Here is a 57,671-nt window from a genome sequence, read left to right as displayed (position 1 = left end):
ACAAAGGTATAATGAATGTGAAATAAGGAACTTACTATGTACGTGGCAAGCCATTTGATTTTCAATATAAGGAGAGATTGATCATGAACGTGACCCTTAGCAATGAAACAACGCAGGCTGCAGGTTTCCATATCCCATTTGTCCGTGAGATGGCTGAGATTACACAACATATGTGGAAAAATGGCTGGGATGAGCGTAATGGCGGTAATGTCAGCTATCTGCTGGAGGAAGAGGAAGTTGCCCAATATATCGATATCCATCATGTGATTCGCAAGATCAAACCGGCATTTTCGGTGCAGGAGCTGGCAGGCAAGTATTTTATCGTGACCGCATCGGGCAAATATTTCAAAAATGTACTCGCTGATCCGGAGAGCAATCTAGGGGTGCTGCGTGTATCGCAGGATGGACAGGAGCTGGAAGTACTCTGGGGATTGAAGTCCGGGGCGAATCCAACAAGTGAGTTGCCTACACATTTCATGAGCCATATCGAACGTTTGAAATTGGACCCGAACCACCGGGTTGTCATGCACAACCATGCCACTCATGTATTGGCTATGACGTTTATCCACGAATTGGATGAAGCAAAATTCACGAAGACGCTGTGGCAGATGTGCACGGAGTGTGTAGTTGTATTCCCGGATGGGATTGGCATTATTCCATGGATGATTCCTGGATCAAACGAGATTGGCCGCGAAACGGCTGAGAAAATGAAAGAATATCACGCGGTCATCTGGCCGCAACATGGCATCTTTGGAACAGGTACAACGATTGATGAAGCTTTTGGTCTGATTGAGACCATCGAGAAGGCAGCCCAGGTGTATATGCTGGTTGCTGGTCACGAGATCCGGCAGAGAATTACGGATGAGCAGCTGACCACACTGGCACAAGCGTTTGGTGTTACTCCTCGTCCCGGAATTCTGGGCAGTTAAGGAAAGCTGTATTGTTTTATAGTCAACGCATAGATCAAGGAAGTGGTCTTGGGTTCATTGAACCAAAGGCCATTTCCTTTTTTTTGACGAACAATCGTCATTTTGGTTCAAAAAAGTTCAAATTGCTGAACAAGAATGGCTTTGTTATCGATTATTGAATCGTAGAATGCATTATCACGCGCTGGCGAAATTCGGGTGAAATGACGTATTGTCAACGGCTCTGCGATTTTGCATAATAACAATGCTTCACAGATGAGAGACGGAAGGAAGTTATGATCATGCTTGGCAAAATGAAGAGAATCTTAATAGGCAAGCCCATGAAATCGGCTGAACTGGATGGAGAAAAATTGGGGAAATGGAAGGCACTCGCCATCCTGTCCTCGGATGCCCTATCGTCCGTTGCCTACGGTACGGAACAGATTTTGCTGGTGCTCGTTGCGGCCGGATTCGCCGCCCTGTGGTACTCTGTTCCGATTTCCATCGCCGTGCTGGGATTACTCGTCATTTTAATTTTTTCCTATCGCCAGACGATATTTGCTTATCCAACAGGGGGCGGCGCTTATATCGTAGCCAAGGATAACCTGGGTACAACATCCAGTCTGATTGCCGGAGGATCTCTGCTGGTCGATTATATTCTGACCGTTGCGGTAAGTTCGTCGGCAGGGACGGATGCGATTACGTCGGCTTTTCCTATGCTGCATGACTACAGTGTTGTGATTGCTCTGATTATGATTGTTTTTCTAACCATTATGAATTTGCGGGGAGTGACGGAGTCAGCGTCTGTGCTGGCGATCCCCATTTATCTGTTTATCTTTTCGATTGCGGTTCTGATTATCTCGGGTGGAATCAAATTTCTTGCCGGGGGGATGGAAGCAGCTGCACCAGAATTCGGAACTAGTCTATCCCATGTGAGTATGTTTCTGTTATTAAAAGCATTTAGCTCCGGTTGTTCGGCCTTGACTGGCGTGGAAGCGGTAAGTAACGCAATCCCGAACTTCAAGCAGCCTGCCGAGAAAAATGCCGCGGGTACATTACTGCTCATGGGTTGTATATTGGGAGCCATGTTCATCGGCATCACCTTACTGGCTTATGGGTACGGAGTGAAGCCTGATCCCAAAGCAACGGTCATTTCCCAGATTGCTGAAGCGACGTTTGGCAGGGGCACGATGTATTTTATCATCCAGGGTGTAACGGCACTGATCCTGTTCCTTGCAGCCAACACAGCGTATTCGGCTTTTCCGCTGTTATCCTTCATGATGGCGAAGGATAAATACATGCCGCATGCATTTATGGTCAGAGGAGACCGCCTTGGTTTCTCAAACGGGATCATTTTTCTCAGTGTGATGTCTGCGCTGCTGGTGGTAGGGTTCAAAGGAAATACGGAAAGCCTGATTCCGCTCTATGCGGTAGGGGTGTTCATTCCATTTACCCTGTCACAGCTTGGTATGATGATTCGCTGGATCAAAGTTAAGCCGTCTGGCTGGCAGATGAAGTTGCTGGTCAATACCGTCGGAATGCTGACTACACTATCGATTACCCTGATTTTTATTTTCACCAAGTTCACGCAGACATGGGTCATCTTTATCTTTTTGCCGTTCGTTGTGTATGTGTTCATGCGTATTCACCGTCACTATTGCAACATTGCTGATGAGCTTCGGATTGATATTCGGGTTGATAAGCCAGCCAAAAAAGGTAATACCATTGTCATTCCTGTTGCAGGCATTACCCGGGTCGTCATGAATACGATCAGTTACGCCCAGACGATGTCGGATCACGTGGTCGCACTTTACATTGGCTTCGATGATGAGGCGATACGCAAGATGGAGCAGAAGTGGGAGGAGTGGAATCCAGGTGTTCGTCTGGTCGTGATCAAATCGAGATACCGTAGCATTATGGGGCCGCTCAAGAAATTCATTGATACAGTAGAGTGGAAAACGGCTGAGACCGATCACATCACTATATTGATTCCGCAATTCATCACCAAGCACTGGTGGCAAAATGTACTGCACAACCAGACCAGCTTCATGATCCGAGCCTATCTGATCAATTACAAAGACGTGATTGTCACCACGGTGCCATATCATCTTAATCGTTAACTCGAACGGTTAATCGCTTTACCTCGTTTGGAAGATTTACAGATTATTGTAAAATGAGTCGCTTTTATTAATAAGCAAACGTTCATATTCCATTTACACATCAAACCGCAGGGACATCTCCAAACAGGGGAGTTCTTGCGGTTTTTTGTCATGAAATCCGGTTTGGATACCGCTTTCGAATGGATGCACATTTCCGTAAAGTCCCTTGTCCATGATTAACGTTACGTTGATTCAGAATGAATTTTGCTGTGACATTCGACTCTTACACTAGATAACGTGGTGCTGAAGTTGATCTAACATTTCACACACACTGAATGCGTGAAACAAGGGGGAAGAAAATCCGATGAGTGAGCTTGATAACCGGATCAGCTTGCCCGCCGCCAAACGGCGCGTATCCGGTACGAGTGAGCGCCGGACAGCCTCGCTGCGTGTGCAGCGAATGCGGGAGAATCTGCTGGCCTATGGTTTCCTGGCACCATCGCTGCTTTTGTTTGCAGTGTTTCTGTTTTACCCGATGTTTAAGTCCGTGTACCTGAGTCTGCATTCCACAGATCCGACGGGGCAGATTGCGGCTTATGTAGGACTGGATAACTTCAAGGCCGTGTTCCAATCAGGACTGTTTATGCAAGGGATGAAAGTGACATTACTATTTGTACTGTTTACAGTGCCTACGGGCATGCTGGCTGCTCTGATTCTGGCTGCACTGACCCACAACCGGTTCAAGGGAATGCGTGTGTTCCAATTTGTATTCTCTCTGCCCGTGGTGTTATCCGTCGGTTCGTCAGCGGTGATCTGGAAGTTTCTATTCCACCCGACCCTGGGCATGCTGAATTATCTGCTTGGCAAAGTAGGTATCGATTCAATTCCCTGGCTTACCAGCCCGGATTGGGCATTGATTTCGATCTCCATCATGACGATCTGGATGAACCTTGGATTCAACTACATTATTCTATCCAGTGGTTTGGCGGGCATCCCGGATGAGATCTACGAGAGCGCCAAGATTGACGGTGCAGGACCATTGCTGACGTTTCGCAAAATTTCGATGCCGCTACTGTCACCAACGTTGTTCTTTGTCACGGTTGTATCAATCATTGGTGCTTTTCAATCGTTCGGTCAGATCAACATTCTAACCCGGGGTGGTCCGATGGACAGTACAAATGTTTTTGTATATTCCATCTATCAGGAAGCTTTCGTTAATTTCCGCTTTGGTACAGGTAGTGCACAGGCACTGATCCTGTTCGTGGTGATTATGCTACTGACCCTGATCCAGTTCAAATGGGTAGAAAGGAAAGTGCATTACCAATGAGTGCGACATGGACCAAAACGCTGTTGTATGTATTACTGACGATCTGTGCAGCGCTTGTGCTGTATCCGGTGATGTACACCTTTTTCATGGCCGTGATGACGCCGGAAGATGCGAGTGCTTATCCGCCGCATATCATTCCAAATTCAATCGATCTGTCCAACTTTAGCGAAGTATTCGATATTGTTCCGATCGGTCGATTTATCGGCAATACCTTTCTTGTCGCAGGACTGACAACGCTTGGTCAATTGATTACAGCGAGTATGGCAGCCTATGCTTTTGCAAAAATGCAGTTCAAAGGCAAAAACGTCATCTTCAGCATGTTTGTCGCAACGATGATGATTCCATGGGAAGTGACGATGATCCCCAACTACCTGACGGTTCGCAGTTGGGGCTGGCTAGATAGTTACCAGGGGCTTACCGTGCCGTTTCTGGCAACGGCGTTTGGTACATTCCTGCTAAGACAGTTCTTCATACAGCTACCCAAGGAATTGTTCGAGGCGGCGAGGATCGACGGTTGTGGTCATATTCGCTATTTCATATCGCATGTCTTGCCATTGTCCCGTCCGGCACTTGGAACACTGGCAATCTATTCATTCTTAAGCATGTACAATTCGTATCTCTGGCCGCTGCTGGTGACAAACACACCGGAAATGAGAACCGCACAGATCGGAATCTCGATGCTGGAGTTCCAGGAATCCACAGCGTGGAATCTTGTATTTGCCGGAACAGCCATGGTCATTCTACCATCCTTACTGCTATTGATTTTCGGGTTGAAACAGCTTGTCCGCGGAATGGCCGCAGGCGCGCTGAAGGGGTAGGGAGAGAAAGTTTTACAACTATTTAGTTGAATTGAAGTGGAAACTCTGAAGGTTTTGATCTAAAGATTTTAATTTAGAGGTTTTGAATTAAACCATGTATCAGGTCTTAAGTTTTGGATACCAGGAGCGAATAAAATGAGGCTCGTGCTTCAAATAAAATGTTGAAATGAACGACGGTAGTAGTGGAGGGGACGAAATCGATTCTGAAGAAGCAAAGCGTTCGCCTTTATCCCCGGATTTTCCCCTTTGAGAGGGGGAATGAGAAAAATCCGGGGATAACAGCGATCAAAAGAACGATTCGTAACCGTAACGGCCACACCGCGTCATCCCCAAGATTTTATTGTACGCGAGCCATATAAAAGGAGAGCGATTTCGTTTGAAAAAAAGAGGAACATTCGCATTAATGCTGGCTGCACTCATGTTGGTCATTTCCGCTTGCGGAACAAAAGCTGAAACAAGCAGCCCGGCAAGTGGAGCACAAGCAGAAGCGGCCGCAGCTGAAACAACACAATTGACGTGGTGGCATTCCATGTCTGGCGCTGGGGAGAAAGCCATTAACCAACTCGCTTCCGATTTTAACGCTAGTCATCCCGACATTCAGGTGAAGCCCATCTATCAAGGGAAGTACGATGAAAGTCTGAACAAACTCAAAGCATCCATGGGCTCAGACAGCGGTCCAGACATTATCCAAGTCTATGAGATTGGTAGCAAGTTCATGATCGATTCGGGCATGATTACGCCAGTACAACAGTTCATCGACAAGGATCAGTTCGACCTGTCCCAACTGGAGCCAAACATCATCCGATACTACACCATCGATGGCAAATTGAACGCCATGCCGTTTAACACATCCAACCCGATCCTGTATTACAACAAGGATATGTTCAAAGCAGCAGGTCTGGACCCGGAGAACCCGCCGAAGACGTATGAAGAGTTTGAGCAAGCAGCAAAAGCACTGGCGAAAGACGGTAAGCCAGGTGCATCCATGGCGATCTACGGCTGGTTCATGGAACAGTTCTTTGCAAACCAGAATGCAGATTATGTAAACAATGGAAACGGAAGAAATGAAGCAGCTACAGAGTCTCTGCTGAACTCCGAAGCTGGAGTGAAGACTTTAACGTGGTGGAAAAAGATGATTGATGAGAAGACCCTCTCCAATCTGGGACGTAGCACAGACGATACAACAGCAGCATTTACCGCTCAGCAAATCGGTATGACTCTTGATTCCACAGCTGGCCTGCGTAAAATCGTAGAAGGTTCAGGTGGCAAGTTTGAACTGGGAACAGGCTTCCTGCCTCGTCCAGCGGATGCCAAAGAAGGCGGCGTTGTAGTGGGTGGAGCGAGCTTGTACATCATGAATAACAAATCGGAAGCGCAACAGCAAGCGGCGTGGGAATTCATCAAGTACTTGGCTACACCAGAGGTACAAGCGAACTGGAGTGTTGCGACAGGATACTTCCCTATTACGACAGCAGCCTACAATGAGCAAGTATTAAAGGATAATATGGCGAAGTACCCGCAATTCCAGACAGCAGTCGATCAATTGCACGCTTCCGCCGATTCGACAGCAACATTAGGGGCATTAATGGGTGTATTCCCGGAAGCCAGACAACTTGTCGAAGGAGCGATTGAAACGGTCCTGAATGGACAAGGTACACCACAGGAAGCACTGGATGCAGCAGCTAAACAAATTACAGACAAGATTGCGCAATATAACAGCACGGTGAAGAAATAATTAAATTCATATCAGTGTTGAATGCAGTGATTAAGCTGCATTCAATTTTTTTGTTTTACTAAAAAGAAAGACTAACATTTTTTGTTAATGATTCCGAAAATAGAATAGGAAGCTGAAAGGGGTATCCCAATACATGGATTCATGAAAAGTAATGGACAATATTAAAAATAAGAAGGAGTACAAGTGAATGAAAAGAGTAACGGTTCTAATGATGGCATTTATGTTGTTGTTTGTTTCAAGTGTTTATGCGGAGGAACTTAAAGTTAAAGATATTGAACTCATCCCTAATACTTCAGTTTCGGTCGGTGGTAAGATTAATCTTAATATAGTTGTTGTGTATGATGACGAAAATTCAATACATAGCGATAACGATCCATACTACAGAAGAAATACAGGTCTTACAAAAACAGATTATACGATAAGTGAACCTCATATACTTCAAGTGCTGAGCACTGGGATGGTAAAGGTAATAGGTGTAGGTTCTTCAACAATTACTGTTAAAGTCGAAAATGTTGAAAGATCAGTTACTATTTCAGGTAGTTTGGATGAAGCAATTGATGGAGGATACATAAAAAATGGTGTGACTCTTGTTCCGATGAAAGAGGTATTTAAGGCACTGGGAGGGAGTGTTAGTTACATTGCTCAACAGGACGCCTTCGAGATTAAAGTTGGTTCTACCAAACTAACTCTCCCGAAAACGGGAACAAAAGCAACGTTAAATGGAGAGCCATTAACTCTCAAGTCCCCGTTGCTTGTTCAAAATGGCGTAACTTTGTTTCCTGCTTCTGTTCTCTCAGATGCTCTGGATGGAACTGTGACTTATAACTCTAAAGCTAAGCAGATGCAAGTATCCATTGGTAAAGGTAAAATGACTATTAATATTGAACAACCTCAAAAACAAAACAGTGTAACAGGAACAACTCCAACAAAAGGGAAACTTTATGCTGTGCCAGCTACTGGAGATATGAAAGGGTGGAGCATTCTCAAGGGTCATCCTTACGAAAAAAGCATCCGTGTGTACTTCAAAATCAATGGGTCAAATGTACAAATATATACTAAGGATATAAGGAAGGTAGATCTGAATAAAAAAGTAACATGGACCGATTTAGAGGGGAAAAAACACACAAATACGGTAAAACAGTTATATACTGTTTTTGGGGAATTAAGTAATGAATATACTAGTGACATACTATATAAAATGTTTGGAAAAACATATTCAGACTGGATCGGGTCAACTTCACTGAATGCAGATCGATACGTTGACCAATACTTGGAGCAACAAGGATTAATTGAACCCTATGGAAGTAATATTACTTTGACACCAGACACAGAAGTGTATTGAAAACCGTCTGTAACATTTCGAAAAAGTGAAATTAGTATCATTTTTCATATTTTATATTATCCCACAAGAAAGTCTCTGAGAGTAATTGGAGATGTTCTTGTGGTTTTTTTTTAACATTCTATTAACTCATACTGATTTTGCGCTTAATAGTTCTCTTTTATACTCAGTTAATGTGGTGATCTAAAGTGATCCGTACATATCGTTTTATCATGTGAAAATGCATGTCTCAAGACTCAGGTTTTAGTGGGTTTAAAGAAATGAGTACTGTCACTAAATGTCGAATTCGTATATATATTCAGTATAAATGTCAATTTAATTGACGTTAAGTAACCGTATATCTAACATTTATATAACTTTAATAGGCTTAATAACGTGTTTTTAGTTAAAATTTAGTACTATTTATTCATTATTATAGAGATTAGTTTAGAAAATGTGATATAAGTGTTCTATTTTCTTTCATAACGAAGAAATATTGTTTACACAAGTCTGTTATTCAGTTATCTTATATTTGAACTAATGTACAAGCTGGCTGAACAAATGATTGCCAAGTTGAAAACATGGGGGTAGGACGAATGAACAACAAGCAACTGAAACGTTGGGCACAAGGGTTTCTGGTTTTCGTTCTTGTCGTTACAGGTGCGGCACCAATAGGTGGATTAAGTAGCACCGCATATGCTGATGAGGAAAGTGTAGTAACGGAAGAGCCGCACACAAGTGATCAGGAGACTTCCATACCGAATACTGTCCCAACTGAAGAATCGTCAGACCTGGAGGGGACAGAGTCACCAACTAACGAAGATGGTGATTTTGATGGAACTGAAAGTGAAGAACCAGACGGGACTGGAATCATATCCATTGCTGATGCGAGAGTCCTTGCACCAAATACAAATGTAGCCGTTTCAGGTGTCGTAACGTACAGTGAACTCTCCGGAGAATTCACGAATTATTATATTCAAGACGAAGAAGCTGGCATTGTAGTCCGAGCGAAAAATCAAGTTGACGTGGGGGATCGCATTGAAGTGTATGGTCCAATTACCCACTACAGCGGACTCGTCCAGATCGAGAAGGATAAGTCAGGTTTTTCCGAAGGATACATGAAGGTCACTGAGCAAAATATAACACTCCCCGAACCCAAAAATATGGTGTCTACAGACTTTGTCAGACCAGCAGACCAAAGTAATAAAGGTCCGGGAGAAAAGTATGAGGGAATGTTTGTCGAAGTAAGAGATATTCAGGTAACAAGGGGCAGTAGTTCGACGTTTTACGCTACGGATAGTCATGGTGCTGAGATGACGATTTATGCCAAAAACTCTCCTACCGCGCTAACTGTTGGCAAAACCTACGAATATGTGCAGGGTGTTCTGACCTTCAACAGTAATTACGGATTAGAGCTTTTGCCTAGAACAGCCGCAGATGTTGTAGAAAACAGCCTGTCTGTGATGACAAGTGTTCCATCTGGAGGGATTCCCCGAAACAATGAAGTCACATTAACCTCTCCAACCAAGGATGCAATTGTACATTACACAACGGATAATAGAGAGCCTACTTCTTCTTCCACCGTGTATAGTAGTCCAATAGTGATTGATCAAGACACTGTAATTAAGGCTGTTGCCATTCTTAATGGACAATCCAGTGCAGTGTACACCTTTACGTATCAAGTACTTCCTGATAAAGAAAACGTACGTATCCATGATATTCAGGGCGCAGGACATACCTCTGTTTTTAACGGATACGATGTTAAGGATATCGAAGGTGTTGTTACCTCTGTCAGTACAAGCAGTTTTTACATGCAAGAGCTTCGGGATGAGATGGACGATGATAACCGGACATCCGAAGCCATTCAGGTTTATAAACCGAGTCATGGAGTTATCGTTGGCAACCAGGTGAAGGTATCCGGCAAAGTTACGGAATATGGGGCGGTTAACGAATTAACCACCACGCAAATTACGGCGAATACCATTGTCAAAGTGTTAGAAAAAGTTGATCTACCGGTACCTGTGAAGTTGGGTGTCAATGGACGTGTCATTCCAACTGTCATTGACTCAGACTCTTTTGCAGAATTTAATCCCGAGACGGATGCTATAGACTTTTTTGAAAGTTTGGAAGGCATGCGTGTTGAACTGGAAAAGCCTGAAATTATAGGTCCTTATTCCAGTCAACCGGGTCTGGCCGTTGTTGTGGATAATGGTGAGAATAATCCACTTCGCACACCAAACGGTGGTGTCATTCTGACCGATAACAAGAAAGATATGAATGAGAGTGATCTCAATCCGCAGCGTCTATTTATCGGCAAGAAACCTTCCAAAGCAGTAAAAACAGGCGATAAGTTGGATGGGAATGTAATCGGAGTAATGACATACTCTAGCGGCAATTTCAAGGTGAGTCCTGAAGGGAATTTACCAGCAGTTATCCCGGGAGAAACGAAACAAGCGACTACTTCCATTGAACAAGCGGCAGATAAACTGACCATTGCTACGTTTAATGTGGAGAACTTCAGCAAAAAAGATTCAACACGAGCCAATAAAATCGGTAAAATCATCGTGGATAATCTGAACACGCCAGATATCATTGGCATCATGGAAGTTCAGGATAACGATGGCGATGCCGACACGGGCACAACAGCGTCCAATGAGAGTTTTCAGACGCTAATTGATGCAATCAAAACGAACAACGGACCAACATATCGATATAGTGAGATTTCTCCGGAAAATAACAAGGATGGCGGGGCACCTGGTGCCAATATTCGTGTAGGGTTTCTTTATCAGCCGAACCGTGTATCGTTGGCTAATGGTATCGGAAAAGGAAATGCTACGACAGCGATCACAGTCAAAGCTGACGGCAGTCTCTCCAATAATCCAGGTCGTATTGCACCAGGGGACGATGCGTTCGCCAGCTCTCGCAAACCGCTCGCTGCTGAATTCGAATTCAATGGTGAACGTGTAGTGGTGATTGCCAATCACTTCAATTCGAAAGGTGGAGACCTTAAGCCTTTTGGAAGCATACAGCCTGCAACTCGAAGCAGTGAAGTTCAACGTGCGAAGCAAGCTGCGTTGGTGAATGGGTTTGTGAAAGAGTTACTGAACAAAGACCCTGAGGTGAATGTCGCCGTTCTCGGTGATTTTAATGACTTCCAATTCTCGAATACCTTGAACATTGTTGAAGGTAATGAACTGGACAATCTGGTAAACGAACTACCAGAGAATCAGCGTTACTCCTACATCTATGACGGAAACTCTCAGACACTGGATCACATTCTGGTGAGTAAAAACCTGACTGAGACAGCAGCCATCGAAGTGGTACATGTGAATGCCGATTTTGAGACAGCAGATGGACGAGTGAGTGACCATGATCCACTGCTTGCACAATTGAGTATTGGAGATCCAGTGGAAGAAGGGGACTTCAACCTGCGCGTACTGCACACGAATGATACGCATGCGCATCTGGATAACATCCCGCGCCGAGTAACGGCAATTAAGGAATCACGTAATGATAGTACCCTGGTGCTGGATGCAGGGGATGTATTCTCTGGTACATTGTACTTCAATCTGTTTAATGGTCTGGCTGATCTGGAGTTCATGAACATGATCGGATATGATGCGATGACCTTTGGTAATCATGAGTTTGATAAAGGTCCAAGCGTACTGAAAGCATTTATTGAAAAAGCAGAGTTCCCGTTTGTGAGTGCTAATATTGATTATTCAAAGGATGCGAGTTTGAGCGGTTTGTACAACAATAGCATCGGTGATCCGGGTGAGAAAGCTGAAATCTATCCGGCGATTATTACGGAAGTGAATGGTGAGCGAGTCGGTATTTTCGGATTAACGACACCGGACACGGTATCTCTTTCTTCACCAGGAGATGACTTGAAGTTTGCGGATTACAAGGCAAGTGCACAAGCAACTGTACGAATGCTGCAAAATGAAGGTATTAATAAAATCATTGCTTTGACTCACCTTGGCTACTCAGAGGATCTCAAATTGGCTGAAGCCGTAGATGGGATCGATATTGTGGTAGGTGGTCATTCACACACCATTCTGAACGCACCAGTTTTGGTGGATACCCATGCGGACCCAACTTTGGTTGTGCAGACTGGGGAATATGACGTTTCTCTTGGTCAATTGGATGTTACGTTTGATGAAGCAGGCGTATTGAAGAAGTGGAACGGCAAATTATTGAGTCTGGATGCCAAAGATGCTAACGGCCAATTCGTCTATGCTGATGATGTGGAAGCCGCAAACAAGCTGAAAGAATATGCGCCTCAGCTGGAACAATTCAAGAAAACGGTTATCGGTAAAACAAATGTCTTTCTGGATGGAGAACGGGGCACTGTGCGGAAACAGGAAACCAATCTAGGAAATCTGATGACAGATGGCATGCTGGAGAAAGTGAAATCCATTGTGCAGGAGAATGATGTCAAAGGATACGTCGCGATCCAGAACGGTGGTGGCATTCGAGCTTCATTCCAGACAGGTGATATTACGCTGGGTAATCTCCTGACTGTGATGCCATTCGGTAATAATCTGTCTGCTTTGAAAATGACAGGTAAAGAAATCACAGCCGCGCTGGAAAATGGCGTTAGTGGTGTGGAAACGGGAGAAGGGCGCTTCCCGCAAGTGGCAGGCATGCGGTTCTACTACGATTCCACGAAACCAGGCGAGAAAATTGATGCAACAACCAACACCGTAACCCAAGTTGGTCAACGTGTGGTCAAAGTTCAGATTAAGAATGCAGATGGTGCGTACTCGGATATTGATCCGAACGGGTATTATATCGTTGCTACCAATTCATTCATGGCTAACGGTGGAGACTTCTATCGTGCTATGAGATCGGCGAAAGATGATAATCGATTCTACGAATTGAATCTGGTCGATTATGAAATCTTCCATGAACATTTGGACCGTGTAGGCGCAGTCGATCAAAAGACGGAAGGACGTAGTACGAATCTGAAGGGAGCACCACTTCCTGGGGACGGAAATGGAAGTAACCCTGGTAATGGTGGCGGCAATAATGGAAGTAATCCGGGCAGTGGTAACAGTGGTGGAGGTTCTACAACACATACTACACCTGTAACTCCAACCACACCGACTACACCAACCAATCCCACAAAACCAATTACGCCAACCGTTCCTGGTAATGGAGGTACTAATCCAACCACACCGGTTGTAGACCTGAAGGACATCGGAAATCACTGGGCAGCTGCTGCCATTGAGCAGGCCATTTCCCGGGGAATTGTGAACGGATATCAGGATGGTAATTTCCGTCCGAATGCACCAGCGACACGCGCCGAATTCATTGTGATGTTTGGAAGAGCATTTGAACTTCCAGCCAGCAACAAGGCATTGACGTTTAAGGATGCTGCCGGGATACCTGCATGGGCACAATCCTTTATTGCTCAGGCAGTGGATCAAGGCATCATTAGTGGGTATACGGATGATACGTTCCGTTCATCGGGTAAAGTATCACGGGTAGAGATGACGGTTATGCTCGTCAGAGCACTCGGTCTTCCGGTACAATCCAATCCGGCATTGAGTTTCGCGGATGCAGATAAAGTACCGGCGTGGGCTGTTCCATATATCGCTGCTGCACATGAGGCAGGACTGGTGAAGGGAACAGGCAAAAATATGTTTAACCCCCTCGCTGAAGCAACACGTGCTGAAGTGGTAACCTTGTTATTGGCGGCAAACGAGTTGAAAAAGTAATAAAACGCATGATATAGACGGTTTAGAACAGCTTGCAGACTCCCATCTGCAAGCTGTTTTTTCTAATTAATGCCTGTTAATTTTCACCAAGTGAAGGTATAGTAGACAGGATTATATTGAAGGAGTGTTGACGAAATGCAAGATCAACCCGTTTTAATCGCACTATTTGCCATAGCGGCAGGAATTTTTAGTTTGCTCGGTGGTATCAATAATTGGGATTGGTTTATGAAGAGTTTTAGAGCAGGGATTTTTGTGAAGACCATTGGACGTCAGGGTGCAAGAGTGGTATATGGTATTCTCGGTGTTGTCATGATTGTCATTGGTGTACTATTGTTGCTGATCGGATAGATATCGGGAATAAGCGAACTCACCAAGTATCATCTACATACGATGTTCATGAGCGAAGGCAAAGAAAGAGGATATGTGAGAAAAGTCAAATGGAAAAAGCGTTTGAATGCTTAAAGTAGCAGTATGCAGTAACACCAGGATACAATATCAAATCAAATAGCATGCCTGAAAAAAACATAGCCATAACAAAAAGACCACCGAAAAATTTCGGTGGTCTTTTACCAAATTCAGGTTTATCCATCTCAATCTGGTTTAATTATCTTTTAAGTCTTCAACAGAGTTGATATCCATGTAAGTCGGAACAACCAGACCTTGTTTAACTCCTGTCATGCTGACAGCGATATCTTCAATCTTGTCTCCATATGTCTTCCAGTAGTCCCCATGTGTAAGCGGGAGCCAAACGGCTGGAGAAGCATCGATATCACCTGCTGCCAAGCCTGCCCACATGGGACCAGCTTCGACTTGCAGTGCTTTGACTGTGTAACCCAGATCCTTCTCAAGCACATACTTCATCAGGTTGGTACTCGCAATTTCAGAGTCCCATGCAACATAACCGAGACGTAAATTGTCACCTTTAACCGGGGTTAACCCCTTGGTCCATTCTTCAATTTGGTCCGGATGTTTTTCCGCATAAGTCTTGGCAGCTTCTTCAGGCGAAACGCCCTTTTGAATGTCTACCATGATTTCACTCATTTGATCTGCAGTCCAATTAAAACGAGAGAAGAACTCATAGGCAACGGGATGATCTTCCTTGATTCCCTTACGTCCAACCGTGTGAACTTCCTCTGCATCGCCGAAAATTAAGTCGGGATCATCCAAATACTTCAGATCATACTGATTGAACATCCAGTGTGGAGTCCAACCCGTAACGATGATGGGTTCTTCATTTTTATAAGCTTTGTCCAACGATGCAGTCATTGCTGCTCCGGAGCCTTCAATCAGATTCCAGTTAGACAATTCATAATGTTTAATGGCGTTTGCTGTGGCCTTCATCAGACCTGCACCCGGGTCAATACCAACAATCTGGTGATTAACCTCTTCGCCCACATTAGCACTTGCCGATGGAGTGGAAGAAGCGGCACCGGTCTCCAGATCTGCAATCGAGTTTACTTCAGTCATGTACTTAGGAACCACGAGGCCTGTACGTACACCTGTCATATTAGCCCCCAGATCGTCCACCTGGTCTTTGTAACGTTCCCAGTAGTCTGCGTGTGTCAATGGCAGCCAAGCTGCTGGAGAGGCATCTACGTCGCCTGAGGCAACACCCGTCCACATTGGTCCGGCTTCGACTTGCAGAGCGTTAACTTTATAACCCAATTCGTTTTCCATCACATATTTCAGCAAGTTTGTACTTGCGATTTCGGAATCCCAAGCCACATAGCTGAGTTTGAATGCATCACCGTTCACTGGAGTCAGACCTTTGGTCCACTCAGCAATCTGATCGGCATGTTTCTCAGCATAAGCTTTAGCTGCTTCTTCTGCGGATGTGCCATCCTGGATAGCAGTCATCATTTCACCCATATCATCCGATGTCCATTGGAAACGGGACAGGAATTCAAACGCAACAGGGTGATCTTTTTTCAGACCTTTACGGGCGATGGTATGAATTTCTTCAGCATCACCGAAAGATTTTTCTGGATCTTCCAGATATTTCAGATCATATTTGTTGAACATCCAGTGCGGAGTCCAACCTGTAATAATGATTGGATCTTCATTTTTGATCGCTTTGTCCAGCGTGGCCGTCATGGCTGCACCAGAGCCTTCAATCAGAGTCCAGTCAGTTAATTTATAGTCTTCGATCGCTTTTGCAGCAGACTTCATGATACCAGCCCCTGGATCGATACCAATAATCTGATAGTTCACTTCTTGACCTACAGCATTGGCTGCTGAATTGTTGCCACCAGCCGAAGTTGTGCCACCAACGAAGTATTGTGAGAAACCAGCTACAAGCACAAGGAATGTTGCCGCAGCAGTGATCCATGCTTTTTGCTTGGCTGTAATGCGTGAGGTCTTTTTGCGACCTGGCATAAATACATTTTGTGTAAAACGGTCCAGTACAATCGCGAGTACAACAACGGCCAGACCGGCTTCGAAACCTTTACCGATTTGAAGCTGTGTTACAGCACGATAGACTTCCGCACCAATACCTTGTGCACCAATCATGGATGCAATAACAACCATGGACAGTGATAGCATGATGGTCTGGTTAATACCGGACATCACGGTAGGCAAAGCGAGTGGAAGCTGTACTTTGAACAACTTTTGCATGGAAGTTGAGCCGAATGCATCAGCTGCTTCAACCAATTCACTAGATACCTGTCTGATTCCCAGGTGAGTCAGACGAATCGTTGGCGGGATCGCAAATATAACGGACGCGATAACACCTGGAACGACACCTAGACTAAAGAATGTAACTGCAGGCAGCAAGTAGACAAATGCAGGCATCGTCTGCATGAAGTCAAGCAGCGGTGTAATGATACGCGCCGCAGTTTTACTGTATGCGAGCCAGATTCCGACAGGTACACCAAGCAGGATCGAAACCAATCCTGAAGTGATAACCAGGCCGAGTGTATCCATCGATTGGGACCAGTATCCCAAGTTATCTACGAGCAAGAACCCGATAACCGTAAATAGTGTCAGTGGGAGTCGTCCTACGAGGAACGCAAGAACACCCAATATGGCAATGAACAGGAGTGGATGGGGCAGCATGAACAGCCCGGAGAAGAATCCAACTACTGCCTGAATAACAATAGAGATTACATTAAACAATCCGGAGAGCGAGGAGCTCATCCAGTCAACGATGGATTCAATCCACGATGCTAGTGGTATTTTGGGAATCATTCTCAAGTTCCTCCTTTACTGCAACTTCACCGCTAAGTGCACCCAGCAGGGCACCGCGGACGATAACACCTTGCAGACGGCCATTCTCACCAACAACAGCGAGCGGCACATGGGCAGAACTTACAATCTCAAACAATTCATGAATCAGGGTCTCAGGCGACACTGTCGGCCCGTCCGTGATCAGAATGTCATTTAATACTTTATTTTCGCGCATTGCACGGGTTGCATCTTCTGCAGTAATGACACCAAGTAGCTTCTTCGAACGGTCAATGACAAACAGATTAGAGACACCATTTTCGCGCATGAGTTCGAGGGCTACCCGAGGACCTCGGTCAAGTGTGATTGTCTCAGGGCGACGCATGACGTGAGCGGCAGTGAGGACCTTGGACAGATCCACGTCTTCGACGAAGCGGGCCACATATGAGTTGGCCGGTTGAATCATGATTTCTTCCGGTGTACCGATCTGCACAACTGCGCCGTCTTTCATGAGGGCAATACGATCGCCGATGCGCAGCGCTTCGTCCAAGTCATGGGTAATGAAAATAATGGTCTTTTTCATTTTATCCTGAAGCTCGATCAACTCATCTTGCATATCACGGCGAATCAATGGATCAAGTGCACTGAAGGCTTCATCCATCAGTAGTACTTCCGGGTCATTGGCAAGTGCACGCGCCAAGCCGACACGTTGCTGCATCCCGCCACTAAGTTCATCTGGCATTTTGTCTTCCCAGCCTTTAAGGCCAACCAGCTCAAGTGAGGTTTTTGCCTTCTCCCGGCGTACTTCCTTATCTACTTTTTGTATTTCCAATCCATACTCCACATTATCAAGAACGGTACGGTGCGGGAACAACGCAAACTTTTGGAAGACCATGCTAATTGTTTTCCGGCGCACTTCGCGCAATTGTTCTTTGTTCATCTTGCGTAGATCCTTACCATGGACCAGAATTTCTCCGGATGTTGGTTCAATCAGACGATTGAACATCCGAACCAGTGTGGATTTACCACTCCCGGACAGTCCCATAATAACGAAAATCTCGCCTTCCTTAATGTCCATGTTGACCCGGTTGACACCAACCGTTATCTGTTTTTCTTTGGCCAACTTTTCTTTACCCCAACCTTGCTCCAGTAATTGCAGACCTTGCTCGGTTTGGGGTCCAAACAATTTACTTACGTTTTTCACTTCAAGTATGGTCATGTTTTCACCCCTTCTGATGTGTTGTGCACTTCGAACGGCTTTCAGCATCCATAAGCCCATACACTTATGCGCCCAGCCACGAAATCCGGTAATTGTTGCTTCGCTTCCCGTCTTTCTGGGTAACGTTTTTAAGTCTAACAATACTTAACCAGTATATCAACCGAATAAACAGTACATAATGTTTGTACAGTAAAAACTGTACAAAGTTTTTCGTCCAAATACTCCGTCATTCTCCTTATTCTGGCTAATAAGGCAGCTTTACATTTGACATTGCTTTTCCTACAATAGAAAATGAGCTGAATTGAAGCTGAATTTTTTGGTTAAAAGATAGTCATAGGCAATTGTAGCCTGGTAAAGTTCCCATTTTCATACATTGGGTGAATGAAAGCCCTCTGGCATATATGATGTCCGGCCGAGTGCTTTCCCATGTAAGCAGGACTTTTAAAGTGTTGCAATTATTTCGCCAAAGACTGTGGAATGTTCAGAATGGAGGTTGCAAGCATGGGCTTGGACCATTTACAAGAGGAACAGCAGGCAACCGTGCTGAAGATTCGTAAGCGCGTCATTGAAGCCATTGGACGTAATATGGATCTTTACGGCGTTACGCTGTCGACGGGACACTTATATGGATTGCTATTTTTTGCAGACAAACCAATGACCCTTGACGATATGGGACGGGAAATGGAAATGAGCAAAACGAGTATGAGTACAGGTGTACGAACACTGCTGGATTTGAAAATGGTAAATAAAGTGTGGAGCAAGGGCTCCAGAAAAGACCTATATGAAGTGGAATACGACTGGCATCAGACGTTTACGGATTATTTTGCGATTAAATGGAGAAAAGCCGTGGAGAGTAACCTTCAGATTCTACGCAAATCAATTGAAGAACTGAATCGGTTAGTCGAAGGTCTGGATGAGCAGGCAGACGCTGAACTTATCCACATTCTGATGGAAGACAAACACAAAGTTTTGCAAGCGGAAGCATATTACAAATGGTTGGATCGGTTGATTGATACCATGGAAAATGAAGAGATATACAAGCTGGTTCCGAAGGAAGAGATCAAGGAACATTCATAATTACATGCAAAGGGCCCTTTCCGTTATTGGAGAGGGCCCTTTGGCCTGTGCAATATCTTACTGAATTATTAATGAAGGAACATGATGTAAAAGATAATCTTGACCATTGTATCGACCTATGTTCACATCTAATGTCCGATCAGACCTGCCTGAGGAAAGACTACAGACTGCTGAGTAATCTGTTCCAGTTCGTTCAGAATCTGCAACCGGCCACCCGGGGTCCAGCATAACCGTTGCCAGTTCGAAATATCGTGAACGTTACCATACAATACAGCAGGAGATCGATTCCATGATGCCGTTTGTTTCATGCGTCGGAACACCTTTTCACTGACAGGCTGAAGCGAAGCACGATGGATCAACAGGTAATCCGTGTCCAGCACAGGGATACTATCCGCTGCATACTCATTTCTGGAACTTTCGGGAGATACAAGCTGAGCAGGCTGGAGTCCCAATTCAGCATACAACAAGTGATTTAATGGATGCTCGCCAGTCCCTTGTAAGCGAATGAACTGATTCGTAACCTCCATCAGAGCCAACCGTTTTTGTCCGAAATAGGGTTGCAGGTTCAGGCTTGCTTCAAGCTTGCGAAACTCAAGTTCTTTGAAATTCAGCAACGCTTGTTTCTCACGTCCGACCAGTTCGGCTATGCGAATATGGTTCTCTTTCCAGTCCTCAGTAGACTCCAAGATGATGGTGGGTGCAATACTTTTCAGGCGATCGTAATAGGGCTTGTGGTAAAAATCACCGATGATCAAGTCTGGCTTCGCCTGCCGAAGTTGATCGAATTGTCTGGTTAATCGGCGTTCTTGTTCATATTCATCCGATTCTCGGTCAAACACACTTTGATCTTCCAGCACAGCTACCGGGCGCAGTCCAAGCGAGGCCAAGTTCTCATGGAATCCCATAATGGATGCCGTAGCTACGCGAAGTTGATCTCTTTTCATATATACGCTGGGAGCAATCCCCAAGGTTTGTTTGAATTTGCGGCTAAAATAATACTCATTGCCATACCCGACAGATACCGCGACGTCTTTGAGGACACAGGATTCCTCTGTCAGCTGTTTTTTGGCTTCGTTTATACGTAAACGATTCAGGTAATCGGTCGGTGACATGCCTTTGGCCTTCTTGAAACTGCGTGAATAAGAGCTGGGGGTGAGTCCAGCAATCTTGGCAAGCTGATCCATGCTGATTCCTTCACTCATGTAACGTCGCATATACATAATACTGCGTTCCAAGGCAGGGTCCACTTTCTCATGATTGGCTTCCAGCCTGTTCTCTGAGAGAAATTGCAACAGCTCATGCAGCTGGCTATGTATGCTGATAAAGTGATCGGGTTGAAGGCCGCGATAGGTTTCATACAGTTGTTCCAAACGTAATACAGCCTGCTGCTCATGACGAACCAGCAACCTGCCTGTCTCCCAATCCAGCGGGAAGGCGGGTGATGAGGTCATTTTCCATTCACCGCGCACTTGCTGCAAACAAACCGTATCCATGCTTAGTAATATACATTCGGTCACATTCGAGCGTGCAGCGGCCTCAATGGTTGTTCCTGGCTTCAGTACAAACAAGCTGCCCGCTTGCGCCGTATAGACTGTATCATTCAGGACCAGAACACCGTCTCCTTGCAAAATAAGACAGAGCATGGGCCGTGACACCATCTTGCCTTGCACACGGAAATTCTCCCCACGACGCACGCGGCACATGGAAGAGAGGAGCGGTAGAGATGAGGTTTCAGCAATGAAGGGAAACTGTTCAGTCATACGGACCATCCTTTTGTCTTATTTTTCTTAATGATAACAATTATCATTCTCATATGGAAGATATTTTTGAAAAATAGTTTTCGACAACCAAAAAAGGACTCCAAGAGCCGTTATGGCTACAAGGTAATCCTTTTTATTATGGACAAGTCCGTTGAATGGGCTATACGCCTGCATCAACATGATATGTTAGTACGGTGTCACCAATAGAATATTGTCGAGGAAAACGTCACTCATTACTTTTTTCCCTGTTCCACCCGTTTGCACGTGATACAAGCGATATTGATCTTTGGCATTGATGTAGAAGAGGCCCGAAACATCATCTCTGATATGGAATGCATCCCATTCGTCCCCGGTAAGTTTCGTTACCTTGAGAGCTGTATTAACCGAATAGAGTCCATTGTTGCCCGAGATGTATGCAGCCGTAGATGTACCATTGGTCAATTGATTCGCAACATACGTTACATTGTTCAGGTTCAGATTGGCAGACTTGGTCACTTTGTTGCCCGAGACCGTTTTGGCATAAGCCTTTTTGTCTGCATCAATAAGGACAACCTTGTCTGTACCTAAGGCACTTACTTCACGAACGCTTTTGTTATGAAGTTGAAGTGTTTTGGCTGAAGTGGTTAACGCAAACGCTTTGCCTTTGGCATAATTGTAATCCTTATTGCTGTCGAGAACGATTCCCTTGTTATACACGTAAAGATTGTTTCCCCAACCACCGGAATATACAGCATTCACATCCAGTTTGGCTTTGGGATTTACCGCAGTTGCTTTGCCAGTGTTGTATTTCACCTTATACATGACAACAGCATTGGTGGAATAGAAATCCTCGTAGGGGTCTGTATTTACCATCAGTTGCAGTTCGTTTTTGGCTTGATTCGTAAAATAACGTCCTTCCACTGCGCCTGCGGCAATCCGCTGCACTGCTCCAGCACCGTTGGACGTTTTGGACACGATCCACGTGTTTCCATTAACTAACGCATTATAGTAGGCGCGCCCTTTGGTTACCAGGAGGAATGGGAAGTCGGTATCAGCCTTGTCAGCAATCTTGGTGACAGATGAAGCGTCACTATTGCCATTCGCGCGATAAATGGTACCTGTAGCATCCAGATAATAGATAAATCCGTTATCCGTGTAATAGCTGAGTACATCTGTAGCAAATGTCTCTGCCGCATCGCTGGACCCGTCATTCGGAACCCGAAGCAAGGTTGTGGAAGAAGCAGTCTGCGTGTAGTAGAGATAAGAGCCTGCCGCGAGCAAGTCCACATTTTGGAAATCAATTAATACTTCTGTTGTATTGCTGCCATCCGCGGATACTTTGTACAAAACTCCGTCGGACTCATAATACACTGTGGATTGGTTAAGTGAAGCTGCCTCGGCTGCGGTTCCACCTCCCAATGTCACTGCTGCAATGAGTGTAAATAACAGCAATGTACAGATGGTGCGTTGTACGTATGTATACCTTGTTTTCATTCGTTCATCGTCCCCTTCGTTCTTCTATATGTATGTCGTTAATTCCTTATGTTATATCGGTAAACTATGGAAGATATGTTAGCTCTCAAACATGAAAAAAAGAAGAGGATGAAATTGAATTTCATAGTCATTCAAACCTGAAATCGAATTGCGCATGATGCTGCCAATCCCGTCCCAAAGCATTCTCCGCCTGACTTGATCGTGATAACATTACACTCAACCAGAGCAGAGGAGTGAGCGATCATGTTAATGAATGTGGCGATCATCGGATTTGGGAACGCAGTGGTGAATTATCATTTTCCTTATCTGGACAAAAAAGAAAACATCAGGGTGAAGATGATATATCGTCGAGAGGAAGATCGGGTTGGTGATACAGAGCGTGAATCACTCTATCCCGAGATTACTTTTTCGACGAATATTGAAGACATATTGCAAGATGATGAGATTGAATTGATTGTTATCGCCACCCATGTGGATAGCCATGTAGAGTACGCTAAGCTGGCATTGGAACGCGGGAAACATGTACTGGTGGAGAAACCATTTGCCTCCACTTCTGCGGCAGCCAAAGATATTTTTGAACTAGCCAATCGTAAAAATCTCATCGCCATGGCAAATCAAAATCGCAGATTTGATGGTGACTTTCTGACATTGAAAAAAGTGATTGAGAGCGGCAAACTGGGGAATATTGTTGAAATCCAGTCCCACTATGATTATTTTCACCCGCAGTATGCGAGAAGTGGATTTGGATTGCTGCATGGTTTGGCCGTACATACCATCGATCAGTTAATCTCTATATATGGCGTAGCTGACCGAATTGAATATGATGTTCGGAGTTTGATCGCGCCGGGTGAATCCGATGATTATATCGATATTGATTTTCGTTATGGACGAATGAAGGCCACGATTAAGTGCAGTCTGCTTGTGAAGATCGAACATCCAAAATTCATTGTACACGGGGATCGAGGGAGCTTTGTTAAATATAGCAGTGGGCATCAAACGAAAAATGGAGATGGACGAACCAGGGTATCCATTGAAGCTGAACCGGAGAATAACTGGGGTACGATTAGTTATGTGGACGATGAGGGAACATCACATACGGAGAAAGTTCCTTCGGAAGCGACAGACTATGGCATTTTATATGATCAACTGTTTCAAGCCATTCGACATAACGGTGATAAACCGGTCAAGGATGAAGAGGTTTTATATGTATTGGATATTTTACATGACGGAATCGAAGCGGCGAAGAGAGCCAACTGACAAACAACCAACGACAGGAGCGAAACGATATGATGAATATAGCAACGATTGGTACAGGGTCCATTGTAGATGCCATTTTATCTGCGATCAATGAGCTGGAAGATGTTACGTGTACAGCGATGTACTCCCGGAAGAGAGAGACAGCACAGGAGCTTGCGGGTAAGTATGGGGTCGATACCATCTATACGGACCTGGAATCCCTATTTTCAGATACAAATGTAGATCTCGTATATATTGCTTCACCAAACAGCATGCACTATGAACAGGCCTATCAGGCACTTCAACATGGCAAACATGTCGTCTGCGAAAAACCGTTCACATCCACGCTTCAGGAAGCAGAAACGCTGATTGCACTTGCAAAAGAAAAGAATCTGTTGTTGTTTGAAGCCATCTCCAACATTCATCTGCCCAATATTAAAGTCATACAGGAGCAGCTACCAAAGCTTGGTCCGATCAAACTCATCCAGTGTAACTACAGTCAATACTCGCGCAAATACAATGATCTGCTTGCAGGGGAAACGCCGAACGTATTCAATCCACATTTCTCTGGTGGCGCGCTGATGGATATCAATATTTATAATCTGCATCTGGTCATGAATCTGTTTGGCAGTCCGAATACCGTATCGTATACCGCGAACAAGCATGCAAACGGCATTGATACATCAGGTGTAGTGGTTCTCCAATATCCGGAGTTTATTGCGGAATGTGTAGGTGCCAAAGACACAAACAGCATGAACTTTGTGCTTATTCAGGGCGAGAAAGGTTATCTTCAGGTTGTAGGAGGAGCTAACGGTTGCCGGGAGATCAAGCTTCAGATCGGGAATGAGCCTGCTGTGGCGTATAATGCGCAGACCAAATTGAATTGGCTGTACTATGAGTGGGAAGCGTTCAGGGACATCCATGCAAGTGGTGATCACAAACGGTGTTACGAACTGCTCGAACACAGCCAGTCTGTAATGAGTGTACTTATGAGTGCACGTAAGGATGCCGGGATTGTATTTACAGCAGACCAGCGTTAATCGTTAATACGTATCGCTAATGCTCCCCATGTACAACATGTCGAAAATGTAGAGTACCGAGACCATCGAAGACATTTTGGACAGTCTTAACTGTTCATTGTATCCGTAAGCCAGTAACGTTTCATCACAATGTCTGGACAGGGTTGAATGGTTGTTGCCCGTGACCGCGATGACTTTCATCTGTTTGTTGCTCAGCACTTTGGCGGCTTCAATCATAGATTGGTTCTCACCTGTGTGTGAGATAACAAAAGACAGCGTCAGGCTATTGGGATTCATTGTGTTCAAATAATGCATGTTGGGACTATTATGAGCAATGGCAGATATGCCGAGTTCATTCCACTTGGCACAAGCCTGTTGAGCCAGATAATAATTCATATCACTGCCATAGATATCGATACGTACGGATTCTTTGACCCAGTTCGCGATTCGTAGCAAAACAGGAGCATTTAACATCCGGCGCGTATCATCTAGCGCCTGCTGATACAGGTAAGGAACTGAGTCGATGGCAGCCAGCACGTTGCCTTGTTCTGCAATTGCATGATCCTGCGTCTGCAACGCGGAAGGTATCTGTTGATATTCAAGAGCAAGTTTTAACTGAAAGTCTGGGTACCCCTTGGTACCCAGCTTTTTGCATAAGCGAACAATGGTGGATGAGCTTGTATAGGTCTGCTGAGCCAGTTCATGGGCTGTAGAATCAAATACAACTTCGGGATTGCTTAGGATATAGTCCACAATATGCTTCTCCTGTGCCGTTAATTGTGAAGCATATTTTAATTTTTGAAGTAGTTTGGATTCCATACAGTTGTTCCATTCCTCTCTAAAATCATCCCTTAGCATATATCTCCACATCATAACCTGCACTTATTTATTTCTCAATCTGTATAGCGGAGCGACAGTGTAGTTTGTTGATTTTCGTCGCTACACTCCACATCATTCAGATCTGACTTTCCGCCAGTTGCTGACGACTATTCCACGACGTGACCAGACGAAGAAGAACCACACTTATGAGCAGGAGCACTGCTCCAATCATGACTAACATCCAAGGACCAATCAGCAGCATGCCACTGGCTTGACCAGCGACTAAGGCGATGAGGGGAAGGACAATTAATCCGCCGAGTTGATAGGCTTCCTGGAACCCACGGACCTTGGCCGAGATCAGGACGTTTAATAAAATGACCATAAGACTGCAAGCGGGAACAACCCACACGACAAGTATGATCCAGTTCAGATTGGGAAACATCAACGTTCCAAACATGGGGTACATCAGAATATTGGCAATGATTCCATAGATCAGGAAAGTAACCCAGGATAATAGAATGGAAGGGATCAGGGCAGCTAGCACTTTGCCTTTAAAAAGAGTGTCCATGCTGATCGGTGTGAATAACAACCCTTCCAGCGTCTTACGTTCCTTCTCACCAGCGAAACTATTGGCCGTCAGAATACTGGAGGCCATCACCGGAATGATGAGAAACAAGGGAGCGAACATATACACGGCCAAGTAATAGACAATACGATGATTATCTGTAGGCATGGAAGCAAGCTGAGGAATCTGTCCACCATGGGTTAACGCATCCAATGATTCGAGTAGAAAGCTGATGTTGCCCAGAGAACGAAGTTCCATTCTGGAGGCCGCCCACAGAAGGGCGGAGGGCATAATGATTCCGATAATCAGTGGAACGATCAACATGGGCAACCAGAGCTGAACGCTGGCTGTGACGGATCGGATATCTTTACGTACCAGTGCACGTATGGCTTGGCGGTTATTCATGGTGGTGTGCCTCCCTTATGGCAAAATAGATACTTTCCAGATCACTGCCCGTGATGCGGGCCTGATAGACTTGACCATGCTCCGTTAATTGCCTTAGCAGTAATGGAATATCTTCACGCGATGTAAGCTGAAATACTGCTTGATGTGCGGAGATTATTTCAGGTGTAAAGTCGGTTGCCGTGTGCCATCCTTCTGGCATGTCGGCTTCTACTTCGAGCTTCGGAGTGGACAGGTACCGGCTAACAATCTCCTGTTCCGTGCCTTCCTCCACGATGCGCCCCTTTTCCATGAAAATATAATGATCACAGACAGCTGACAGTTGGGACAGCACATGGGATGAGACCAGGATTGTCATCTTTTCTTCCTTATTTAACTGACGGATAATGCGCAGCACCATCTGAATTCCATCCGGATCCAGGCCATTGGTGGGCTCATCCAGAAACAGGATGGAAGGACGGTGCAAGAGTACTCGTGCAAGGCCCAAGCGTTTCTTCATGCCTGTGCTATAGGTGCCGACTTTTCGATGCTGATAATCCTGCAACTCGAACAGATTTACAAGCTCGTCGATTCGTTTCTTGGCATGCTTCAGGCCAAAAACATCTGCGAAGAAAGTCAGATTGTCACGCCCGCTCATATTTTCATATAATCCACTTTGCTCGGTAAGAGTGCCACACATGGCCAGTACTTTCTCTGCCTCACAAGCGGCGTCCAATCCGTTAATGGTTACCTGTCCACTGGAAGCGCCCAAAACCCCATTCATGATACGGATCAGTGTGGTTTTGCCCGAACCGTTGGGTCCAATCAACCCGGTGACACTGCCTTGTTTAACTGTAAAACTGACATCATGCAGTGCTTGATGCACTTTGAATTGCTTGGATATGTTGCGTACTTCGATCATGTATATTCACCGTCCGATCTGAGTTTGGAGATTATACGTGTGGTAGGCTGATATCGTTCAAATGGACGACAAAAAAGATATTTTCCTCCTTCAATAGTCCCGAATGGAGGATGCACATTTACCCTGAAGTCTGCCTGAAATCGGGTCTCAGGTTTGTTTTCACTCTGTCTTGTAACATGTATCCTTATTTTAGGGTAGAACATCCGTTTCATTGCTATTCATAACGTGGTAATGAAAGATAAGGCCTTACGTCTCATGAATGCCTGAAATATGCATATAACGCCGGTCTTGGTTATTCAGGGCCGGCTTGACGTGATGTTTTGGCGTGCCTGTCACGGGGAACGTCTGTTTCTAACGATTACATAATGAATTCGTCTAACACATCCATATGAATACATCGTATGGGTACATATTGTGTATTGGACGTAGAGGAAGGTGAGTGAGTCATGACAGCATCCAATGAATATCGTTTTCAAGTGAACCTGAGCGGGATGATCCAGATTTTATCCAACCATCTATATAGCAGTCCTAAAGTGTTCTTGCGCGAACTGATGCAGAATGCGACGGATGCGATTACCGCACGAACGGAGTCGGAGCCAGGGTATCAGGGTGAAGTTCGTGTTGAACTGACGGGAACAGGTGAGCAATTGACCATGATGGTGGAGGATAACGGCATCGGCTTGACTGAAGCTGACATCCATGAATTCCTGGCGATGATTGGACAATCCTCGAAGAGGGGGCAGCAAGCGCTGCTGGATGGAGAGACGTCCTTTATCGGGCGTTTCGGGATCGGGTTGTTATCCTGTTTCATGGTGAGTCACGAAATTGTCATGCTGACGCAATCCGCGAAGGGCGGCCCTTCGATGGAGTGGCGGGGCAAGCCGGATGGCACCTATACGATTCGACAGTTGGACACACAGCTGTCCCCGGGGACCAAAGTATATCTGCGTTGCACACCGGACGCGGCGCACTACTTTGAACCAGAGTATGTGAAAGAGGCTCTGTTCTATTACGGAGCATTATTGCCGTATCCGGTCACGCTGTATCATGACGGCGCGCAACATGTGGTGAATAGCGAGACACCGATCTGGCTGATGGACCCTGCACTCGCACGTTCACGCAGAGCGGAGGTATTGGCATTTGGTGAACGTCTGCTTGGCGAGCAGTTCCAAGACTTCATTCCGTTGACAACGGCTTCAGGCCGTACCGGGGGTATTGCTTTTGTACTGCCACACGCGGTTAATCTGAACGCCAAGCGTTCTCACCGGGTTTACTTGAAGCGAATGCTGATTTCGGAGAAGGCCGAGAACATTTTGCCAGAGTGGGCTTTCTTCGTGAAATGTCTGATCTGGACAGATGAGCTTCAACCGACGGCATCACGGGAACATTTTTATGAAAATGAAAAGCTGGAGGAAGTTCGCTCCGAACTCGGAGACGCACTTCGCAAGGGACTGGCCGACATGGCTGAGAGCCAGACGGAACGGCTTCAGAAGCTGATTCGTCTGCATGCTCTGTCCATGAAGGCATTGGCTGTGCAGGATCAAGCATTCTACGCGATGATTCATCGCTGGTTGCCATTTGAGAGTACGAGGGGTCACCGTGAATTGGGTGAGCTGATCGATGAAGGAGAGACATTGTATTTCACGTCCTCTGTTGATGAGTACCGTCAGATTCATCATGTAGCTTCCGCACAATCGATGCTGGTAATTAACGGTGGTTACATCTATGACAGCGATTTGATGGCGACACTGCCGATGACCGTGCACAACGTACACACGGAGCGGCTACAGCCGGATCAGGTCTCGATGAGTTTCACCGATGTGCCACCCGCTGAGCGTAATCAGTATTATGATGCGTTGCGACTGGCCGATTCTGCCTTACAGCGCTTCCGTTGTCGGGCTGAGGTGAAAGGTTTTAAGCCATCGGATCTGCCAGTGTTGTTCACGCTGTCTCAGGAATCCTCAACACTTCGTGCGCTTGAAAAAGCAAGCGAGGAGAGCACGGAATTGTTCTCGTCTGTTCTGGGTTCATTGTCTTCTGGTATGAGTTCAGCAGGGTACTCAACCTTGTATTTGAACGTGAGTAATCCGATCATTCAGCGGGTACTGACATCACCGGATGACCAGATGACACCGATTGCCATCGAAATGTTATACGTCAATGCACTGATGATGGGGCATTATGCCATGAGCAAGCAGGAGCTTGAAGTGTTAAATCAGGGCATTATTCGTTTTATTGATTGGGGTTTGCGTGCCAATACAGATCGTAAGGGGGAAGCCTGATGAAGACAGAGATGGATTTTGAAGAACTGATGGACGAGGCCTATGGTTTGCCCAATGGTCCGGCGAAGCTTGGTATGCTGGAGGAAGCGGCAAGAGTTGCCGATGTGAACGGCATGGAGGAAGAGGCATATGAAGCAAGATCGGAGATTGTGGAGACAGCAACATTCTGTGGTTATCCGATGAAAGCACTGATTGCTTTTTCCTGGCAGCTGGGCAAGTTCGACCAACAGCCCGAAGAATATGATGAAGAAACGTTAATGTGGTCGTACAAATGGATATTGGGCAAGATGCCCGACTTCCCGGAAATATCACGCGAGAAGATCCTAGAGCTGTTGGAGGATTTCGGACGGCGTTTCAAGTCCTATGGTTACAGCGAACGCTCCTACTGGTATTATCGGTTCCGGATCTTTATGGATTTTGGGGAGCTGGAGGAAGCGGGACGCAGTTATGATCGATTCAGAACGATGGATCGTGACTTTATGAGTGACTGCGAAGCCTGTGAGCAGGATGAGATTATGCGATATTTCTTGTTAAAAGGAGACGATGAGAAGGTGTTGGTGGCGGCACAGCCTATCCTGAAAGGGCGTATGAGCTGTGCGGAGATTCCCCATCTGACTTTATCTGAAATTTTGATGCCGTTATATCGGTTGGGACGGACTGCGGAAGCAGATAAACATCAGACCAAGGGATATCGCCTGATCAAAGGCCAGAACGATTTTGTGCAGAGTTTTGCGGAGCAGATGGATTATCTCACACGTACAAATCCGGCAAAAGGCATTGATGTGCTGGAGGAAACACTGGTGTTTGCTGCTGATCATGAAGATCCTTACGCCAAAATGTTGTTTTATGCCAGAGCAGCATCGTTGCTTCGCCGCTGGGTGGAAGAATCTCCAGAATACCGATTGCGTCTGCCAGCATCCTTCCCGTATGAAGGCGATCCGGGCGACCTGCTCAAGCTGGCCGATTACTTTGCGGAGCATGCTCAGACCGCTGCAGCCAAGTTTGATCAGCGCAACGGGAACCTCCATGTATCTTCGTTGATCGAATAGAGACGGATATAACTCATTAACCGATCGCTATAATAAGTTATGAAAAGTAACGAAACAGGCTTGTTCGAGAAGGATCGTATCCTTCTGAACAAGCCTGTTTTTTTCTTGCATCATAAGCATGATCAATCTAATCGGTATGAAGATATTTTATTTTTATTGTGCTGATGTTGCAGAAGGGACCGTTACTGGTACAGGAACCGGCGCAGTTTCAGATGTCTCATCTGCAGGCTCAGCTCCTTCGGCAGGTTCTGCTTGTGGTTGTTGAGCTGCCATCAGTTCAGCGACGATTTGATCTGTTGGTTGGGTAAGCAGCGCATACATGATCGCAGCCTCTTCCTGACGAATCAGAGGTTTGCGGGAAAGGAAATCAACAGAACCATCCTCCATTACCTTCACCTCGGGTCCATGGATACCAAGCTTCGCCATCATCTGAATGGCTGGTACAGCCCATGCATCTGTGTGCCCCGCAAGTTTCACATCATTGAACAGTTCGCTAGGATATTGTAGTTGCATAATTCTCCACATCATGACCATTGCTTCCTGTCGGATAATCACTTGATCCGGCTTAAATTGCTGTTCGTCCGTGCCAGTAATCATACCCAACTCATATCCGAGTTGAATATATCCGGCTGCTGCATGATCTGCCCAGTCGGTGCCAGCAGGAGGCGTAGTTTTGCTGGGCTTCAATCCACTCAGTTTAAGGGTGTTCTCAATAAATTCAGCTCGTGTCACACCTGTTTTTGGTTGGAAAGACTTGTTGCCATCATTCTCATAATATCCAAGAGATTGTATGGCATAGATGGCTTCGGCATAAGGACTGTTCTCACGAACATCCCGGAAGCCCATAGGCTTTTGACCTTTTTTCTCATAACCCATAGGGTTGAGGTAAGGTTCTTTCATGTATGTGGTTCCATCTGCATATTCTTTGAATGCTGTGAATTGACCAGTCAATTCATCTTTGAAGAGATTATCTTCCACCTGAATCAGGTTGCGTTGACCCAGGAATACATCGTTAATGCTCAGTTGTCCTGGCTTATCCCCGCCACCTTTCAAGGAACTTACAATCGTGCTAAGTCGAAGATCTGCGTACAATCCGGTGAAGCGTTGCAGCTCAGCTGCGGATTGCGGCGTGTAATCCTTGAACTGTACAGGCTCTGCATATTCCGGGAAGAAGCTCTGGATGAATGCAGGGTAGAACAGATTACGAAGTGCTCCATTCTGATTATACGTCAGGAAAACGCCTGTATTTTGCTCGGGAATAAGGAAGAGATAAGAGCTGAATCCGGTCAGGTCGCCTCCTTTTGTAATGATACTTGGACTACTTCCTGCTCCGGGAAGCTGAAATGCAGCTTCGAATCCATACGTGGTGTTTGGTAACAGTGGATGAATGGAAGAACGGTACTGTTCCATGCTTTTCACCGTGGATTCCTTGAAAATTCGCTTGTTGTCCTTCACGCCATCATTCAGGAAAGCGATCATGAACTTCCCAATGTCTTCTGCGGTAGACAACATGCCGCCTTGAGGCATAGGTGTTGGAGCGATGGTGTACAGATCAAGCGGATTGTGTGCCGCATCATAGCCAGTAGCCAGCTGCTTTTGGAACTTTTTGTCCAGCATGAAACTGCTGTTATCCATTCCTAGCGGTTTGAAGATATGTTGTTGCATGTAGGATTCAAAGGGTTCGCCGCTTACATTTTCAACAATCATGCCAAGCAGCAAAAACGAGAAATTATCGTACATGTAGGCGCTACCAGGCTCTCGAACGACAGGAGGCATATGTTGCTTTGCGTAATCCTCCATCGCTATGTACTTGTCGAAATCAGTATGGATGTCTTCCTGCTGGGGATCACGGATCTCGAATCCGGTCGTGTGTGTGAGCAGGTTCTCCACAGTTACAGGTTTGTCAAAAGGATTATCGAATTCGAGCCCTTTCACATAGGTCTGAAAATCAGCTTGCAGATCAACCTTGCCTTGCTCCACTAGCTGCATTACAGCAGCTGACGTGAACGTTTTGGATACAGAGGCTACACGGAAGGCCGTATTTTTCGGATCGATCGCTGTTTTACTCTCCACATCGGAGAAGCCATATCCTTTTTCCGCCAGAACTTTGCCATCCTTCACAACAACAACGGAGGCTCCCACATAATGGGGTTTTGCCTCAGGTGAATCGAAGAAAGAATCCAGAAAAGCTGTAGCCGATTCGGTTGTCAGCGCTTTCGTCTTTCCTTGTTCAGCAGCTACTGGAGTCGCGGTCTCCGCCTGGACTGCGGGTACCCACAGACTGAGAGACAGAACCGCAGCCATAAAAGCTCCTGTTAGGGAGGTGAACCTGAAACGGGTCTTTCGTTTGGATAAATGCATGCAAACACTCCTTTATGAAAATATTTACAAAATAGTTACCTACTCATGTATTACTGATTACTTGCACGATAGGTTTCACGATAATAGATTCCAATGTTGGCAATCCAGATCACAGAGAGCATTACAATCGGGAATGGAGCAAAGGTAAAGAGCATCGAATATAGAACCATAGAAACCATTCCAACACCAAGAAGTACATTCATCATCTGAAAAGAACGATAGGCTGCGCGATAGACAATCCATTTCTCGCCTTCATCGAGCTTCTCAAAATGATCCTTCTTCATGTTGCGCGAGTTCAGATCCAGAGTGCGCTCAGGATAATAACGGTTGTATCGCTTTACAGTCAGAGTTTGCACGACCACAACGATGATAATAGAGATACATGAAGCAACAAAATTCAAGAGGTTGAACAGTTCTGGAGAATTCGGCATGGTTCGGTTGGATGCATACAAGGACAAAGCAAGTGCTGCCCAGGTAAACGTAAGAATAACGCTGAATCCGCTGAGTATCATCGCTTTTCCGAGGGAGCGCTCTGCGGGAGAGATGAGTGAATCGGAATCTCCATAAGCATCATCTTCCATGGGAGGGACAGATGGCGTGCGGGAGAGACTGAAGATGTTCCACACCGTCATAACTACCACAAGAGCCGCCAGGATTGCGAATAAAAGATCATAGTCATAATACACGGACAGCGTCCAGTTCAAGTCAGAAGGGAGTTTACTGACTCCGCTAGCTCCGAGAAAACCAACTACAGCGCCACCGGCTGCATACAAGGGAAGACGCAACCGCTTTTTAATGGACGAGGATGATGAATTTTTCATTTTAATCTCCACCTTTCAGTTCAAAGATTTTTTCGACAGGTTCACGAAATACATGTGCTATTTTTAGTGCCAGAACGACCGACGGAGAGTAATCTCCACGCTCAATCAGGGCAATGGTTTGACGGGATGCACCAATGAGTTTGGCCAGTTCTGCTTGGGATATCCGGTCTCTGGCTCGTAACTCCCGAACGTGATTGTGTAATTCTTCCACTTGCTCACCTCCATGAACCTAATGTACATGATATTTGACTAAATGTAAACTATAATATACAAAATGTTAAAGATCATTTACTTATAAACGTTGATCATGGACATGAAAAAGAGAGCCAGTTGGGCTCCCTAGGATGATTATCTTGTTTTCGGAAAAGTTTCCAGAAAAGTGAAATCAAGATGCATCTGCACACGGCAGATGTTGATTCTGTTCCTCTGCCTTCCGAAGTAACATTCTGAAAAAGACGAGCGCTCCAAGCCCCATCAGGATATACAGACCAGCCATCGCATAGGAGGGCAGAAAGGCTCCAATGGTTAACCCGAGACTGCCGAGAAGGGCAGCAGCGTTGTAACTCAACCCGTCAGCAGCCATATAGGCAGCACGGTCCGAATCTGGAATCATGCCCGCGAGCATGACCTGACGAACAGGGGCATACATCAACTCTCCAATGGTTAGCAATATAGCGGATGAGATGAGTAACCAGGCCCAGTTGCTGAAAGCAAGTACGGTGAAACCTGCCGTATAGAGGAGCATACCAACAGTCATAATAGATCGGGACTGGAAGCGACCTATCCATCTGGAGAATGGAATGGCAACCAAGGCGACCATTACGGTGTTAATGACCATGATCAGGCTGAACATATACAGACCTGAGATATCTGAGCCGAACAGTTGGGCGGTGAATTCATTTTTTAGACGAACAGCGATGTATTTATCCAACTGAAATTCCAGGGAGACTGCAAGTACAGTGGCCGTGAAAAATATCATGAAACGTTTGTCCTGAAAGACCGCCCAGTACGTTTTCAGTATGTTCCTCTGGATGGGAGTATCGCCATAACCTAATGCGCGTTTATCCATTGTTTCACGAATCATAAAGATCAAAATAAACAGGGTAGCTAGGCTTTCAAGGCATACCAGACTGAACAATAGGAAACGAAATGATTCGAAAAATAGCCCGCCCATCAGTGCACCAAAAGTTACAGCAACGTTTGTTGTCCAATATTGCAATCCATATACATAATGACGTTCATGTTCACTGCTCACGTCGACAATCATGGCATTAGCAATCGGCACGGTGATCCCTGAACTGAGACTGCTGAGCAGAAACATGATGCAAGTGACAATGATCGAATCCATCCACGGCGAATTGGCGATGGCCAAGCAAAATAGAGCCACTACCTGCAGAATTTGTGCAATCACCATCAATTTCTTCCGTCCAATCCGGTCAGACCAATATCCTGCCCACAATCCCACAATCATGGAAGCCACAATATTGACCGTCAGCAATAACCCCGCCAAACCTGCGCCAATCTGAATACTCAGATAGATCGCCATGAATGGAATGATGGACTTTTGGGTCAGATCGGTGAAAAAATCAGTAATGATACGTATCCTGATGTTCGGGTGCAGATCGGCGTATTTCATAAATCGTTGTTCTTCCTTCCCACTGGTCATGTTGATGTTACTGAGTATAATGGAGGAAAACCTGAAGAAAAACTGTAGAAGCATCCGGATGGATTTCGTATTTTAGCAGAAGGTAGGGTATATATGGACGTATCAGAACATTACATTCAACTGCGATTAAACTTTCCACATGTACATGATGAACAAGAAGTACTTACAACGGTAGGTGAACTTGCCGATCTTTTATGTTGTACCATGCGCAATATGAACCTCATTATGAACAAATTCAAGGAGAACGGATGGGTCAGGTGGAACCCGCAACGCGGAAGAGGCAAAAAATCGATGCTGGTATTTTGTGTCCCGTTGCTTGAAGTGGCGCGTGAACGGTTTGACCATCTCCTGGATGGGAACAGGATGGAGGACGCCTATGAACTGGCCGCCACCTTACCAATTACGATGAGAGAACATCTTATGCAGCAAATGCAGCATCAATTTGGTCTGCGTTCGAATGGAGGGGACAGAGGACGAGTGGATACATTGCGGATTCCACGGAATATCCCTTTTAAGACATTGGATCCCACGCAGACGGCCATGTGGGGAGAAGTTTTTATTGTTGCGGAGGTTTTTGATCGTTTGGTTCGTTATAATGCTGAACACCAGGTCTGTGAACCGAGTCTGGCTGTAGCATGGGAGAGTCATTCAGAGGGGAGCGAATGGACCTTTTATCTGCACAAAGGTATACCCTTTCATCATGGCAGAATATTGGATTCAGAGGACGTGAAGTTTACCTTTGATCGCATTATCTCTGACAATAGTAACCCGTGCAGGCCTCTGTTTGGATCTATTGAGCGCATAGAGACGTTGGACGAATTGACTGTACGTTTTGTGTTAAACAAGCCTAACTTCATGTTCCCGGATCTGATGAGTAGTATGTCTGCATCGATCTTGCCGAGAGATGTGGAGATGAATCCGCTCCATCCGATTGGAACAGGACCTTATCGGTTGACACGTCATGATTCCAAGCTGCTTGTGTTGGAAGTATTTCCTTCCTACTTCCGAGGCCGAGCCTATATTGACCGCGTTGAAATATGGCAACTTCCCCATTCTGGGAGGGTGGAGTCCGTCATCAAGCATAATATATTTCCGGATGCGGAGCCTCGTGCCGTGCAACATGAGATGCTGGGTGGCATGTATATGACGTTTAATATGCAAAAGGAAGGGCCGCAGCATGATTTGAATTTTCGCCGGGCTGTTCAACAGCTATTGAATGCGCAGGAGTTGTCGCAAGCGCTCGGAAGCAAGAACACGCAGGCTGCCTATAGTCTGATTCGAGGACGAGAACAGCAACCTTTAAAGGTGGGTTCAGATCAAGGGGAGCCATGGAAACAGCAATCGGAACAAATAGAATGTTCGGTCACACCTGTTCCTGACCTTTTCGTGGAGACCTCACTGGCGCGGGCCTCAGCATTATTGCGTCATAGCTCTTACCAAGGGCAGAGTTTAAGTCTGTGGGTGGAAGAAGGCGAGAAGATGGAGATGGATATGGTCTGGTTTGCAGAGAGATGTAAACAGATTGGCCTACATATCAACATTATGCCGGGAGATCCGATCCATGCAGTCTATCAAGATGGGTTCGGGGATTGTGATCTGATCTATACAGGAGAAATCTTCAATGATCATGTCGTGCTGAGTCTCGTGACGATGTACACCTTCCAGAACACGTTATTCCTGATTGCGATGAATGATTACTGGAGACATGAACTGGAACAGGAATGTGGACGAGTGGTCATGATCCAGGAACCTGCGGAGCGGTTGAATAGATTGATTCGGCTAGAAGATCGACTGATTCAGGAGGCATTGCTTCTGCCCACATACAGCTTCAAGGAAGAACACACCCATCATGATTCGCTGAGAGATTATCGTCTTGCGGGGTATGGTCTGCCTGATCTGCGCAGATTGTGGGTGAAGAGAAGCCCTGGGGCCGCTGAAGAGGATACGAGTTATCCGGTGTATATTCCGTTGTGGTAGGATTAGCTGCCACAACGGAAATGAATCAGGCGTTTTCTATATAAATTGAACTAAACATTTATACAAAACGGAGAGGACAGAAATAACCTGAGGAAGCAGAGCGTTCGCCTTTATCCCCGGATTTTCACTTTATGAAAAGAAATCAAAAAAATCTGGGGATAACAGCGATCAGAAGGTTGTTCTGTCATCGGAGTGACCAGTGTAAATATATTCATTAGTTCAATTTATATAGTTTCAGATCATTTACGAAACCCTGATGAATTCAATAGGCTTTGTACCCGGTTCAAGCAACAAAGGAATGGAGATGGATTGAGCAACTTCTGAAGATTCATTGAGGGTAAACGTATACGTGATCTTCAGACCGAATAACACAAATTCGACGGAAAACGTATCTTTCCCGGTGTATTCCATGGGCATTTCAATGGCGTTAAAGGTTGCTTGCAACCCGTCCGTTGTCTCTTGAATCGACATCTCGCCATAACCAGGATGCGTGTAAATACCCGCATAAGCGGTGTAAGGGCGATCACAAGGTATGATGTGAGGTTCTTCAATATTTTCCTCAACGGCAGTGTCTGCTTGAATAGGCACTTCCAGAGGATTCTCCGGATTAGCCTCCGTTTCTGTTGATTCTTTCCCCATTAATTTTCTCAATTTGGAACTCCAATTGACGGGCTCTAATCCAAGCAGTCGGTCCATGATATGAAAAGCAACCGTATAGGGAATTATACTTCCGTTGGTATTACTCAGAACCACGATTCCAATCTGCTCCTCTGGCAAAAAGGCAACTTGTGATGCAAAGCCATCAATAGCCCCACCATGATGAATCATGGCATGTCCACGATAAGGCTCAATCATCCAACCCAGACCATATGTACTCATAGGCAGTTCTTGGCTTATAAACGGCGAATCACTGGGCATCTGAGGACTATGCATAATCTTCATCTGTTCCTTAGATATCAATGACGTTCCTTCCCATTGACCTTGATGCAACTGGAATTGAAGCCATGCAATCATATCGATTAGATTGCTGTTAATGGAACCAGCAGGTCCTATGGCATCAATGGCTCGAAAAGGTATTCTCGTATTCTGACCATCCTTTTCCATATAAGGGTAAGCATAGTCAGGCTGAAGTTGCATTTTTTCAACAGAGAACAGACTTGAGTTCATACCCAGCGGATTAAATAGAGTCTTCTGAACCATCTGCTCCCACGAAGTTTCATTGAGCTGTCCAACCAGATAACCTGCCGTCATGTACATCAGGTTCTGATACTGCCATTTGTTTCGGAAATCCTGATTTGGCTCCAGATACTGTAATGTTCGAACAAGTTCTTCTCTTGTAAGTGGGGAGTTGTACCATACCAACTCATGCCTTGGAAGACCGGAACGATGACACAGCATGTCGCGAATAGTTATACGTTCTGTTGCGATCGGATCAAACATCTGGAAGTCTTTCATATACGACTTCACAGGGGTATCCCAGTCCAGTATTCCCTGATCCACAAGCAGAGCAGCAGTTGCTGCGGTAAAGGCTTTGGTACTTGAACCTATGGCAAACAACGTATTAGGGGTAACTTCAAGTTTGGACTCCATGTCACGATAACCGTAGCCCTTTTGCCAGATGACTTCATCCTTATGGATCACAGCCACCGCTGTGCCGACACCATTCCATAATTGAAGCTGCTCGTCGATGAATTCATCCAGTCCTTCCAGTGATGTGCTAAGCTTTGTTGTCGTCATGCTTTTCCCTCCCAATATTCAATAAAACGAATAATCTCCTACAATTCACTATGCCTTTTCTGGATAAAGTTAACATCCTCCCTGAGACTGATTTTGCGTAGCAATGCCGTATTAACGGACTTCACCGATTGCTTGTCAAACTAGTCCGCATATATCGAACAAGTCCCTCATAACATGTACTAATCAAGTAGGGGTTCTGCTGCAAGCACAATCCTGAAGTGAAAACATGTGCTAAAGGGGATGATGTCATGCGCCGAATATCATGGATGCTTGCCATGGTATTGGTCTTATCGGTCTTGCTTGCCGCCTGCGGGAAGAAGGATGCGGCAGCTGTGGTCAAAGATCTGAACGAAGTCGTAGGAGAGATGGAAAGTTACCAGGGGGCAGGCGTGATGACGCTGCATACCGGAGATACGCCGCAGCAGTACAAGGTCGAGGTATGGCATCAGAAGCCTTCCTATTATCGTATTGCGTTAACGAATGCCAAAAAGGATGTAACACAGATTGTGCTGCGTAACGATGAAGGTGTGTTTGTTTTGACACCGAGCCAGAACAAAAGCTTCCGTTTTCAGAGCAATTGGCCAGATAATCAAGGACAGGTATATCTCTATGAAACATTGATTCGGAGCATTACGGGGGATACAACCCGTCAGTTTGCCGACGAGAAGGAGAGCTATGTTTTTGATGTAGCTGCCAATTATAATACACACGCACTTGTCAGACAGAAGATCTGGCTGAACAAAAGCGATTATGCACCTAAACAGGTGGAGGTATCCGACTCCAATGCCAATGTGGTCGTGGATGTGAAGTTTGATTCCTTCAAATTTGGTGCTGCATTTGAGAAAGACGCCTTTGACATGCAACGTAACATGACAGCCAATACAGAAGAAGGCGGCAAAACGGGAACAGACTCTGGTGTGGCTCCTGCGGAGCAAACAGGTAATGAGGGCGGTAAAGAACCTGCCAATCCTCAGACGGCGCCAGAACCAGACGGATCTGTCACTGATGGACAGTCGGGTATAGGTGGTGACACAGAGCAGCAAGGTACAGAGGGTGCTGCAACAGGTCAGGAAGGCGAAGAGCCAACACTCGCAGAACCGGAAGGGGCAGACAGCTTCGGCGTGATTCAGCCGACCTATGCGCCGGAAGGCGTGCAGCTCAAGGACGATCAGATTCTGGAAGAAGCGGGAGACTATTCGGTTATGCTTCGTTATGAAGGAACATATAATTACACGATATTCGAAGCCAGACCACAGGATCGAGCTGTATCACTTGCTCCATCCAGTGTAGTGGATCTTGGATTCACGCTGGGGATGATCAGCGGGGATGCATTGAAGACTCTGACATGGATGACAGATGGTATAGAATATCGGATCACCAGTGCCGACCTGCCTCAGAACGAAATGGTACGTATTGCAACATCGATGCAGGAAGAGTCAGGCAAATGATTTTTGAACAAATGAACGAATAGTAGCATAAACATAAGGAATGCTAAGAAGCATCGGAGACCTGTTCTCCGGTGCTTTGCTTTGATGTAAGAAAGGTATTCATTTAGCGCTGTTTTTCTTACCCGATACACTCAATAAAGCAAAATGCGCTTCTACGCAGAGGGAACCGGGTAAATAATCGATATAAGCGGATTTTGCTTGGGTGAAAAGTGGGATTTTGCCCTGCTAATCTCGCTTATCGGTCTTCTTCTGTGTTCGCATTTGTTCTTCAAAAGGCGCACCTTACATCTGTTTTTGGATGCGAAACTTCGGTTCATTTGACAGTCACATGCTGGAGCATTACGATGGAGTCTGACGTGAGCCGGATTAAGATGATTAGAGAAGGTGACTTAACGTGCAAGGACAATATCGGCCGACCCAAGCGGAGATCAATTTGGATCATTTGTGTACTAACGTAGAAGCTTTCCGCGAGGCATTGCCTCAGGGCATGAAATTCCTCGCCTGTGTGAAGGCCAATGCCTATGGACATGGAGCGGTGGAGACGGCTAGGGAACTGGAACGAGTGGGTGTGGATTACTTAAGTGTGGCTTTTCTTGACGAAGCTCTAGAACTGCGACAACATGGGATTACGATTCCAATCCTGGTACTGGGATATACGCCGCCTGAAGGGATCGCTGTTGCATGGCAACATGATGTGACCGTCACACTGTTCAGCAGGGAAGTGCTTGACGCCATTCGACATCTGGATGCGAGCACATTCGCTAACCAACTGAAGGTTCATATTAAAATCGACAGCGGCATGGGCCGATTAGGTCTGTTGCCTGGCGATGAGGCATTGGCTTTCATTCAGGAAGTAGCTTCGCTCAATCAGGTGATGCTGGAAGGTATGTTTACCCATTTTGCCAGAGCAGATGAAGAAGACAAAACCTATACACTGGAGCAGTATAGACGGTTCCAAAGCGTAGTTCATGCGCTCAGGGATCAGGGATGTTCCATCCCGATTATACATACGGCGAACAGCGCCGCTGCCATTGATACACCGGAATTGTCCTATGACATGGTACGTGTGGGAATAAGCCTGTACGGACTGTATCCTTCGGCTGAGGTGAATCATCAGGTGGTGAAGCTGTCCCCGGTATTGACGCTGAAGACAAAAGCGGTTCTGGTCAAAACACTGCCACCCCATTGGGGGATCAGTTACGGAACCCGTTATTTTACGCAAGGTTACGAACGAATAGCGACCCTGCCGATCGGATATGCAGACGGATTCTCCAGAATGCTGACAGGTAAAGCACAAGTGCTTGTACGCGGCCGTCGCGTCCCTGTCGTCGGTACAATCTGCATGGATCAGTGTATGGTGTCGTTACAATCTTTCGCGGAAGAGGCGGAAGAAATTCAAGTCGGCGAAGAGGTTGTCCTCATCGGTCATCAGTCTGGTGGCGTTATAACCGCAGACGAGGTGGCATCCCAGCTCGGTACGATTGCTTATGAAGTGATCTGCATGATGGCGCACCGCATTCCTCGGGTATATACCCGCGGGGGAGCAGTAGTCGCCAGAATCAATCCACTTTTGACATCCTGACAGGTAAACTGGACGTCATTCCCAATAAACTTTTTTTCAGAACAGAAGGAAAACTGTCGGAGCATCTCGAATTATGTATGACGGTAAGGATTTAATTCCTGAATTGAGATGTTTGGTCTGTACGAATATTGTTCCCCGTGTTTATAATGGAGTACAGCATACTTGATATACTCGGGGCATATATATTCCTTTGTATAAAAGTTCTGGAAAAACGTAATACTGGTTCACAATGGCGAAAGGTTTGTGGGGGTGGAAGAAAGGTGGCCAACTTGCAGAACACCAAGCGGATCATGATCAGTTTACCTGATTATCTTTTGCAGGAAGTGGATGGCATCGTAGCGCTGGAGAATTCCAACCGCAGCGAATTGATTAGGCAGGCTATGAAGCTGTATTTAACGGAGCGTAAGAAACGTTACATCCGTGAAACGATGCAGCGAGGGTACATGGAGATGGCAAAAATTAATCTGACCATGGCATCCGAAGCCTTTCATGCGGAGGAAGATGCGGACAGCACTCTGGACCGCTTAGTTAGCGGGGTGTAGACATTGATCGTAAAACGTGGTGACGTTTTTTTTGCGGATCTTTCTCCCGTTGTCGGTTCCGAGCAAGGTGGAGTCAGGCCGGTTCTGGTGATCCAGAATGATATCGGCAACCGGTTCAGTCCAACTTGTATTGTGGCGGCTATCACCGCCCAAATCCAGAAGGCAAAGCTGCCAACGCATGTTGAAATTGATGCGGCGGCACACGGCTTTGACCGGGACTCGGTTATTTTGCTCGAACAAATACGGACGATTGATAAACAGAGGCTGACTGACAAGATTACCCATCTGGACGAGGAGACCATGAAATTGGTCAACGAAGCCTTACAGATCAGCCTTGGTTTAATCGATTTTTAAGGCAGCAACCAGCGTCTTGTACGCTGCCCTGCCGTCCGTTGGCAATGGATGTTCCCGTAAGGGAACACACTGAATTCAGACTGTAACCAAAAGAGCGTATGACATCCTTCGGGCTGTTATGCGCTCTTTTGATTAAAGCTTGATGAAAGCGTAGAACATTGGCGATCTTTTCGCTATAATGAAACCTGAGAAACCGTTTACCCGAAAGACCTATATATAGAGGTGGAGGAGACATATGAGCATTTACATCAATCAGGAGAAACTTCAGTTTCATTTACAGACCCGCGAGGCCAGTTACGTATTTCAGGTACTGCCTTCAGGATATTTGGTGCATTTGTATTATGGCAAAAAATTACGCGACACCGATCTGAGCTGGTTGCATGTTCGTACAGAACGAGCATCTTTCAGTCCGAACCCGGTACCAGAGGACCGTACAATTTCATTTGATACATTGGCAGTGGAACTACCCGTGTATGGCACAAGTGATTTCCGTAATCCGGCTATCCAACTGGAACTTGAGAATGGCTCGACGGTTTCGGAGTTTACGTATACAGGCCATCGATTGGTCAAAGGAAAGACAGCGCTTACTGGTTTGCCAGCAACGTATGTTGAATCCGATGAAGAAGCAGAGACGCTGGTTATTGAGTTGGAAGACCGCGTTGCGGGTATCAAAATCGAGCTTTCCTATACAGCCTTTACGGCATTTAATGCGATTACACGCTCCATGCGTATCGTTAATGAGAGCGCTACCTCAGTGAATGTGGCGCGTGCGCTCAGTTCATCTGTTGATTTTCCGCATGCAGATTATGAATTGTTGCAGTTGTCAGGGGCATGGACACGGGAACGTGATATTGTTCGCAGACCGCTTGCGTCAGGCCTGCAAGGGATTGAGAGCCGTCGCGGTTCAAGCAGTCACCAGCAGAATCCTTTTATTGCACTGATGACACCAGGCACGGATGAAGACCAAGGTGAAGTTTATGGATTCAGTCTCGTCTATAGTGGTAGCTTCACTGCACAGGCTGAAGTGGATCAGTTCCACACCACCCGTGTGTCACTCGGAATCAATCCGTTCGAGTTCAGCTGGAAGCTGGAGCCGCAAGAAACGTTCCAGACACCTGAGACGGTTATGGTGTACTCGGCTGCAGGTTTGGACGGCATGTCACAGTCCTACCACGAATTGTATCGGGAGCGTCTTGCGCGTGGTAAGTTCCGCAATGCGGAACGTCCGGTTCTGGTCAATAACTGGGAAGCAACCTACTTTGGATTCAATGCAGACAAGATTGAACAGATCGCTCGTGCTGGACAGAAGCTGGGTATTGAGCTGTTTGTCTTGGATGATGGCTGGTTTGGACATCGGGACAGTGACAACTCCTCGCTGGGCGACTGGATTGTAGATAAGAACAAATTGCCACAGGGACTGGATGATCTGGCTAACCGCGTAACTGGTCTGGACATGCAGTTCGGATTATGGTTTGAGCCTGAGATGATCTCACCAGACAGTGAGCTGTACCGAGCGCACCCGGACTGGTGTCTGCATGTGCCAGATCGTCGCCGGACAGAAGGACGTCAACAACTGGTACTCGACTTCTCTCGTCAGGATGTACGTGATGAGATTGTGCGGATGTTAACAGACGTACTTGGTTCTGCACCAATCACTTATGTGAAATGGGACATGAACCGCAATATGACGGAAGTGGGTTCTGCGTTGCTTCCGGCAGATAGACAGCGTGAGACCGCACATCGTTACATGCTCGGACTGTATGACGTTATGGAACGAATCACTTCGGCGTTCCCGAACATTCTCTTCGAAAGCTGTTCAGGTGGTGGTGGCCGCTTCGATCCAGGTATGCTGTATTACATGCCACAGACGTGGACAAGTGATAACACGGATGCTATATCCCGCCTGCGGATTCAATACGGTACGAGTCTTGTATACCCGGTAAGTTCGATGGGATCGCATATCTCAGCGGTACCGAATCATCAGGTCAACCGGATCACTTCGCTTGAGATTCGGGGACATGTTGCGATGTCGGGCAACTTTGGGTACGAGCTGGACCTGACAAAATTCACGGAGGAAGAGAACGACATCGTGAAAGCCCAGGTTGAGCTGTACAAGGAGATTCGTGGAACGGTTCAATATGGAACATTCCGCCGTTTGCTCAGTCCGTTTGAAGGCAATGAGACGGCGTGGATGTTTATTGCACCGGACGGAAGCAAAGCTGTTGTATTCTACTTCCGTGTGCTCTCTGAGCCCAATGCGCCACTTCAGCGCCTGAAGCTGAAAGGATTGGACCCTAATGCGGATTACCGTCTGAAAGGCGGCTCGGAGACCTTTACCGGCGATGCCCTCATGTATGGCGGTATTTCGGTAGGCAGCACATCAGGAGACTATCTGAGCGAGATGTTCCGGTTCGAGCGCGTCTAGAGTGCAATCGCATATAAAGTTTTAAAAAAGGAAAGACCGAGGAGCGTCATGATGACGATTTTCGGTCTTTTTTTGATGTAATGGGGAAGGCTGGAGGATGACATCATTCTGTCAGAACTTGTATGCTTGCGGATTGATGGAAATCTGGACGTGATTCTGTGATAATATAGGGTAGAGTGGAAGAAACAAATGGTTCAACTATACTGTAATTACAGCAGCAAAGCTGCCCTGAAATGATTGTAACGAACGATTCAGGAAGGAAAGAGGGATTTATTTTGTCTGAACAGGAAACGGTTCTGGAACCCAATGAAGAAACAATAAAGGCAGAACGCCATGAACGAATCATCAAACAGGTAGCCAAGGAACTGTCACTGTCCTTGAAGCAGGTCCGCACAACGTCGGAGCTTCTGGACGAAGGCAATACGATTCCATTTATCGCCCGCTACCGTAAAGAAATGACTGGAGAGCTGGATGAGAACCAGCTGCGATCGATTGAAGAACGCATTGTTTATCTGCGCAATCTTGAGGATCGCAAATTGGAAGTCATCCGTATTATAGAGGAACAGGGCAAACTGACCGGAGAACTGAAGCAATCCATTACGCAAGCTGTGAAGCTGCAGGAAGTGGAAGACTTGTATCGACCTTACCGTCAGAAGCGGAAAACGCGTGCCAGTGTGGCAAAAGAAAAAGGTCTTGAGCCCCTTGCTGTATGGATCTGGGGTCAACCGAAACAAGGAGATGTACTTCAGGAAGCTGCGAAATATATCAATGCTGAATTGGGTGTAGAAGATGCGGAGTCGGCGCTTCAGGGAGCCAAAGACATTCTCGCGGAGAATATCGCAGACGATGCTGCCATTCGTGCCTGGATTCGTCGGTACACCTTGGATCACGGGATGCTGACTTCAGAAGCGAAGGATGCTCAAGAAGAGTCCGTATACGAGAATTATTATGATTACCGCGAATTAGCCAAAAAGATGCCTCCACACCGTATTCTCGCGATTAATCGCGGTGAACGTGAGAGTATTCTGAAAGTCGGCCTGGACGTACAGGCAGAACCGGCCCATCGCCATATGGAAGGACAGATCATTCGTGGTGCTTCTGCCGTGCAGGATATCCTGCGTGATGTGATTGAAGATGCATACAAGCGGCTGATTGCGCCTTCCATCGAGCGTGAAGTTCGTGGAGAACTTACGGAAAAAGGTGAAAATCAGGCCATATCGGTATTCTCGGCCAATCTGCGTAACCTGTTGCTTCAACCGCCGATTCACGGCAAACGTGTGCTTGGTGTCGATCCTGCCTATCGTACCGGTTGTAAACTGGCTGTAGTAGATGATACGGGCAAACTGCTGGAAGTGGCTGTGACCTACCCAACGCCACCACACAACAAGAAACGTGAAGCTGCGGAAGTATTCCATCGGATGATCAAGCAATATGATATCGGACTGATCGTCATTGGTAATGGTACCGGATCACGTGAGACGGAGCAATTTGTTGCCGAGATCATTCAGGAGAACGGTGATGAAAGTCTTGTGTATCTGATTGTTAACGAAGCAGGCGCGAGTGTATATTCTGCATCCAAGCTGGCCCAGGAAGAATTCCCTGATCTGGATGTTGCGGAGCGCAGTGCAGCTTCCATTGCTCGCCGGGTACAAGACCCGCTGGCGGAGTTGGTTAAGATTGATCCAAAAGCCATTGGCGTGGGTCAATATCAGCATGACGTCTCCCAGAAGATTCTCGAAGAAAGCCTGAAGGCTGTCGTGGAATCCGCAGTTAACCATGTGGGTGTGGATGTGAATACAGCATCACCTTCGTTGCTGTCATATGTTGCCGGAGTTAACGCTACGATTGCCAAAAACATTGTGAAGTACCGTGAAGAAAATGGCCGGTTTACGAACCGCCGTCAGCTTCAGAAGGTGCCACGTCTGGGTGCCAAAACCTATGAGCAGTGCGTAGGATTTATGCGTATTGGTGAGGGAGAGAACCCGCTGGACCGTACACCTATTCACCCTGAGTCTTACAAGGTAGTGGATCAGCTGTTCAAGGAGCTTCAGGTTGCACTGGACAAGCTGGGCAGCAAGGAACTGTCGGTATTACTGTCAGAGCAACAGCCAGAACAATTGGCTGTGAAACTGGACGTAGGTGTGCCTACATTGCGTGACATTCTGGACAGCTTGCAGCGTCCGGGGCGTGACCCGCGTGAAGAAATGCCGTTGCCAATCTTCCGTACAGATGTATTGAAAATTGAGGATCTGGTGGAAGGCATGGAGCTGCAAGGTACGGTTCGGAACGTTATTGATTTTGGTGCCTTTGTTGATATTGGGATCAAGAGTGATGGGCTTGTCCATATTTCACAGCTCAGCAACGGATATGTTAAACATCCGATGGACGTTGTGTCTGTCGGGGATAATGTAACGGTCTGGGTTATGAGTGTGGATACCAAAAAAGGCCGTGTCGGCCTTACGATGAAGAAGCCTGCTTCTGCGCAACAGTCTTCTTAAATAGTAGGATTGGAGAACAGCCTTCCCTAACCAGGAAGGCTGTTTGTTGTCGACAGTAATAGTCCCGTTATCCGTTCTAATTCCTCTAGTAAGTACGGTGGGCAATATGTGCATTTTCTTAAAGTGCGTGTTCAAAAGGCCATCCTTCGTAATCCAATGCAGACTTTTATGAACTACCTCTTAAAGTTCGTTCTCCGCGCTACGTGGTGTGCCATTTGCTGGTTTGTTACGATAAAAGAACCAGCATTCGTTCAGCAACTTGATCTGCCGGCTGTCCTTTTTGTGAAATGCACGCATCAGTTGATTGCAAAGCCATTGAGGCAAGGGTATCTCCTCCTCTTGCATAATTCATCTGTACGTTAGCATATGTGGCAATAGCCTGGACTGTGCGGGATAAGTGGAGGCCTCCGGCAAATCAATCTTGTTCACTCAAAAAAAAGCACAAATCCCAATTCAGGGAAATGTGCTTTTCGTTCTCGTCATTATAAAATGATAACTGTGGTGAATTAGAGAGCTTCCATCTCTTCTTCATACCATTGTTCCAATTGGGCCTGAAGAGCTCGGATTTCGGTAAGCAGAGAAATCAAGGGATAATGGCTTTCACGTAATACTGCAAAAGATTCTTCAAGCGCATTGATATAATCAAGGCCACCGATGATAGTAAGATTTTCGTTTAGGAGATCGAGGCTGTCACATTCGGCGATCGCCCAAGGCAGGACAGGGACATCTGCTGCAGTGAGTTTATCAATTTCCTTGTGCAGGCGCAGGTTGAGCGCACTGAGTTGATAGGCGTAATCTGCGGGCATTTCCACGAACTGCAAGTGTTGTTCCTGCTGCAGGATGACATAGCGCATTGTAGGCATAACGAGTAATAATCTCCCCTCATACATTCTACTTGACAGTGTAGCCTACGAAACGGTTAAAATTCAAGTATTATACCGGAAAAACAAATGCTCCGAGGGGGTGCAAGGAGAGGATATCGATGGAAAATGAGGAATTGCAACAATGGATTGAACAGGTATCACTGGATCATTTCGGAGTGCCGTTCACCCATGAAGCGTTGTTTAACAGTCGCCTGACCACGACGGGTGGGCGTTATATGCTTAAAAGTCACCGGATTGAGATCAATCCGCATCAACTCGAAGCCTATGGGCGAGATGAGGTTGAGAAAATCATCAAGCATGAGCTGTGTCACTATCATCTGCATATTCGTGGGCGCGGCTATCAGCATCGTGACCCGGAATTCAAGGCTTTATTGCAGAAGGTAGGCGGTTCGCGTTACTGCCAATCACTTCCTGACGGCAAAGGCAGAAAGCCGCTGCCATATCGTTATAAGTTGGTGTGCAAGAGCTGTGGTACGGAATATTTGCGCAAGCGGAAAATAGATCCTAAGCGTTATCGTTGTGGTCGTTGCGCGGGAAAACTGGGGCTTCAGAATATCTGATGTGTGTATCGTTCAATGTATTAAAGAAAGTGATGGAAGGGATGTTGACTTGGATTATTAATCATGATAGATTAATCTTATTCAAGTTAATTTTCCCTGATAGCTCAGTTGGTAGAGCACTCGACTGTTAATCGAGTTGTCACAGGTTCGAGCCCTGTTCGGGGAGCCATTTCTTGGAGAGATACCCAAGTGGCTATAAGGGGACCCTCTGCTAAGGGGTTAGACTGCGTAAGCGGTGCGAGGGTTCGAATCCCTCTCTCTCCGTTCTGAATTAAACTTCTCTGCAAAGGGATGAGAACCCTAAAGGTTCGTCGGAGCATAAGCTTCGTTAGCAATACTTCGCAGTCTCGAACGAAGTGAGAGTACTCCTCTTTCTCCGTTCTGATTGCACAAAAAATCCTCTTCACATTAGACCGGTTAACGGTCAGTGTGAAGGGGATTTTTTGCGTTTACTGATCTTTGCTTATCCCTGGTGTACGCTTCAGCCTAAAGTGAAATGCTCAACATCTCGTATAAACCTTTCTTGCCTGCTTCCGTTACTTCGACAGAGCGACTTCCTGTTTTTTGACGAATCCAGTCCAGTTCCGCTAACCGATGTCTGAGTTGTTCCCCAAGCATACCTGAGAGATGATGACGGCGTTCGCTCCAATCCAGACATTTGCGAGCGATGGCACGGCGTGATCCCGGCTTCATCTGAAGTTCAATTCCGAACGTAGTGAACCACTGTATTCCTTTCTCTGTAACTTGATAATCCTTGCTGTGTGCCTCTTCGGGATCTGAAAGATACCCCTTTTGTACTAAGGCTTCACAGAGCGAGATTCCCAATTTCCCGGCCAGATGACCATAACAGGTCCGTGCATGACTCAGTTGTTGAAGCTGATCGGATTGTTTGAGAGAGCGGATCTGTACAGGCGGAGCAATACTGGCCATGCTTTCAATCAGATTAGCAATTTCTTTGTTTGCAAGACGGTAGTATCGGTGGCGCCCTTGTTGTTCAACTTCGAGTAATCCTCCCTCTACGAGTTTAGCTAGATGGCTGCTTGCCGTCTGGGGAGTGACACTTGCCATATGAGCAAGCTCTCCTGCGGGTAACGCACGGCCATCCAGTAAGGATGACAGAAAAATAGCGCGGCTTGGATCAGCGATTAACGACGCAATAACAGTAATATTCGGATATACATTCATACTTCGATCATACCTGAACTATTACTGTAATACAATCGAGTTGTATCGTCCCATATGGGTCAGATTGAGCTTATAAAGCATTGGAATGGGAACAGGAGAGGTACAGGATGAAAAAGATAAAGAAACAGAACTTTGCTACAGAGCAATTGTCAGCGAGTCCAGCAGTGATTCAACATGAGACGATTAATCCCAGTATTTTATATTATGGTACGCCTGTAGTGCTGCTAAGTACATTAAATGAGGATGGATCAACCAACCTGTCACCATTATCCTCGTCTTGGGCACTGGGGGATTGTCTGGTTCTCGGTCTAGGTACACAGGGCAAAGCCTATGAAAATCTGAGTCGACATCCGGAGTGTGTGATTAATTTACCAGATGAAGCAATGTGGAGACAGGTTGAGGCATTGGGTCGTTATACGGGAGTCACACCGGTTCCTGAGGAGAAAAGGAAGATGGGCTATGAATATTGTTCTGATAAATTCACTGTAGCTGGACTGACATCTGAATGCTCGGTTCAGGTGGCACCAGATAAAATAGTTGAATGTCCGCTCCAGATTGAAGCGGCTGTACAACACATACGTATTCCCGAACATACACCGTTCATGGCGATTGTGGAAGTGAAAGCGTTGAAGGTGCACGCGCACACAAGACTAATATCTGGACCGAACAAAATTAATCCGGACGAATGGCATCCGCTGATATATAATTTCAGACATTATTTCGGATTGGGCAAGAGACAAGGGGAAAATTTCCGGGCAGAGAATTGACCTGAGTAGAAGTTCTTTATTAGTCATGTAAAGATTGGGTAATAGTAAAGATAGACTCATGTAAGCATATACATAATGAAAGAGGTGATGTGCATGGAAGTAGAATATTTGATGCGTGTACTCATAGCTGGAATATGTGGTGTGCTAATCGGATATGAGCGCAAGAATCGAATGAAAGAAGCGGGAATCCGTACTCATTTTGTGGTCGCCGTTGGTGCTGCCCTGATGATGATTGTATCGAAATACGGATTCCAGGATCAGGCTGGCTGGGCCAATCTGTCTCTTGACCCTTCAAGGATCGCTGCACAAGTCGTTAGTGGTGTGGGGTTCATTGGAGCGGGCATGATCTTCACACAGCGTCACACGGTCAGGGGATTGACCACAGCGGCTGGCATATGGGCTACGGCAGGCATGGGACTTGCTGTTGGTTCGGGTCTGTATTGGACGGGTGCGGGCGTGACACTGCTTATCGTCGTGGCACAGATGTTACTGCATAGACCTACACGCTGGCTGGTATCCGCCCGAACAGAGACGTTAACCATCCATCTGCAAAATGAGGGAGAGGCCCTGAAGACTGTTTTGGCACTGTTGGGACAGGAGAAGATCTCGGTCATCGGATTTAAGACTGAACAGCAAACAAGCACAGACTCCGTGGAAGAGACTGTGCTTGAGTTCACGTTGCAACTGCCGGGTTCATACCGGGGCGAGCAACTGATTATTTTGTTACAGGATGTGCCTCACGTTCGATCTGCTGAGTTAAAATAAAGAGAACCTGCATGGATCAACAGGTGACTATGCAGGTTCAATGCTTAATTCAGTATGGGTTCAATTACTGACCTTCTCCGACAGTCGTTTCTGGGCGGGACACCGGTTTACCTTCGAGCAGGCACTCGATGGCATGGGCAACACCATGCTCCACATTGGTCAGCGTTATGGCTTTGGCTAATGCCTGGATTTCGGGTTCGCCATTACCCATGGCGATGCCGAGTCCTGCCATTTTTAACATGGAGACATCGTTGAAGTTATCACCGATCGCTACTGTATCTTCCATGGAGATGTTCAGGTGAGCCGCCAGTTTGGTGAGAGCATTACCTTTGGATACGTCCGGGTGCTGCATTTCGAAGTTATGCTCAAAGGATACAACCATGGCGACATCGGATCGGGATGCGAAGTATTCTCGTCCTGTCTTTACTTTGTCCGGATTCATGGAGAAGGCCATAATATTATAGATGTAGGCTTCTGCCGGAATTTCGAGATGGCTGTTTACGCGGTGGTAGTCTTTTTTGTCATAGTGTTTCTTGATGGAGCCAATCATGCGTGCAATGTCCTCACCAGGGTTTGAACCAAGAACACGTTCCATCTCGGCGAGCAAGGTCTCATGACTGCTACGCGGGGCATAGATGCCTTGTTGTGTTGAAGCCTCATAATAGACATCATGATCTTCCAGCCACTGCATGACGGAAGCTGCTGTGTCACGCCCGAGCGGAAGATGGAATAAACGTTCACCGTCTGCATCATGAATTGTCGCTCCGTTGGAGCCGATAATCGGGGTTTTGATTCCACCTTCGCGGCTGATGGTCACAACATCGGAATAGACACGTCCAGTTGCAATGGTAACTTTCATACCGGATTGCTGGGCCTTTTGGATGGCTGCGGCATTCTCCGGGCTAATCTGGCTATCTATGTTCAACAAAGTTCCATCTAAATCTGTGGCAAATAATTTCATATATTTACAACTCCTTATCATCTGTAGGTTCAGGAATGAGAATCTCAACCTGTTGTTCGGCTAGAAAAACAAGCCATTCTTTGGTTGGCCATTGATCCGTAATCAATACATCCACCAATGACCAGTCGGCAAAACGATAACCATAACTTCTATCAAACTTGGATTGATCTGCAAGAACAACAACTTTCTTGGCAGCTTTCATCATTTGGTGTTTAATTTTCCCTTCCTCTTCGGAAGCACTGAAGCCATCCATGGTGATACCGCCAATTCCGATAAAGGCTTTATCTACATAATAGTGGGAGAGGGTCTCGATAACAGAGGTACCGTAGACATAACGTTGTTCCTTATCTACTTTGCCTCCGAGCAAACGAATCTGGACAGCAGTGTGATTGGAGAGAAGATCAGCGGAATGAATCGAATTGGTAATGACGGTACAGGATTTGCCGTTTAAGTTCTCGGCACAGGCCTGCACAGTCGTGGAAGAGTCCAGAATAATAATCTCGCCTTCCCTTACAATGGCCGCAGCGAGTTTGCCGATGGCCCTCTTTTCCTCAGATACATCGAGTAAACGGTCTTTGTAGGATCTGAATTCTTGCGGAGGAGGGGGGAGAATTGCGCCGCCACGGGTTCGGATAATGGCATCCTGTTCCTCAAGCTTAATCAGATCCCTGCGTGCAGTATCCCGTGAGACATCAAACAAGGCGACAATATCATCGGCTGAGATGCGATTGTGTTTGCGTAGATGTTCAACAATGAGCTGCATTCGTTCTTCTTGAAACAAACATGTCACCTCCGAGTGTATGGATGACCGTACTTATACTGATACTTTAATTATAAGTATTTTTAATGTGATTTGCAATATTATAAGTGAACGTAAGTTTTTATAAGTGTTTTAATGGATGATTTACATTGTTCCTGCACGGAGATGACACTGGCATGAATGGGGAGATGGCTAATAAAGGGGCTCTAAAGAGCGGTATGCAATGGACAAAAACGCTTGAAAAATAAATTTCAAAAAAAGTATTGCAAGTTCAAATTGTACTGTGGTATACTCATTCTTGTCGCCAAGAAAGACAACTTGTTATTAAGGCCCGTTGGTCAAGGGGTTAAGACACCTCCCTTTCACGGAGGTAACAGGGGTTCGAATCCCCTACGGGTCATATCTTCACCACCTCATGAGATCTACATTTTCGATGGGTAATCCTCAAAGTCATTGCTCTTATAGACAAGAATGAAGCATGGCACATCCGGTGAAGTTTACAGCAAGAGCCATTAGCTCAGTTGGTAGAGCACCTGACTTTTAATCAGGGTGTCGAAGGTTCGAGCCCTTCATGGCTCACCATTTTTACAATTGAATATGCGGTCGTGGTGGAATGGCAGACACGCTATCTTGAGGGGGTAGTGGGTGTATACCCGTGGAGGTTCGAGTCCTCTCGACCGCATCACAGCAACAACATAAGATAGACTTCTATGATCATTCATGGGAGTCTATCTTTGTGTTATACGATATATCTCATCCTATTCCAGGCATATAAAGGCTGAGCATTCAGGAATAATGTGGTATAATTCAAGCAGATGAGTTGATTATTACGGTTGGAAGGCGGTTCTTGTATGCAGTCGATCTATGAGCGAATTGAACACCTGATTGCCGAACGAGGAATGACCAAGAAGGCTTTCTGCCAACAGCTGAAGATTAGCACAGGCAATCTGGGTGATTGGAAACGTGGCAAGTCTATTCCGAGTACGAATAAATTAATTGAGATTGCTTCGTTTTTTGATGTGAGCCTTGACTGGCTCATGATTGGACGTCCATCGAAGGAAGCGATGGTTCGGGAAAAACGGGAGGATTATTTTTTTGACGTTTTGCGGCAATTGAATTGCCAAGAAAGTGAATTATCGACTGTGGAACAGTCTTTTATCAGCGAATATATTGAGTTCACCCGTTACCGTAAATCCAAGGAAAGTAAGGATGCTGGCGACTATCGCTATAAACCTGAGAACAAATCAGAGAACGATTCTGAGGAAAACGAAGCGTAAGTGATATGAGCAGCATCCATAGACTGAATGTACAAAAACCTCTGGACTAATCCGAACACACTCGGAGACAGTTCAGAGGTTTTTTGGTGTTAACTACGCTTGATGTCCTTATTTACGAAAGACAAGAGTTTCTTTGCCCAGCAGATGTGGGCGGAGTGTGTTCCAGATCTGAAGACATTGCTCCTGAAGTTCCCAGGCTGCCATGCCGAGGAGTCGAACACCGATTCCACCTGATGCCAGCAAACTTGCGCCTGCGAGCATTCGTCCATCTGGTGGCAGCGCAGATCTGACTTGCTCCAACTCCGCAGTACCAAGCCCTGGGGCAATCATCCATAACGCAGCGGTATGTGTGTAGTGAAGGAGAGACGCTGAGTGTTTGGGATCATCGGTATCCGGTTCGAGTCCGAATCGATCCCAGACAGCCAGTTGCTCACCTTGCCATATCTCCGTCAAGCTGCGGTAACGCTCGAATTGGAACGCTTCTCCCCGATGAATCCGTCCGGCAGACCAGATATCTGCATAGGCCAGGATTGCCTGTTCTTCCAGCTCAAAGGTTACAGCGAGCGCAGAAGAACTTCCCTTGAAAGGGATGACGCATTCAGGGAAGTATTCCAGCGTGGCCCCTTTTCCCAACCGAAAGTGATGATTAACGGATGAGGGAATGGAAGGTGTAGGATGAAGTCTGGTAGCAGATGTGCTGCTCAGCATGACATGGGTGCCTTCACCTAATTCCCACTCGGAATGATAATGATCCCCGTTAAGGACTCCGGGCGAGACGTCTGACGTGTACACACATAATTCGGTTCCGCCTCCGGGAGGTCGAAAGGATCGGCTAAACCGGAGTGGTGCGCTGTAATAACGATCAGTCATGACAGTCCGGTCGCCTTGAAAGGCAAAGGTGGCCCGAAGCTCGCTGCGGCGTGTGACGGGTGCACCTGCACTTTCATTCCTATTTATCTCTGTTCCCGTGGGGACAGAAGATGAATTAATGCGAGTGAGTGCCATGTTCATGGCTGTGTGAATGCAGATGTGCAGCGGAAGCATCGTCATCCATGTATTGATGTTCAAGCCAGTGGACAATCTCGGATACACCTTCACCGCTCATTAGATTAGACATGACATAAGGGCGGCCTTCGCGTACCCTTTCGGTATCATTTTTCATAACTTCCAGGCTTGCACCAACGTAAGGGGCGAGGTCGGTTTTGTTGATTAACAGCAGATCTGAACGCGTTATGCCGGGACCGCCTTTGCGGGGGAGTTTCTCTCCTTGAGCAACGTCGATAATGTAGATGAACACATCAGCCAGTTCCGGACTGAATGCAGCGGAGAGATTGTCGCCGCCGCTCTCGATGAAGATCAGTTGCAGATCCGGGAAGCGTTCGATCAACTCGTCAACCGCTTCGAAATTCATGGAGGCATCCTCACGAATAGCCGTGTGCGGGCATCCGCCTGTCTCGACGCCAATAATACGCTCTGGTGCCAGTGCGTTCTGACGCAGCAAAATCTCGGCATCTTCCTTGGTATAAATGTCATTGGTGATGACAGCAAGACTATAACGTGTACGCAGTGCCTTGGATAGCTTCTCCACAAGGGCTGTTTTACCTGAACCTACCGGTCCGCCAATTCCAATTCGCATCGGACGACTCCGATCAAATGCCTTGCGTTCCCACTCCGGATGATGCGTATGATTAGCTCCTCCACACATAACAATTCCTCCTTGGTTATATAAAAGTTGATGTTAAGACATAAACAGCCGCGCGGGTAAGGTCTCATGCCGCATGGCGTAGATTTCCTGGGCGATTCCGAAGCTGTGCATATCTTCCGGGTCATTGTCCCGCATGAGAGCCCATTCCGCTTCGATATCATCAAGCAGTTTCTGAATCAACATCTGCGCTTCCGTTTGTCCGATGGGCAGCAGGCGAAGTGCGCTGTTCACATAAGCGTTCACTGAGGTATACAGATGCCCGGTAACGGCTTCATCCAATTCAATCTCCAATTGATAGTTGATATAACCGTGAATGGTCGTGATGCCACAATACGCGCCGTATTCCCGTATAGCCTCATCGATCAGGGAAAAGTCCATCCATGGATAGAGTGAGCGGGCCAGCTTGAGCAGTCGCTTTCCCATTTTGTGGCCGCTTTCCCTGAGTTCCCGAGGGGAGCGCTGGGCGTGGACACGTTTGTCATACAGGGCAAGTAGAGCGGCATC

At 46.3% G+C, this 57,671-nt stretch carries 44 protein-coding genes and 5 tRNA genes (1 of these 49 cut by a window edge); 29 read left to right on the top strand and 20 right to left on the bottom strand.

The genetic code is table 11. The features are described from left to right. Positions 1-83: 83 nt before the first annotated feature. The 8 genes from rhaD (at position 84) to CXK86_RS16670 (ending at position 14,273) form a co-directional block, all read left to right on the top strand. Positions 84-929 (top strand): rhamnulose-1-phosphate aldolase, encoded by an 846-nt coding sequence (gene rhaD / locus CXK86_RS16705; protein ID WP_101314120.1) that lies wholly within the window; start codon positions 84-86, stop codon positions 927-929. Between the two features lie 278 nt (positions 930-1,207). Further along, positions 1,208-3,025 carry an APC family permease gene (locus tag CXK86_RS16700; RefSeq protein WP_101314119.1) on the top strand — a complete coding sequence of 606 codons (1,818 nt, stop codon included), beginning with the start codon at positions 1,208-1,210 and terminating at the stop codon, positions 3,023-3,025. A 343-nt stretch (positions 3,026-3,368) separates the two neighbouring features. Then, entirely contained in the window at positions 3,369-4,331 is a 963-nt protein-coding gene (locus CXK86_RS16695) for a carbohydrate ABC transporter permease (protein ID WP_101314118.1), read from the top strand. Then, positions 4,328-5,149: a carbohydrate ABC transporter permease gene (locus tag CXK86_RS16690; protein WP_101314117.1), complete on the top strand. Its 822-nt coding sequence runs from the start codon at positions 4,328-4,330 to the stop codon at positions 5,147-5,149. Before CXK86_RS16695 ends, CXK86_RS16690 begins: the two co-directional genes overlap by 4 nt. 376 nt (positions 5,150-5,525) lie before the next feature. Beyond that, complete coding sequence (locus CXK86_RS16685; RefSeq protein WP_101314116.1) at positions 5,526-6,884, top strand: ABC transporter substrate-binding protein; 1,359 nt, start codon at positions 5,526-5,528, stop codon at positions 6,882-6,884. Positions 6,885-7,071: 187 nt separating this feature from the next. Further along, a complete protein-coding gene (locus tag CXK86_RS16680) occupies positions 7,072-8,226 on the top strand; it encodes a copper amine oxidase N-terminal domain-containing protein (protein ID WP_053061476.1) in 1,155 nt (384 codons plus the stop codon). 572 nt (positions 8,227-8,798) lie between these two features. After that, positions 8,799-13,925, top strand: coding sequence for an S-layer homology domain-containing protein (locus CXK86_RS16675; RefSeq protein WP_180361781.1), 5,127 nt, complete (start codon positions 8,799-8,801; stop codon positions 13,923-13,925). A 135-nt stretch (positions 13,926-14,060) separates the two neighbouring features. Beyond that, positions 14,061-14,273, top strand: coding sequence for an immunity 17 family protein (locus CXK86_RS16670; RefSeq protein WP_047842001.1), 213 nt, complete (start codon positions 14,061-14,063; stop codon positions 14,271-14,273). Positions 14,274-14,525: 252 nt separating this feature from the next. Here the strand turns inward: CXK86_RS16670 and CXK86_RS16665 are convergent, their stop codons facing one another. Next, positions 14,526-17,114 carry a glycine betaine ABC transporter substrate-binding protein gene (locus tag CXK86_RS16665; RefSeq protein WP_101314114.1) on the bottom strand — a complete coding sequence of 863 codons (2,589 nt, stop codon included), beginning with the start codon at positions 17,112-17,114 and terminating at the stop codon, positions 14,526-14,528. After that, the gene (locus CXK86_RS16660; protein ID WP_036611218.1) at positions 17,080-18,309 is read right to left on the bottom strand and encodes a quaternary amine ABC transporter ATP-binding protein; all 1,230 of its coding nucleotides are present in this window, start codon (positions 18,307-18,309) and stop codon (positions 17,080-17,082) included. The genes CXK86_RS16665 and CXK86_RS16660 overlap by 35 nt, the downstream gene beginning before the upstream one ends. Positions 18,310-18,810: 501 nt before the next feature. On the opposite strand from CXK86_RS16660, the gene CXK86_RS16655 reads away from it, so the two are divergent. Beyond that, a complete protein-coding gene (locus CXK86_RS16655; protein WP_036611216.1) occupies positions 18,811-19,386 on the top strand; it encodes a GbsR/MarR family transcriptional regulator in 576 nt (191 codons plus the stop codon). Positions 19,387-19,514: 128 nt separating this feature from the next. On the opposite strand, the gene CXK86_RS16650 is transcribed toward CXK86_RS16655, so the two are convergent. Together CXK86_RS16650 and CXK86_RS16645 are read right to left on the bottom strand one after the other, a co-directional pair. Next, positions 19,515-21,146, bottom strand: a complete 1,632-nt coding sequence (locus CXK86_RS16650; RefSeq protein WP_180361780.1) for a helix-turn-helix domain-containing protein — start codon at positions 21,144-21,146, stop codon at positions 19,515-19,517. A gap of 186 nt (positions 21,147-21,332) precedes the next feature. Continuing rightward, the gene (locus tag CXK86_RS16645; RefSeq protein ID WP_101314112.1) at positions 21,333-22,619 is read right to left on the bottom strand and encodes a DUF5050 domain-containing protein; all 1,287 of its coding nucleotides are present in this window, start codon (positions 22,617-22,619) and stop codon (positions 21,333-21,335) included. 243 nt (positions 22,620-22,862) lie between these two features. Between CXK86_RS16645 and CXK86_RS16640 the strand changes: the two genes are divergently transcribed. Then, the gene (locus tag CXK86_RS16640; RefSeq protein WP_101314111.1) at positions 22,863-23,876 is read left to right on the top strand and encodes a Gfo/Idh/MocA family oxidoreductase; all 1,014 of its coding nucleotides are present in this window, start codon (positions 22,863-22,865) and stop codon (positions 23,874-23,876) included. Between the two features lie 32 nt (positions 23,877-23,908). Then, positions 23,909-24,895 carry a Gfo/Idh/MocA family protein gene (locus CXK86_RS16635; protein WP_101314197.1) on the top strand — a complete coding sequence of 329 codons (987 nt, stop codon included), beginning with the start codon at positions 23,909-23,911 and terminating at the stop codon, positions 24,893-24,895. Between the two features lie 3 nt (positions 24,896-24,898). Here CXK86_RS16635 and CXK86_RS16630 read toward each other — a convergent pair whose 3' ends face one another. The 3 genes from CXK86_RS16630 to CXK86_RS16620 all read right to left on the bottom strand — a co-directional run bounded on the left by CXK86_RS16630 (position 24,899) and on the right by CXK86_RS16620 (position 27,561). Continuing rightward, a complete protein-coding gene (locus CXK86_RS16630) occupies positions 24,899-25,693 on the bottom strand; it encodes a MurR/RpiR family transcriptional regulator (RefSeq protein WP_257467882.1) in 795 nt (264 codons plus the stop codon). A gap of 136 nt (positions 25,694-25,829) precedes the next feature. Then, positions 25,830-26,663: an ABC transporter permease subunit gene (locus tag CXK86_RS16625; RefSeq protein ID WP_101314109.1), complete on the bottom strand. Its 834-nt coding sequence runs from the start codon at positions 26,661-26,663 to the stop codon at positions 25,830-25,832. Beyond that, on the bottom strand, positions 26,656-27,561 hold the full coding sequence (locus CXK86_RS16620) for an ABC transporter ATP-binding protein (RefSeq protein WP_100529957.1): 906 nt from the start codon (positions 27,559-27,561) through the stop codon (positions 26,656-26,658). The genes CXK86_RS16625 and CXK86_RS16620 overlap by 8 nt, the downstream gene beginning before the upstream one ends. A 446-nt stretch (positions 27,562-28,007) precedes the next feature. Between CXK86_RS16620 and CXK86_RS16615 the strand changes: the two genes are divergently transcribed. Further along, positions 28,008-29,843, top strand: a complete 1,836-nt coding sequence (locus CXK86_RS16615; RefSeq protein ID WP_101314108.1) for an HSP90 family protein — start codon at positions 28,008-28,010, stop codon at positions 29,841-29,843. Continuing rightward, positions 29,843-30,892, top strand: a complete 1,050-nt coding sequence (locus CXK86_RS16610; RefSeq protein ID WP_101314107.1) for a hypothetical protein — start codon at positions 29,843-29,845, stop codon at positions 30,890-30,892. Before CXK86_RS16615 ends, CXK86_RS16610 begins: the two co-directional genes overlap by 1 nt. A gap of 153 nt (positions 30,893-31,045) precedes the next feature. On the opposite strand, the gene CXK86_RS16605 is transcribed toward CXK86_RS16610, so the two are convergent. The 4 genes from CXK86_RS16605 to CXK86_RS16590 all read right to left on the bottom strand — a co-directional run bounded on the left by CXK86_RS16605 (position 31,046) and on the right by CXK86_RS16590 (position 35,740). Next, positions 31,046-33,253: a serine hydrolase domain-containing protein gene (locus tag CXK86_RS16605; protein ID WP_101314106.1), complete on the bottom strand. Its 2,208-nt coding sequence runs from the start codon at positions 33,251-33,253 to the stop codon at positions 31,046-31,048. A gap of 50 nt (positions 33,254-33,303) precedes the next feature. Beyond that, complete coding sequence (locus CXK86_RS16600) at positions 33,304-34,074, bottom strand: DUF3169 family protein (RefSeq protein WP_076251515.1); 771 nt, start codon at positions 34,072-34,074, stop codon at positions 33,304-33,306. Position 34,075: 1 nt separating this feature from the next. After that, complete coding sequence (locus CXK86_RS16595; RefSeq protein WP_036669037.1) at positions 34,076-34,285, bottom strand: helix-turn-helix transcriptional regulator; 210 nt, start codon at positions 34,283-34,285, stop codon at positions 34,076-34,078. Positions 34,286-34,459: 174 nt separating this feature from the next. After that, positions 34,460-35,740, bottom strand: a complete 1,281-nt coding sequence (locus tag CXK86_RS16590) for an MDR family MFS transporter (RefSeq protein ID WP_180361779.1) — start codon at positions 35,738-35,740, stop codon at positions 34,460-34,462. A gap of 93 nt (positions 35,741-35,833) precedes the next feature. Between CXK86_RS16590 and CXK86_RS16585 the strand changes: the two genes are divergently transcribed. Beyond that, positions 35,834-37,717: an ABC transporter substrate-binding protein gene (locus tag CXK86_RS16585; RefSeq protein WP_101314104.1), complete on the top strand. Its 1,884-nt coding sequence runs from the start codon at positions 35,834-35,836 to the stop codon at positions 37,715-37,717. A gap of 243 nt (positions 37,718-37,960) precedes the next feature. On the opposite strand, the gene CXK86_RS16580 is transcribed toward CXK86_RS16585, so the two are convergent. Next, positions 37,961-39,454, bottom strand: a complete 1,494-nt coding sequence (locus tag CXK86_RS16580; RefSeq protein WP_101314103.1) for a serine hydrolase — start codon at positions 39,452-39,454, stop codon at positions 37,961-37,963. 248 nt (positions 39,455-39,702) lie between these two features. Between CXK86_RS16580 and CXK86_RS16575 the strand changes: the two genes are divergently transcribed. The 6 genes from CXK86_RS16575 (at position 39,703) to CXK86_RS16550 (ending at position 48,303) form a co-directional block, all read left to right on the top strand. Next, positions 39,703-40,902, top strand: coding sequence for an outer membrane lipoprotein-sorting protein (locus CXK86_RS16575; RefSeq protein ID WP_101314102.1), 1,200 nt, complete (start codon positions 39,703-39,705; stop codon positions 40,900-40,902). A 394-nt stretch (positions 40,903-41,296) separates the two neighbouring features. Further along, positions 41,297-42,484: an alanine racemase gene (alr, locus tag CXK86_RS16570; RefSeq protein ID WP_076319105.1), complete on the top strand. Its 1,188-nt coding sequence runs from the start codon at positions 41,297-41,299 to the stop codon at positions 42,482-42,484. Positions 42,485-42,744: 260 nt separating this feature from the next. Then, entirely contained in the window at positions 42,745-43,026 is a 282-nt protein-coding gene (locus tag CXK86_RS16565; RefSeq protein ID WP_017690037.1) for a CopG family ribbon-helix-helix protein, read from the top strand. Between the two features lie 3 nt (positions 43,027-43,029). Continuing rightward, positions 43,030-43,380, top strand: coding sequence for a type II toxin-antitoxin system PemK/MazF family toxin (locus tag CXK86_RS16560; RefSeq protein WP_024630714.1), 351 nt, complete (start codon positions 43,030-43,032; stop codon positions 43,378-43,380). A 235-nt stretch (positions 43,381-43,615) separates the two neighbouring features. Further along, positions 43,616-45,805: an alpha-galactosidase gene (locus CXK86_RS16555; protein ID WP_101314101.1), complete on the top strand. Its 2,190-nt coding sequence runs from the start codon at positions 43,616-43,618 to the stop codon at positions 45,803-45,805. A 275-nt stretch (positions 45,806-46,080) separates the two neighbouring features. Further along, positions 46,081-48,303 (top strand): Tex family protein, encoded by a 2,223-nt coding sequence (locus CXK86_RS16550; RefSeq protein ID WP_036611182.1) that lies wholly within the window; start codon positions 46,081-46,083, stop codon positions 48,301-48,303. Between the two features lie 180 nt (positions 48,304-48,483). Here the strand turns inward: CXK86_RS16550 and cmpA are convergent, their stop codons facing one another. Next, positions 48,484-48,627, bottom strand: coding sequence for a cortex morphogenetic protein CmpA (cmpA, locus tag CXK86_RS16545; RefSeq protein WP_017690033.1), 144 nt, complete (start codon positions 48,625-48,627; stop codon positions 48,484-48,486). A 182-nt stretch (positions 48,628-48,809) separates the two neighbouring features. Beyond that, positions 48,810-49,166: a hypothetical protein gene (locus tag CXK86_RS16540; RefSeq protein WP_047842018.1), complete on the bottom strand. Its 357-nt coding sequence runs from the start codon at positions 49,164-49,166 to the stop codon at positions 48,810-48,812. A gap of 119 nt (positions 49,167-49,285) precedes the next feature. Here CXK86_RS16540 and CXK86_RS16535 point away from each other — a divergent pair, with 119 nt between their 5' ends. The 3 genes from CXK86_RS16535 (at position 49,286) to CXK86_RS16525 (ending at position 50,011) form a co-directional block, all read left to right on the top strand. After that, the gene (locus CXK86_RS16535) at positions 49,286-49,747 is read left to right on the top strand and encodes a SprT family protein (RefSeq protein WP_036669054.1); all 462 of its coding nucleotides are present in this window, start codon (positions 49,286-49,288) and stop codon (positions 49,745-49,747) included. Between the two features lie 93 nt (positions 49,748-49,840). After that, a tRNA-Asn gene (locus CXK86_RS16530) sits at positions 49,841-49,916 on the top strand. Between the two features lie 6 nt (positions 49,917-49,922). Continuing rightward, positions 49,923-50,011: transfer RNA gene (locus CXK86_RS16525), tRNA-Ser, on the top strand. Positions 50,012-50,233: 222 nt separating this feature from the next. Here CXK86_RS16525 and CXK86_RS16520 read toward each other — a convergent pair. Continuing rightward, positions 50,234-50,932, bottom strand: coding sequence for an ArsR/SmtB family transcription factor (locus CXK86_RS16520; protein ID WP_047842019.1), 699 nt, complete (start codon positions 50,930-50,932; stop codon positions 50,234-50,236). A gap of 107 nt (positions 50,933-51,039) precedes the next feature. On the opposite strand from CXK86_RS16520, the gene CXK86_RS16515 reads away from it, so the two are divergent. Together CXK86_RS16515 and CXK86_RS16510 are read left to right on the top strand one after the other, a co-directional pair. Next, the gene (locus tag CXK86_RS16515) at positions 51,040-51,699 is read left to right on the top strand and encodes a flavin reductase family protein (RefSeq protein WP_257467880.1); all 660 of its coding nucleotides are present in this window, start codon (positions 51,040-51,042) and stop codon (positions 51,697-51,699) included. Between the two features lie 93 nt (positions 51,700-51,792). Beyond that, positions 51,793-52,464, top strand: a complete 672-nt coding sequence (locus tag CXK86_RS16510; RefSeq protein ID WP_091033649.1) for an MgtC/SapB family protein — start codon at positions 51,793-51,795, stop codon at positions 52,462-52,464. A gap of 64 nt (positions 52,465-52,528) precedes the next feature. Here the strand turns inward: CXK86_RS16510 and CXK86_RS16505 are convergent, their stop codons facing one another. Both CXK86_RS16505 and CXK86_RS16500 read right to left on the bottom strand, forming a co-directional pair. Then, positions 52,529-53,425: a Cof-type HAD-IIB family hydrolase gene (locus CXK86_RS16505; protein WP_101314100.1), complete on the bottom strand. Its 897-nt coding sequence runs from the start codon at positions 53,423-53,425 to the stop codon at positions 52,529-52,531. Positions 53,426-53,429: 4 nt separating this feature from the next. Next, on the bottom strand, positions 53,430-54,206 hold the full coding sequence (locus tag CXK86_RS16500; RefSeq protein WP_101314099.1) for a DeoR/GlpR family DNA-binding transcription regulator: 777 nt from the start codon (positions 54,204-54,206) through the stop codon (positions 53,430-53,432). A gap of 307 nt (positions 54,207-54,513) precedes the next feature. Here CXK86_RS16500 and CXK86_RS16495 point away from each other — a divergent pair. The 4 genes from CXK86_RS16495 (at position 54,514) to CXK86_RS16480 (ending at position 55,462) form a co-directional block, all read left to right on the top strand. Further along, positions 54,514-54,585, top strand: a tRNA-Glu gene (locus tag CXK86_RS16495). Between the two features lie 106 nt (positions 54,586-54,691). Next, positions 54,692-54,767 (top strand) — tRNA-Lys (locus CXK86_RS16490). Between the two features lie 17 nt (positions 54,768-54,784). After that, positions 54,785-54,867: transfer RNA gene (locus tag CXK86_RS16485), tRNA-Leu, on the top strand. Positions 54,868-55,036: 169 nt separating this feature from the next. After that, positions 55,037-55,462, top strand: coding sequence for a helix-turn-helix domain-containing protein (locus tag CXK86_RS16480; protein WP_036610863.1), 426 nt, complete (start codon positions 55,037-55,039; stop codon positions 55,460-55,462). Between the two features lie 108 nt (positions 55,463-55,570). Here CXK86_RS16480 and CXK86_RS16475 read toward each other — a convergent pair whose 3' ends face one another. The 3 genes in view from CXK86_RS16475 to CXK86_RS16465 are tightly spaced (at most 33 nt apart) and all read right to left on the bottom strand, a layout consistent with a single transcriptional unit that may run on beyond the window. Further along, positions 55,571-56,530: an urease accessory protein UreD gene (locus CXK86_RS16475; protein ID WP_180361778.1), complete on the bottom strand. Its 960-nt coding sequence runs from the start codon at positions 56,528-56,530 to the stop codon at positions 55,571-55,573. Further along, complete coding sequence (ureG, locus tag CXK86_RS16470) at positions 56,448-57,167, bottom strand: urease accessory protein UreG (RefSeq protein WP_017690021.1); 720 nt, start codon at positions 57,165-57,167, stop codon at positions 56,448-56,450. The genes CXK86_RS16475 and ureG overlap by 83 nt, the downstream gene beginning before the upstream one ends. 33 nt (positions 57,168-57,200) lie before the next feature. After that, on the bottom strand, positions 57,201-57,671 hold the 3' portion of the coding sequence (locus CXK86_RS16465; RefSeq protein ID WP_076319109.1) for an urease accessory protein UreF. 222 nt of this gene lie beyond the right edge of the window; 471 of the gene's 693 nt are visible here — the last part of the coding sequence; the start codon falls outside the window, past its right edge; the stop codon is at positions 57,201-57,203.

The organism is Paenibacillus sp. BGI2013 (genome assembly GCF_002843485.1).
Classification (GTDB): Bacteria; Bacillota; Bacilli; order Paenibacillales; family Paenibacillaceae; genus Paenibacillus; species Paenibacillus amylolyticus.
Note: the sequence above shows the minus strand (reverse complement) of the source record. Positions and strands in the feature narration are given on the sequence as shown.

Excerpts from the sequence above, each read along its gene's own strand:
- rhaD (WP_101314120.1), top strand. The coding sequence starts at position 84 with ATGAACGTGACCCTTAGCAATGAAACAACGCAGGCTGCAGGTTTCCAT.
- CXK86_RS16700 (WP_101314119.1), top strand. The coding sequence starts at position 1,208 with ATGCTTGGCAAAATGAAGAGAATCTTAATAGGCAAGCCCATGAAATCG.
- CXK86_RS16695 (WP_101314118.1), top strand. The coding sequence starts at position 3,369 with ATGAGTGAGCTTGATAACCGGATCAGCTTGCCCGCCGCCAAACGGCGC.
- CXK86_RS16690 (WP_101314117.1), top strand. The coding sequence starts at position 4,328 with ATGAGTGCGACATGGACCAAAACGCTGTTGTATGTATTACTGACGATC.
- CXK86_RS16680 (WP_053061476.1), top strand. The coding sequence starts at position 7,072 with ATGAAAAGAGTAACGGTTCTAATGATGGCATTTATGTTGTTGTTTGTT.
- CXK86_RS16675 (WP_180361781.1), top strand. The coding sequence starts at position 8,799 with ATGAACAACAAGCAACTGAAACGTTGGGCACAAGGGTTTCTGGTTTTC.
- CXK86_RS16670 (WP_047842001.1), top strand. The coding sequence starts at position 14,061 with ATGCAAGATCAACCCGTTTTAATCGCACTATTTGCCATAGCGGCAGGA.
- CXK86_RS16665 (WP_101314114.1), bottom strand. The coding sequence starts at position 17,114 with ATGATTCCCAAAATACCACTAGCATCGTGGATTGAATCCATCGTTGAC.
- CXK86_RS16660 (WP_036611218.1), bottom strand. The coding sequence starts at position 18,309 with ATGACCATACTTGAAGTGAAAAACGTAAGTAAATTGTTTGGACCCCAA.
- CXK86_RS16655 (WP_036611216.1), top strand. The coding sequence starts at position 18,811 with ATGGGCTTGGACCATTTACAAGAGGAACAGCAGGCAACCGTGCTGAAG.
- CXK86_RS16650 (WP_180361780.1), bottom strand. The coding sequence starts at position 21,146 with ATGACTGAACAGTTTCCCTTCATTGCTGAAACCTCATCTCTACCGCTC.
- CXK86_RS16645 (WP_101314112.1), bottom strand. The coding sequence starts at position 22,619 with ATGAAAACAAGGTATACATACGTACAACGCACCATCTGTACATTGCTG.
- CXK86_RS16640 (WP_101314111.1), top strand. The coding sequence starts at position 22,863 with ATGTTAATGAATGTGGCGATCATCGGATTTGGGAACGCAGTGGTGAAT.
- CXK86_RS16635 (WP_101314197.1), top strand. The coding sequence starts at position 23,909 with ATGAATATAGCAACGATTGGTACAGGGTCCATTGTAGATGCCATTTTA.
- CXK86_RS16630 (WP_257467882.1), bottom strand. The coding sequence starts at position 25,693 with ATGGAATCCAAACTACTTCAAAAATTAAAATATGCTTCACAATTAACG.
- CXK86_RS16625 (WP_101314109.1), bottom strand. The coding sequence starts at position 26,663 with ATGAATAACCGCCAAGCCATACGTGCACTGGTACGTAAAGATATCCGA.
- CXK86_RS16620 (WP_100529957.1), bottom strand. The coding sequence starts at position 27,561 with ATGATCGAAGTACGCAACATATCCAAGCAATTCAAAGTGCATCAAGCA.
- CXK86_RS16615 (WP_101314108.1), top strand. The coding sequence starts at position 28,008 with ATGACAGCATCCAATGAATATCGTTTTCAAGTGAACCTGAGCGGGATG.
- CXK86_RS16610 (WP_101314107.1), top strand. The coding sequence starts at position 29,843 with ATGAAGACAGAGATGGATTTTGAAGAACTGATGGACGAGGCCTATGGT.
- CXK86_RS16605 (WP_101314106.1), bottom strand. The coding sequence starts at position 33,253 with ATGCATTTATCCAAACGAAAGACCCGTTTCAGGTTCACCTCCCTAACA.
- CXK86_RS16600 (WP_076251515.1), bottom strand. The coding sequence starts at position 34,074 with ATGAAAAATTCATCATCCTCGTCCATTAAAAAGCGGTTGCGTCTTCCC.
- CXK86_RS16590 (WP_180361779.1), bottom strand. The coding sequence starts at position 35,740 with ATGACCAGTGGGAAGGAAGAACAACGATTTATGAAATACGCCGATCTG.
- CXK86_RS16585 (WP_101314104.1), top strand. The coding sequence starts at position 35,834 with ATGGACGTATCAGAACATTACATTCAACTGCGATTAAACTTTCCACAT.
- CXK86_RS16580 (WP_101314103.1), bottom strand. The coding sequence starts at position 39,454 with ATGACGACAACAAAGCTTAGCACATCACTGGAAGGACTGGATGAATTC.
- CXK86_RS16575 (WP_101314102.1), top strand. The coding sequence starts at position 39,703 with ATGCGCCGAATATCATGGATGCTTGCCATGGTATTGGTCTTATCGGTC.
- CXK86_RS16555 (WP_101314101.1), top strand. The coding sequence starts at position 43,616 with ATGAGCATTTACATCAATCAGGAGAAACTTCAGTTTCATTTACAGACC.
- CXK86_RS16540 (WP_047842018.1), bottom strand. The coding sequence starts at position 49,166 with ATGCCTACAATGCGCTATGTCATCCTGCAGCAGGAACAACACTTGCAG.
- CXK86_RS16535 (WP_036669054.1), top strand. The coding sequence starts at position 49,286 with ATGGAAAATGAGGAATTGCAACAATGGATTGAACAGGTATCACTGGAT.
- CXK86_RS16520 (WP_047842019.1), bottom strand. The coding sequence starts at position 50,932 with ATGAATGTATATCCGAATATTACTGTTATTGCGTCGTTAATCGCTGAT.
- CXK86_RS16515 (WP_257467880.1), top strand. The coding sequence starts at position 51,040 with ATGAAAAAGATAAAGAAACAGAACTTTGCTACAGAGCAATTGTCAGCG.
- CXK86_RS16510 (WP_091033649.1), top strand. The coding sequence starts at position 51,793 with ATGGAAGTAGAATATTTGATGCGTGTACTCATAGCTGGAATATGTGGT.
- CXK86_RS16505 (WP_101314100.1), bottom strand. The coding sequence starts at position 53,425 with ATGAAATTATTTGCCACAGATTTAGATGGAACTTTGTTGAACATAGAT.
- CXK86_RS16480 (WP_036610863.1), top strand. The coding sequence starts at position 55,037 with ATGCAGTCGATCTATGAGCGAATTGAACACCTGATTGCCGAACGAGGA.
- ureG (WP_017690021.1), bottom strand. The coding sequence starts at position 57,167 with ATGTGTGGAGGAGCTAATCATACGCATCATCCGGAGTGGGAACGCAAG.